Origin of the sequence: Zobellia galactanivorans (assembly GCF_000973105.1) — a bacterium.
Lineage (GTDB): Bacteria > Bacteroidota > Bacteroidia > Flavobacteriales > Flavobacteriaceae > Zobellia > Zobellia galactanivorans.
The window spans coordinates 3648448-3706118 of the sequence record NC_015844.1 but is presented as its reverse complement, the minus strand read 5'-3'; the positions used below and the strand labels follow the sequence as shown (position 1 = coordinate 3706118).

Sequence of the window (57671 nt, the reverse complement as noted above, 5' to 3'; positions counted from 1 at the left end):
ATGTTCCGGTAATTGCCCATTTTGGATAGTAGTTATTCCAGATGATTAATAAAATAATACACAAAAGAGGTAATATGAGTTTCTTCATTTGAAATTGTTGCCAACGGTTGTGTATATGGCTTGTAGCGTGCAAATTAGGAAATAAATTTCGGATTAAGCACAAGCCAGATTTTCAAATTTTACTATTTATCTAATCGTCAAATTTAAAAATTTGGCGACTTTCCAATTATATCTTAACTTCGTTTGAGCAACTGATTAGCTATGAGCTATATACGTTGTTGGCAGCTGGGCTTTTTTACGTCATTATTCGTGTTCAAAGAATCGCTTTTTCATTGTTGAAATTACATTTTCTATTCCATCTTTTCTCAGCCATTCATATTCTACTGTTGAAAGATTGCCAGCTGTGTAGTGTAATTGCTTTTTGTTGTCTGTCGCAGCTTGGAAAACTACATTGGCAATGGTTTCAGGTGTATCTTTTTTTGCATTTGAATCTGCTTTCATTGCCGTGATGTATTGATTAAAAACTTCCTGATAATTTTGATGAGAAACCATTTGTGCATTATTTCCAAAGCTAGTTTGCATATAAGCAGGAACAATTGTTTTGATATTGATTCCAAACTCATTTAGTTCGTAGCTCATTCCTTCCGTCCACGTTTCCAATGCTGATTTTGTTGCTGCATAAACTGCTACAAACGGATAAGGAATATTAGCGGTTGAAGATGTAACAGTAATAATCGTTCCTCCTTTTCTTGCTCTGAAGTAAGGAAGAAATGATTTTGTAACGAGTATTGTTCCTAAGAAATTAGTGTTGATCTGTCTTGTTAATTGTTCATCGCTAGTCCCCTCAAAAGCTCCCATAAGTCCATACGCTGCATTATTGAATAATACATCTACAGGACTTATTTTTTCTGCTTCAGAAGCTACTTGAGCAATTTGCTTGGCATTATTGATGTCCAACTTCAAAAGATGAATGTTTGGTAACTCAGTAAGTTCTGTTTCTTTTTCGGGATTACGCATTGTAGCAATTACCGTCCAACCATTTGCCGCAAATAATTTGGCAGTTGCTTTTCCTAATCCTGATGATGCGCCTGTAATAAAAATTGTTTTGTCCATTTTCTTTATTTTTTAATATAAATTGATGGAACAAAAGTGCACAGATTAAAAATGAACCTGTTTACCATATGGTAAAATCAGTTTAGCGAATATTTTTTCTTATTCTACTCAACGACTGTTGTGTGATTCCCAAATATGAAGCGATGTATGATAAGGGAATGCGATTGACAAGTGTTGGATATTTTTCCATAAATTCTAGATAACGTGTGGTTGCATCTTGTGAAACTAACGGACTTACTCGTTCCAATTTTTGCGCAAGTGATTTATTCGTAATCTTTTGAATAATATGTTCCCAATCAATTATAGTTTCAGAAATTTCTTTCCAATCTTTGTTAGAAAATACAAGTAGCTTACAATCTGTTGCAGCCTGTATATATTCCGTTGAAGGTGCATTATTTAAGTTGAAAAGAAGATGGTTTTCTTCAATGAAAATTTTAGTGATTTCTTCACCTTTGTTGTTGTAATAACAAATACGAAGAATACCCTCAATAATAAACCCGACTTGTTTCAAAACTTTTCCCGCTTCTGCAAAATAGTCGTCTTTGTTAAGTTCAATTTCTTTTGCTTTGCTTGTAATCAAGTCAATTTGCTGTTTATTCAAATTACCATATTGCAAGATGTACTCTATAAATTCTTTCATTACTGCAAAGTAATATATCTTTGTTTTGCGTCATTTACCATTTGGTAAAAAGTGTATTTCTGTCGTTTTCGCCTTGCTGCCAACGCCTGAGCTATGAACAGTACGTGAGTAAACTAGCGTTTGCTTTCCGCCACACACATAGCCAAATCTTTGTGTTTTGTTTTTTCTTTTTTTCTCTACAAAGCAAAATCCCAAAGATTTTGCGGTCTTCATAAAAATACGCAAACCCTGCGACTATGCCCTAAGCCCGTATTGTTTATAGGTTTTGTTGTGGTGCGTTTTTTTCCATCGCATTTATCATATTCAATGCGGATTTAGCCAATCCACTTTCGGGAAACTCTTTTAAAGTCCGTTCGTAGTATTCCTTCGATTTTATTCCATTCCCAATTTGTGAATAGCAAAACCCTATGTTGGCTAATGCCATTTCTCGATATGACATTTTGGAGGAGCTTAATAATGTTATAAACCTGTACTTATCAATCCATTCGTATTTTTTAAAAAAAGCATAACTTTTTTCAAAGTCAGGAATCGCATCTTTAAATTTTTCTGAATTATTTTTCTTTATTCCATTTCTGTGGTCTCGTGGAATTAGATTTCTCAATGAAAATGAAATTAAAAGATATGTGATTGCACCATAAAGAACTGCATTTTGTGGATTTATTAAAAACCACACAAAGATTATAACGCCCATTACGATTAAATGTGGGATTATTGAAATCCAATTGGTTTGTCGTACAGTTGGAACCTTTGAACCCATTATCTCTTTTTAGTTTTATTCAAAGTTGTTGTCTTTTTTAAAGTTTCCATCTCCATTAAAATAAGATATTAGAATTTCTGTCATATGGTCAATTGAGGAAGGTGGTTCATTAATAACAAATTGCTTTCCATTTTCCTCATACATTGAAGAGAGTCCATCTTCATTTAAATTTCCGCCAACCTCAATCCAATTGCTATTATCTGTGGAAAGAATCACTTGATTAAAAGTATTCCAATCAATTTCTTTCATAGTTTCCTTAATTTGAGATAAAGAGGTGCTATCTGAAATTATTTTTTCCTCCGCTCCGTAATTGGATAATACCATTAATTCCATTTTCACAGTACTAGTCTTTTTATCAGCACAACTTATTATGAGAATGCTTAATATGAACAAATATTTGAATTTCATCTAATTTTTTTAAATGCACCACAACGTCTCGGCTATGCTCAGTGCGGGGCTGCACGAAACTACTTTTCCGCCACGCAATAGCAAAAATCTTTTTGTTTTGGTTTTATCTTGTCCCGCTCAAAAGCAAAATCCAAAAGATTTTGCGGTGCTCGTCGGCACGCCCAGACCAATGGATTCAGCACTTACGCCCGCATTGAGTATAGCCATTGTTACCCAACGTTTTTCGTTCCACTGATTCTCTCAACCCGTAATTTTCTCCAATCCGAATTTAGGTTAATTTTTTAATTTTGATAAAATTTATCAATCCTGTCAGTTATATTCAGTTTAATGAGAAATCCGTCTGCTGGTTTTTTAAGAACTTATGTTTCAATTTAAATCTTTAATAGTGTAGAGGACTTTTTTTTCTTTATTCAAAATAAACATTGTGTGGAAGCTTGTTCTTATCTTGTTCTCCGACTGATAAAATTGTTCTGTGATACAGGCAGCAAAAAATCCCTCTTCAAACTTTAAATCCTGGAGTATCTTACATTCTGGGTAATTTTTGTGAAAAAAATCAAACATCTGAAGAATCTCTTTTTTTCTTATTTCAGATAGAAGTTTATATGGTGTCCAAGGCTGTTGCATCGGTCTTTTTGAATAACCTTCGCACGTTAAATTATCCTGCCATTCGTCAAGTGGTACGCTATTTTTTAAATCAATCTTATTTATTCTATATGCCGCAGGAGAACAGACCATTGATTCTTTCAAAATATTTGCTTTGTCTGGAATCTCCTGATTTCTCACATAATCACAAGAATAAATTAAACCCATTATAATATAGAATATTACCTTTTTCAATGATGTTTCTTTAAATGTTGGGTAACGTGATTGTGTATGATTAGTGGCGTGTTTAAGCACCTGATTTAGCAAATAAAAACCGAATAGAAAATCCGCGAGGATTTTCGTAAGTAGGCGAGAACCAGCCATTAATTATACACGGTGTTACCACACGTTTTGCTCTTTTCCAACTGGTTCAAATGGTTTGCAAGCACTTTCCATTGCCATATATTCTAATTCTTCATTAGTAATTGGTTTCGGAAAAAGCCATCCTTTCATTCTCGAAATCCAATCGATATAAATTCCTGCTTTTTTCGAGATTGCTATCATTTCCTTTTCGGTCAGTATTTTTTCAATTCCGTTTTCAAAGTCAACTTTTATTAGAGGAAATTTGGCGTTATTTTCATCTGTAAGAGTTGCCTGTTTTTTGAGTGACTTACTAATTGACTGCATAAAATCCAAAATCGAATTCAGTTCCGATTCCGATTTTATTTCAGTTGGTTGTATGTCAAATTCAATTTGTTCTGGACAAAAGAAATAACTTTTGACTAAAACTCCGTTTAAATCTATTGTCAGAGATTTAGTTTCTAATTTTCCAGTTTCGTCATTCCACATTTTTTGGACGTAATCAAAGTCAATTCTTTTTTTTCCGTTTTCTTTATCAATTCCAAATATTAGATTGTATTCCGAATTCAGAAATTCAATCAGTTTTTTCCAATCCGAAGAGTCAACATCTTGCACGTAAATATCTTTTAAACTTCCATCAGGTTTAAAAATCCATTTCGCTTTATTCCAATTTCTCTCGGTTTTCATCTAATGTGTGGTAACGGTTAGTATAACCGTAGTTACGGGGTTAAAATTAATGTTTTTCGTTTAATCACAGACCTTAGCAATTCCGAGTGGATTCGGACGTAGTCGAATCCGCCGTAATTGCGGTTATACATTGTGCCTGTTGCACAAGTTAACGAAAAAACCACATAGGCTAAAGGAGATCTTAACGTTGGGTCGTTAATTTTAGGTATGCAGGGAAAAAAGGAGTATCAAGAAAAACTGTTCGCCCATTTCCAGTTGAGCGAGCGAATCCCCAAGAACAATTTCTACAGGCGGTTGAAAGAGGTTTTGGAGCTACGCTTCCTTTACGGCCTTACCGAAGGCTATTACGGGAACAGCGGCCAAAAGAGCATAGACCCAGTGGTCTTCTTCAAGCTCTGCCTTGTGGGCTATCTGGAGAACATCATCAGCGACCGCAGGCTCATGGCCCATTGTTCCCTGCGGTTGGACATCCTTTATTTTATCGGCTACGATATCGACGAGGAACTGCCCTGGCACAGTACGATAAGCCGTACGCGTCAACTGTTCCCCGAAAGTGTCTTCGAGGAAGTCTTCACCAAGGTGTTGAGTATGTGCGTGGAGAAGGGAATGGTGAGCGGCCATACCCAGGCCATAGATTCCGCACCTGTGAAGGCCAACGCGAGCATGGACACCTTGGAACTTAAGGTGCCCGAAAGGGAACTGGACGAACACCTGCGCAAGGTACGTGTCCTGAGTGCAATGGACAAAAAAGGGGAGCCGCATCGCAAGAGCAAGAACGACAGCTCCGACAAGGGCCAGCGTAGTGTCACTGCAAGCAAGAACGAACTGGCGGCGATAAAGGGCAGGAACAAAAAATGGGCGAAGGACCAGGACCAACGCCCGGGCGCCAAGAACAAGGGGGCCAAGTATACGAGCAACAAAACGCACTACAGCCCCACGGATCCCGATGCACGCATCAGCGTAAAACCGGGCAAGGCCAGAAAACTGAACTACCTTTCCCAATTGAGCGTCGATACGGCGAACCATGTGATCACGGACATCAGGGCCTACCATGCCGACGGGAAGGACAACCAACAGTTGCCGGATATCGTCCAAAGACTTCGGGCAAGGTTGTGGAAGCAGGGCCTGGTCTGGGAGAACTGCGTAGCGGACACCGGGTATAGCAGTGGCGGGAACTATGCCTTTTTGGAGAAAACAGGGTTAAAGAGCTTCATTCCGCCCCATGGCACTTACAAGGGCGGTCCGGACGGATTCACCTATAACAATACAGAAGACCATTACGTATGTCCGCAGGGCAAGGTGATACCCTTCACCAAGGTGTTCAACGATCACCGTACGGGCACCAAAAAGAAGGAATATAGGGCACGGAAACATGTTTGTATCGATTGTCCCTTACGACGGACCTGTTTGGGCAAAAGCGCTCAGGAAAAGAAGTTCAGTGTTACCTATTACCGAGAAGAATATGAACGTAACATCAAAAGGGTGAACAGTAAATTGGGGCGCTATATGAAGGGCAAGCGACAGAGTACGGTAGAGCCCGTTTTTGGAACGTTGACACAGTTCATGGGCATGCGGAAGGTGAACACCATAGGGCTCGAACAGGCGAACAAGGTGATGCACCTCTCGGCGATTGCCTACAACCTGAAAAAGTACCTGAAATTCACGGAAAAGCGTTCAAAAAGCGGGGCGGAAAGCTTTGTTTTGCCGCGCATCGCAAAAAACTGCTTCCAAGCACTTGAAAGTTCACTTGTAGGCTACCCAAAAAATATAGGTTGGCCAGTGGTCTAAAAGATAAAACCGCCTTAAAAAGCGGTTATGTGAGTCGTTATTTTAATGATTATGGGGTTGTGCAACGGTTACCATCTTAAGTTTGATTCTCTTTAAATTTATAGTATTAACCAGAGAGAACGAAAGAGCGGATTAAGGTCAAGGTTACCGTTGGAACTTATGATTCCGTCAACATTGATGATCCCCGCTCTTTTCTACTTCCATTTCGTTCAGTTCTATGAGACTTTAGATCTCGATTTCAAGTTGTTGAAAAAAAAGTAGGTCGTCCTTTCTTAAATCAATCCTTATGAATAAATATAAAGAAATTTTTGGAGTAGATATCAGTAAAGATGTCTTTGATGTTTATGGAAGTGAAAGTGGCCATTCCCAATTCAAAAATACTCCGCAAGGGTTTAAATTGTTCGCCAAGACATTGCCAACGGGGGCTTTGGTGGTTATGGAAGCTACAGGGTATTACCACTATCGTTTAGCTCAATATCTTTTTAGCCATGATATCTCCGTTTCCGTGGTGAACCCCCTACAGGTAAAACGTTTTGTTCAAATGCGATTATCTAAGATCAAGACGGACAAGAGCGATGCCAAGGCAATCTGTGGGTACGCAATAGCAAATACGGTTCCGCTATATGACGCCGTGAACGAGACCCAGGCGGAATGTCTCCAGTTATTTCGCTTACTTGATGTTTATCTCAAACAACGGACCGCGATCAAAAACAAGCTTCACGGAGAGCGAACATTGGGCAGGCCGTCCAAAGTGGTCTATCGCTCCCTTAGTCGCAGCCTGAAGCATCTGGACGTGGAAATCGATTGTTTGGAGGTCCGTATTTTAAGCCTGGTCAAACAAGGACAACAAAAACAGTTGACGGACTTGAAGAGCATCCCGGGACTAGGAACCAAAACGGCGCTGTTCTTGATCGTGGTTACCGACGGTTTCAACAAGTTCGACACTGCTGGCCAGCTTTGCAGCTATGTGGGGCTGACACCGATTATACGCATGTCGGGCAGTAGTGTCAGGGGCAAGGCCAGAATAAGTAAAATGGGCAACCGTAAGCTCCGCAACCTACTTTTTTTATGTGCCTTTTCGGCCTGTAAACATAATAAGGCATGCAGGGCCGTTTATGAACGGATCGTAGCGAAGGGGAAAAGTAAAAAATTGGCCTTGATAGCGGTGGCCAACAAGTTGCTGAAACAGGCATTTGCAATTGCCAAATCAGGGTTGCCCTATGATGAGAACTATGTGTCCGCCCAAGTCAAGGGATAGATTGAAAAAGCAGTGATGTCAAAAAAGCCAAGATTTATTTTTAGGTTTTGGCAAAGAATAATTATGTTTTAAAATTAACCGAGGAAACAGTTGTTTTTTAACTCAGTTCTTTGTTGTAAACAGTTTTTTATTCACGTATAATTGTCGGTTCATATCTTTCGCTGAAAACTAAATACTTGTCCAAATTCCGAGCAATTTTATTCGCTAATTTGTCAAATAAATTGAAATCAATTTGATTTATTCTGTCTTGTCTTAAATTCCGCAATGGGTTTGATTTTAGTTCAGATTCTTGATGAAATAAAAACACACAGTATTCCTTTGAAAGCGGAAAGTACAATTCAGATTCGATTGGTATTATCCATTCGTGTTTTTCCTGAAAGTCAATGTATATTGGATTGTCAGATGTCAACCAGCCATAACCTTTAGGGCTTTTTAAAACTATTTTTTTGAAATGTCTAAAAACATAAACCATATGATTCATAAGAGTTCCAACAACAATATTCAAATGTGTTTCGGGTTTCAAAATATTTAAGAGAAATTCAGTTTGTCCCTCGTCTTCTTTGAATATAGTTATTTCATTCAATAATTTTTTTCTAGTATCAATATTGTCGATTAATCCTCTAATAAAAAATCTGAAATGAGTTGTCCTACATAAAATATTAGGGACGAAATGATTCAAAAGGTCTTTGTCTTTAGGTGTAAGTCTTTTTTGATTTTCAATGTTGTTAATTAGTCGATTGTAGTCGCTTTCTAATCTTCCGCTCAATGTTTCGAAATGACGTCGAAGTTCAAAGTCTTTAAACGGCAAATCAAAAACATTTTCCTCTGCTGTAAATTCTGAAATTTTTACATTTTCAGTTTTACCTTTACCTAATTCCATAATAGAAACCATCCATTCTTCATCTTCTTGATACCCGAATTTTTTCAAGTAAACTTGAGAAAGTCGATGTTGTTTTTGTATTTCTGGATGGTTTTTCAAAATTGTTTACAACGGTTCTGTATATGGTTTGTTGCGTGATTAAGTAACTAAGTTAGCAAATAAAAACCGAATAGAAAATTCGCGAGAATTTTCGTAAGCAAGCTAGAACTAGCAATAAATTATATACTTTGTTGTAGTGCGTTTTTTATTTCCGTTTCTATTTTCAAGTCAGAGTAAAATCCGACGTTATTTTTATTTTAAACCAATTTCATTTATGTTTTTGTCAATTCTTTTCCAGTCAGTTCCGAAAAAATTCCGTTCGTCATAATTTTCGGATAGTACTAAATAAAAATACTTGGTCAAATAATAGACTTCAGCATTTCGTTTCGCATATCCTAAAGCTCCAATATCTTTCATTTGAAATTCAACTTTATGATTTCCTTTATTTTCATTAATCAGTTTAACAGTTTGGGTTTTCCAAGTCGCAATATTGAATAGAATTTTTAAAGGATTTAAGTAAATCAGTCCAATGATTGTTAAAATTGGGATTGCCTTTCTTAAAATTGGTTCAGACAAATTTCGATTAGCTTTAAATTCCATTATGAGCAAAGGAATAGGTAAAATCAAAATTCCGTAATAAATTATTGCTTTTAAAAATTCGATTTTGGTTAGAAACAAGTCGAAAATGTCCAATAAAAAAAGGGACAAAACTATGTAAAATGTTATTCGGATTATTTTCAGCATATCGGTTTTCTCAAATGCACTACAACGGTCTTGTGTATGAAACGTAGCGTATAAATAAACACTTATTTTTCAGATTTAGCACGAGCCGAATTTTTAATTTTTATATTTAATTTTACTTTTTCAAATATACAAAATTAAAAATTTGGCGTACTTTGCAAATACACAAAAACCTCTCGGAAAGCCTATAATAGCTATGTTTTATACACGTTGTTGTGCATAGTGCTTTTCACGTTCAGCTTGGTTTTCCGATGTTTGTTATTTAGTTCCAAAGTGAGCGTTGGCAAGACATACTCTTTTACAGTTTTGGTGAAGCTTGGATGATGCGACTGTAAATGTGTATGGCTTTAAGCGTTGGCAATTTTACGTTAATTATTAAATCCATCGTCTTACTTTTTTTGCGTATTCTTTATATTCATTTCTGAATTCACGTTTTAAAAATTCTTCTTCCAAACGTATTTGTGTATTTATGCTTAAAGTAGATAATGAAATTATTAGTAATGTAAATGCATTAGGAATTACAAGGAATAACCCAATATTCGTAATCATTATTCCTAAAAATATAGGATTTCTTGAAATTGAAAATACTCCTTTTGTTACCAATTTGGTTTTGTTGTTTTCATCAATTCCGATTCTCCAAGAATTTGCCATTTGGCTTTGAGAAAACCAAACAAAAATCAGCGATACCAACAAAAGTACCCAACCAATTTTCTGTAAAGTTTGATTTTCCAAATACCAAAAAGGAAGTAAATATTGATACCATTCTTCTTTGAAAGCATAGATTCCTATAACAATTAGCTCAAGAACTGTGATAAATGTAAAAATCTTGCCATTATAATCGTGTGCATTATCTGTTTTTTCAAATGTGAATGGATTTATTCCAGTTTTTTTCCAAAGTAATACAGACCTTAAAACAAAGACCAATAAAAAATACAATATGAGATAAGCGAATAATAACATAATTTCTAATTTTATGTAAAAATGCTATAATAACCAATGCAATGGAAGTGCATTTATTGTCCGCTACATTTATCGCAAATGCCTTTTACAACCAAGTTTACGTTTTCTGAAACAAATCCATCAGGCACTTTTATTTGAGGAATTTTATGTTCTGTTAAACAAATGGTTTCGTTACAGTTATTACAATGAAAATGTAAATGCAAATCGGTTTCAATCTCACAATTACAACCTTTCTCACACAAAGCATATTTCGTAATTCCTGTGCCATCATCTATTTGATGCACAATTTCTTTTTCTTCAAATGTTTTAATAGTTCTGTATAATGTTGTCCTATCTGCTTTCTCAAAAGCATTTTCTATATCACTTAATGTAACTGCAACTTGTTTTTCGGCAAGGAACTTATATATTAATAAACGCATTGCAGTTACTCGAATATTTTTTGATTCTAAAAATTCTTCAATTGTTTTCATAATTAATCGTGGTCTTCGTTTCCAAATGGTTTAATAATAATTCCAACGCTAAAAATAAAACCATCAGTTGGCGCATAGATTTCTGGAAATTCTGGATTTTCGTGTGGTGGTAAAACCAAAGGTGAAAACCTACTTTGTCTTCTGTCTGTGAAATTTTCAAAGTTCACAAATGCACTACCAAATTTAAAATTACGCATTAAAAGTAAACCCATAGTTACAAAATCTGTCGTTTCTGTTCCGTTTGATAAAAACTGTTTTCCTGTATAAAATGTTTCGTAGCCAATTCTCCATTTATCAGATTCGTACATCAATACACTTCCTGCGTTATGTTTTGCGGTTAATGGTTTTTGCGGATTTCCAGCTAAATAGTTCAGTTTTGTATCTATAAAAGCGTAATTTAAAAACCATCTAAAATCTTTATAGGTAAACTTTATATTGGTTTCTGCTCCTTTACTTAAAATTTCATCAGTTGCATTTTCAAATGCAAACATTCCGCTGTCTGTACTATTTAACAGCAAACCGTTATTAATCGCAGTAACGTAAAAAAGTTGATTAATAGAAAAACCTATGGTTTCAAATAAACGTGTTTGATAATTGAAATCTAAATTTACACCATAAGAACGTTCTGCCTTTAATGAAGATTTGTCAATGCCAAGTACATTTTCAAAGTTTATAAATTCAGCCTCTTCTGTAAAAATATCTGGAATTTTGTAACCTAAACCACCACCAATTCTACTTGAAAATCCATTATCATTTTTATAAAGCACAGAAATTCTTGGAAGCGGAAAAAAGCCAAAATCAGTATTGTAATCTGCTCTTAATCCAGTTTCTAAAATCCAACTATCGGAAAGGTCATAAATATTGTTAGCAAACATACCGTAAGTGATGTCGGTTTGGTCACGTTGCAAAGTTGCATTATCATTTTCATCAAAGTTGGAAGTGTATAAATTTGCTCCAAAAATCCAATCCGCTTTTGAAGTCTCTCTTTGATAAGTGATTTCCGTAAATGTGTTGGTTTGTTTACCATCAAAATTGAAATCGGGAATCGTTAAATTTCTATCGAAAAAGGATACACTATTTTTAATGTTCAAAGAACTAATAGAATCTATTTGAGTTTTGTAAACTGCTTGACTACTCAATCTTTTTGAAATGTTTTCCTCTGTATATTGATGAATTCCATTTTCGCCACTTTCTATTTTAGTAATGTCTCCACCAATTCTATCGTCATAAGTTCCGTTTAGACCTAACCAAAACGTAGTTTTGGCAGATGGATAATAAAAGAATTTTGGATTAAATGAAATAGATTTAGTTTTTGGTAAATTACTAAAACCATCATCTTCTGGGTCATAAGCTTTTTGATAGTGACCAGAACCGTAAAGCGAAATACCAAACTTTTCATTCCGTTTACTGTAAAATACATTTGCAGTACTTCCCAACGCTTGTGTTTGCGTAAGCATAATATCTAAAGCAGGTTCTTCGTCAGGTGTTTTTGATACCATATTTATTAAACCTGCAATTGCTCCACCACCATAAAGTGTAGATGAACTTCCTTTAATAATTTCAAATTGTTGCAAATCTAAAGGTGGAATTTGTAAAATACTCAAACCACTTGAAAAGCCTCCATAAAGTGGAAATCCATCCCTCAAAAGTTGTGTGTAACGACCATCAAGACCTTGAATTCTAATGTTTGTACTTCCACTACTTAAAGATGTTTGTTGCATTTGTATTCCTGTACTTTCACGTAGAACCATTGAAATATTGGTTGGATTCATAATTGCTTTTTCTCCCAATTCCTCAACTCCAATAAATTCAATTCTTGTTGGAATTTTTTTTACGGTTCTTGTACTTCTTGAAGATTGTAATACAACTTCGTCCAATTCGTTTCCTCCACTTTTTAATTTGAAAATCAAGTCTGAATTACTTGGGATTTGAATAGTTGTTTTTAGAGTTTCAAAGCCTAAAAAAGAAACTATGATAATATGTTCGCCATTCGGAATTTCGTTAAAAGTTGCAATTCCGTCAAAATCGGTTACTGCTCCTTTTTCTAATTCCTCAAAATATACTGTTGCTCCAAATAACGGTTCGTTTTCGGATTCTGAAGTTACCTTTATTTGTATATCAGATGTTTGCGCTTTTATAGAAAAGCACGTTATAATTGTGAGCATTGCGCTCAATATGTATTTATTCATTGAAAATGTAAATATTAATTAACTTTAAAATTTTGACTTTTAGTCGATATTTTTAGCTAATTAATTGTGGCGGTTGCCAGATATTGGAATGAAAGTTAAATCTGTAGATTGATTGATAGACAGATAATATTTCTGTAGAGATTTGATTATTAACAACTAATTCAAAAGTTTGAATTGGTTCATATGTAATTGCGATTCCGCAACAATTACAAATACAAGTTATTGGACAAGTATCATCACTATCATTTTGATGATTGTGTTCAGCAGATATTTCTTCTTGATGTTGGTCTTCGGCATTATTTCCGTCAGAACAAGGTTTAATTGACAAACCAAGAATTAATAATGATAGTATGATAGTTATAAATTTCATTGGCACAAAGATAAATAAATTTCAATGCAATGGTGTTGCAAAGTTTTTTATTCCGATTGTCAAGAATGAATTTAGCGTTGGCAAAGAAACAGCTCTTTTGTTTTTTTAAGCGTTGGCTTTTCGCGTTGGCAAAAAAATAAATGTGCTGTTTGCGCGTTGGCTTTTTTAGTTCAAATGTTGATGTTTAGCACGATTTCCGCATTATGCACAACTTGTTTATATGCGGAACATTCCGTCTTATATCCTACCAATCTGGCGTGATATGCGGAAGTTACGGTTTAATTTATCACTATTATTTTTCACTTTTTATTTACTATATAAGAATGCAATTTAATTCTTAATTTAAATATTGTCGTAAGGATTTTTTATTCTACTTAAACTATTGTTCGATACATGGGTGTAGATCATCGTGGTTTTGGGACTGTTGTGTCCAAGCAGTTCTTGTATATACCTGATGTCGGTACCATTTTCCAACAAATGGGTCGCAAAACTGTGCCTTAAAGTATGTAACGTAATCCTTTTGTTTATTCTCGCTTTTTCAACCGCATGTTTAAGTATTCTCTGTGCACTGGCACTAGAATATTTTGCAGCGCCCTGCCCTTCGAACAAATACTCCTTGGGCCTATAAATCTTATAGTAGTCCCTTAATAGCCGCAAAAAAGATTCGGAAAGCAAAGTATACCGATCCTTCTTCCCTTTGCCCCCCTTGATATGAATTAGCATCCGTTTACTATCGATATCCCTGATTTTTAAGTTAATGGCCTCCCCTACCCGCAATCCGCCAGAATAAATAAGGCTTAATAAAGTTCTATGTTTAATATTTGTAATTACTTCGAAAAGCCGCTTTATCTCTTCCATACTTAGCACTACAGGTAGTTTTCGCTCCTTTTGTGGCCTTTCCAAGTGAAATTCATCGACCCTTTTACCTAAATAAAAAAGGTATTTCTTTATGCCGCTAATACATTGGTTCTGATAGGAAATAGATTTGTTGCGCCTTACTATGAAGTCATAATTGAAAGATTCGATCAGCCGCTTACCCATGTCGTCGGTATTCTTTAATTTAGCGTACCTAACAAAAAAAGTTGTTACTTCAATATAGGTATTGATGGTATTTTCGCTCAGTCTCCTCTGCCGCAACCATTTTTTGAACTTATGGATATCCTCCAACTGAGGCCCGTCCAATTCCGGTAAACAAATGGGCTTTTCAATGATTTTTATCGGTGCCTTACTTTTCAGACCACTATAGTCCACATAGCAATTTATTTTCCTTAAATGCTTGAATATTTTTCTTTTATTTTGTCCCGAGTGCCCTATATAAAAAGTCCGCTGTAGCGAACACCACTTTACATCGGGAAGTTTTCCCAGATGTAATCGTACGGAATCTTCATTGGCAAAGTCAATGGCGATGCGCTCTTCCCCATCTGCAGTAAATAATGTCAGCTTCACAGTAATCATACGATTTCTTCCCAGTATCGTGTATTATCAATGATACCCTATCAGCAATTATAGAACTACAATATATTCAATTCCAAATAATTACACAAGACCATGTCCACGGCATAGGTCTTCATCGGCTTTAAAATAAATAACGTCTATTATATTACCCTATACTTCCCATAGTGCCTTTAGCGGCTCCCTTTGGTCCCTGGCCTATCAAGGTGCGGGCCGGGCAAAGATTTTATAAAAAGAGCGAGCCTACGAGCCTGGTTATGCAAAGCGTCCCGGGCCGGATCTTCTTCCCTTAGACAATGGGAAACGGAGCCATGGTAAGTGAACTATATAATCGTGCCGCATTTCAAGACCTTTTTCATCTTCTGGTCATGGTAGTCCAAAAGTCCCGCCAAGGTATTATGGGTTACATCGCTGCCAAGGTAACGCTCCTTGACCGTATCGGCGGTAACGATACGTACCTCCTTTAGCAGGTCCTCGTGGGCCTTATGGAGCCTTGTCCTGGTGGCCTCTATCTTTCGGTTGACCAATTGGCCCTAGGCTCCGCTGCCCTGCATCTTTCCGGCGGACGGGCTCCACTTTTCAAGGGGAAGGTCCTATTTGAGGCTAATTTCCTTCGACCGGGCGATGACGGTAATCCTGACATACAAAAAGGGCTTGTTCGGGACTGTTCTTCTTTTTTCGTAAAAAAAAGGAAATGGAGAATGTTAGGTTCGTTCGCATCGTATAGGCTTTTTAAATGAAACAAAAACTCTATACGAAAGTCAAACTACACGTCCACCAAGGGCGGACAACAATACCAAAATACGAAAAAAACGAACTCACGATTGACTCACGATTTGGCGGAAAACTCACGGTGAACTCACGATTAACAGGATGGCAATTGTATCAAAACAAGGCATAAAAAAAGGTAACCGTATGATTTAAATACAATTACCTTTCGTATAACACATTTAATATGTTAAAAAGTCGGGATGACAGGATTTGAACCTGCGACCACACGCCCCCCAGGCGTGTACGCTACCGGACTGCGCTACATCCCGAAATCGGATTGCAAAAATATAAAAGTTATTTAGATAATCCACCCTATTTTTAAAGAATTCCTCAATTTTCTGTGCAACATCTTTTTTATCAAATCGTTGTTATTTTTTTAACCAAACCTTCCGTATATATGAAGTACGCTCTAAAAGAACTGACCTACATTTTCTTTTTGATTTTTTGCATCGCGTGTTCAAAGGACGAAGAAGACCATGCGCAAGAAATCGATTCTCCCGATATTAGCACCGGAAGCATAAAAATTTGTGAGGCCAAAGGCAATGGCAAACTTTATGAAGTCGGGCCGGGAAAAGAATATGAAAACATTATCGATGTCCCTACCGAAAATTTAGGACCCGGCGATGCCGTTCGAATCTATGCAAAAGACAAACCCTATTACGAACGTATCATCATAAGTACCCGAGGCACTGAAACCGAACCGATCTGCGTTTGTGGGGTTCCCGATGAAAATGGAAAACTACCTGTTTTAGACGGCACAAATTCTAGGGTAAGACCCATTGACCTCCGTTCGTATTTTAATTCTACCATAGCCTATCTCGGTATGGTCATAATTAGCGCAACATCCGACAACCACCCAGAGTATATCAATATCAGCAACCTACAGATACAAGGGGCGCATCAATACAAAGAAGACGACTCTCAAAAAACATATGAAATGGGTTCCGAAAAGCTAAAGCCCTTTTCAAGGGCCGCCTCCGGTATTTATATGCGGGGTGCCCATATCGAAGTGAACAACTGTATCATCACACATAACGGAAATGGCATTTTCGGCGCCTATAACAGCCCTAAAGACCCCTTGATAGATGTACGGTTGAACAACAACATCATTAAAGGCAATGGCACCTTCAACGTTTCCCAACAACACAATATTTATATCGAGGCGGATGGCCTTGTTTCCATAGGAAATCAATTCGGGCCCGTTCGCGAAGGTTCCCATGGAGCAAACTACAAAAGCCGGTCGGCAGGGGATGTTATCATGTACAATCGTTTTGTCGGCCCTGCAGCAAGACAGATCAACCTTGCCGAAACAGAAAATGCCGTAGATTACTTTCCGCAGTTAGATTCCTTTAAGACCACCTATTTTGCGGGTAATATCATAGAAGGAAGCAATCCGGGAGCCGGTACTATTTTGCATTACGGAAACGATGTCGATTCCGCATCGCCCGATGGCAAAGGAAATAGAAAAGGGACCTTGTATTGCTACAACAATACTTTTGTTTTAAAAGGAAACAACAAAGTAAGCTACCGTAAGATGTTTTTTGACCTAACCTTTTGCGAAGGCAGCTTGGAAGCCTTCAACAATATCCTCTACTATGAGAACGATGGTAGCGATCCCAATATACAGGTGAGCGTACTAAGAAACTCGGGGTCGGTCGACCTATTTTCCAATAATTTGATCAGCGATGCCACCGTAGCCGCCTATAGCACCAGGTTTACCGGCGAAGACCAAAAACGTTGTAGCAGCGGTAGCTTGTCATATGAAACCGTAGCGCAAATGATCGTTCCGGATCAAGACTTTTCAGTCGATCCCGCTAACGCCTATCAACTGCAAACCGGTTCAAAAGCTATTGATTCCGGAATGGAAATTCCGGCCTACGTCAAAAAATTAGAATATCAGTTTAAGTCGCCAAATGGTGTAGAACCTAGGGAAATAAAAGGGAAATCCATAGATATAGGGGCGTATGAATTCTAAATCGAAGCCGATATAACAAAAAACAGCAAGCCTTTTAGCTTGCTGTTTTTTGTTGCCTTACTCTAGGCTTCTTACCCATTCACAGAGGTTGTCCGTCCAAGTTCTTAAATAGGGATCCTTTAGTCCCAGAGAAAAGCCATGGCCTCCCGTCGGATATATATGGAGGGTGGCCGGAACATCGTTTTCCACCAAGGCTTTGTAGAATGCCAAGCTATTTTCGACCGGTACCGCCTTGTCGTCCGTTGCATGCAATAAAAATGTAGGTGGGGTATTTGCCGTGACTTGTTTCTCATTACTAAACCGTTCGAGCGCGCCCGGATTAGGATTTTTGGTCAACAGGTTAAACTGCGACCCCTTGTGGGTCGATGATTGATCAAAGGTTATTACCGGGTAACAGAGCGCCAGAAAATCGGGTCTGGCACTTAAGGCATCGATTGCATCGATTGGGGCGTATACCTTCTCTTCGAAATGGGTCCCTAAAGTGGAAGCCAAATGCCCTCCAGCGGAAAAGCCCATAGCGCCAATTTTATTGGGGTCGATATGAAAGGTTTCGGCCTTGCTACGCACCAATCTTAGGGCACGTTGGGCATCGATCAACGGAACGTCTTCTTGCTTGGTCTGAGATACCGATGAAGGTAAACGATACTTGACCACTATGCCGGCAATGCCTTTACTGTTCAAAAACTTGGCTACATCGGTACCTTCCCAATCATAGGCGAGAATGTGGTAACCACCCCCGGGAAAAATAAGCATAGCCTGCCCCGTGGCGTTCTTTTTTGAAGGCAAGTACACTTCAATTGTCGGCTCCTGTACCTTACTGATACGCAGTATATCTTTTCGCTCATGGACTTCCTTTTCGTCAGAAGCGACAGCGTTGGGAGTTTTGTCTTTGGGCCACAACGGTATTATGGCATCCTGCGAAAAAGCGTTTACACTCATAGCCAATACAATAAACAGTGTTATTTTTTTCATCTTCTTAATGCTCGTTATTGATTACAATTCCATTTAAAATTGGCCACCTTATCGTTTGAGCCGGCCTTTAGGTTATAATGCCACCATTCGGTACGTATCGACCAAAACCCGTGTTTTTCCATGGTTTCCTTCAAGAGTTTACGGTTGGCCAACACCTTTTCCGGCAGATCAAAATTATCGTGATAGGCGCGCTTACCAAAAAAATCGAAATCGGTTCCCATATCGAGTTCTTCCCCTTCCAAAGTTTCCAAGGTGATATCTACCGCCCCACCCTTATTATGTATGGATCCCTTTTTAGGATTGGCCACATACTGTGGGTTGGGCACGATCTTCCACATCTTATACTGTACCGAATTGGGTCGGTAGCAGTCGAAGAACTTTATCCGCACCCCGCTCTTCTTAAATTCCTCGTTCGCCTTCAATAGTGCTTTTGCCGTCTTAACACGGGTATAACACTCCGCGCAATCGTAGACTTTTTCCTTTAAAAAATTATTCTTGGTGGCATAGCGTAGGTCATATGCAAAACCGTCACTAAAATCGGCCAGGCGAACAAAGGTGGTATCGGCTAAATTTTCGAAGGTGCGAAAGGTTTTGGGGGCTGGTTTTTTTTCTTCCTTTAGAAGGGTATCCACCGCTTGGGCAGAGGGCATTACATGTTGTTCGGCTTCCTTTTTCCCAGATGTTGTTTCCTTGCATGCTACGAAACATAGGAGCAAGATAAGCGCACTATAAAAATTCCTCATAAAAATAAATTATCGGTCTGGCACAAAAGGCTTGTCCAGCTTTGATACCTTACCGTTTCTAGATTTTAAACTTTATTCGCAAGATATTACTTTCTAGCTATAACAATTACCCAATCTTTCCCTTTTTGTCCGTTATAGGCCGATAGCTCCACACTATTGGGCTTGGTTATCTTCCATCCCTCGTTTTGCTTATCGTACAACATACCGCCTTCTTTCGGGTCATAAAAAGCAATGGTAAAGGCGCCATCGCCAATCGTCAAGTCGGTGGTTTCGTTCTTGGGAAGATATACGAGGTAAATCTCATCTTTCTTGGCAAAACAATAGGCTTTATCATTACTTAAAAGTTCGTCATGGCACTGCATCGTTTCGTAAGGCAAATGGTCTTCAAAGAACTTTTTGGCATTCGCACTGATATTCCACCAGTTATCGCGGGCCCTGAAGTCCTCTGCAGAGATATCGTTGTTCGGAACGTCCTTACCCCCAAAATACCACGACGTACCGGCCGCGCCCGACATAAGGCTTCCCCATAGGCTGCTGCGCATCACCATATCGTGATTGTTGTTTGCCGCGGTATCGGTGGTAACACCTATGTCCCAATGGCCGATTTCATCGAGGTAGACCACCCACGGCTTTTTCTTCTTTCTGGAAAGATCCAACCATTTTTTTACTTCTTTATGTACCTCGGTAGTATCGTACATCTGCAATGAGGGGATCTCGAAATTACGATACCCCAACATGGGCGTGAACGTTTCCTTAATGGGATCCAATGGCCTACCTTCCCTCCGTTCGCCCGTAACCCGAACGTGGTTGTGTACGGCTATGGGGTGTTCGTAAGGATCTATACTGCGAATATAATCGGCATAACTTTTCAACTGTTCGGGGCTACGGTTGGTTTCTTCGCCCAAATTCCAAACAATTCCCAAGTGATGGCCAAAACGCGCTACAAGCTCTTTGTAGAAAAGCTTTCGTTCCAGCCCTAGTTCTCCCTGGTTCAAAACGGTATCGTTCTCCGTTTCTTGGGTAAATACGTTCATGGCCATGCCCAGTCGGTCCATATGGGTAAAAACGGTTTCCCATTGGTCCAATTTACTGACATCGTAGCGGGTCTGTTCATCAGGTGCTATCCAGGGCCATACATCATTGCCATCGCCATTTTCGTTCATGACCAAAAAATAAAGGCTGTTCATGCCCTTGTCCGAGAGGTAGTTCAAGGCACCGACTATCCCCTTGCCCCTATCATCGCCCCAAACGGGATCGTTTTCCTTCCAATCATCAATATGTGTCGGATATTCATGGAGCCCATCGTTCAGTGTGGGGGTCGCAGGCCCTCCGTTATCGTAGGTGCCATCAAATTCTGAATAGGCCAAAAAGTTTTCCGGACTACCGACCCCGTTCTTTAAAAAGGGTTTATGGGTTTCACTCTGTTTTAAGTAATGTGTTCCGTCATATGCAAGTTTTCCTGTACGGTAAAAGCCAACTGCGGTAGTGTCTACGGGCCCTACTTCAAATTCTCCCTTTATATCCCAGATATATTCGTTCTTTTTAGGAAGCGAAAACTGTTTGACGGCAATATTCCTGCCTTCCATCAGGAAGGCCCTGAACTTCCATATTCCGATGGTATTGGGCGAAAATTTCACCCTCCACTTGTTTCCGGCATCGGCACTGGAATTTGCAGCATCCCCATCCGCCGCAAAATAACCATGAACGTTATAGGTGGTATCCTTATTTGAAAAATTGACGACCAAGGAATAATCTAAAAACGGATTTATAGAATCGGTCTCCGATACCTGTGGACCCTCGAAGGTTAAGGTCACGGGCTGCCATTTGCGTAAGGTTCCTTCCAAATCGTAACTATCGGAAAGGTCTTTTTCATTACAGCCGCAGAGCAGTAAAATAAACGCACAGAGACCTACAAAATATGGCTTAACGGGGTGGGAATACATAAGTAGTATATTGATTTTATACCTGCATAAGATAGGTATTTTTTCCTTGAAAAAACGAACCTATCCGCAAATACACATTTGATTTTACGGCGGTCCTCTCCCTCGGTTATCGGGTCGGGGCGTATCGGTTTCTATCCACAAAAGACAAAGCCCCGCTTTTAAGGCGGGGCTTGAAGTCTCAATCTTAAGGAAGGGATTATTTCTCCAGCCCTTTTAAGTATTCTAAACTAAGTGGCACCTGTTCTACCACTCTCGAAGATTCATCTTCAATGAACATATATTCGATACCCAGTTTCTTGGCTTCGGCAACAATACCGGCAATATCTACTTGACCTTGCCCCAAGACGACATTGGTCTCATGATCTTCTTGGCCCGTGTTGTTCCCTTTTACCCCTTTCTCCATATCCTTCAAGTGAAGCAAGGTAAACTTTGAGGGATATTTTTTCATCAAGGCCAATGGATCGGCACCCCCGTGTTGGGCCCAAAACACATCTAACTCAAAGGTATAGTCCGTAGCATTCTGAACCATATAATCGAACAAGGTTCCATCTTCATAGGGTCGAAATTCGTATCCATGCGGATGGTAGGCCAAAGTGATACCGTTCTTTTTCAGCAATTTCCCCGCCGCATTGAACACCTTTGAGGCATGCTGCGTCTCTTCCAAGTCCCATTTATTATCATCGTGGGGTACCCAGGCGCACATGACATATTTGGCGCCATAGGCCTTGGCATTTTTCACGACTTGCTGTGGATTTTTTTCCAATTCTTCAAATTTGGCCCCTACGCTTACTACATCAAGATGATTTGTTTTTAGTAGTTTCTTGAAATCCTTTAGCGAAAGACCATAGGTTTCCCCTCCTTCGATTTTTGTGATTCCCCATCCTTCGATAAGTTTGAGCGTACCGGGAACATCGGTTTTAAACTGATTCCGTAAACTGTATAACTGCAGTCCTACCTCTTGTGCCGACAAGGACACGGTAAGGAAGCCTATGATTAAAAATGCACTAATTTTTTTCATTTTCCGATTTTAATTAAATCTATGGGTTTCCCCATATGGTGTTACAATTAAAGGCCGCTATAGAAAGCGGCCCTTCAACTATGTCAAAAGATTTCCATCTTCGTCCCATTCGGCAATGTCGTTCCTTTTGCTTTGGTCGACACATTTGGCGATCCATTCGGGATCGTATTCCACGCCGTGCTTCTTGAGCACCTCGTCGGGCACCCCGTCCCAAACGTTGGGCGAGTTCCCCTTGTAGCCCAGGTCGGCTATGCCTACCTTGGAGGTGTAATACCCGGTGACCACCAGGTTCCGCATAAGGGCGAAGAACTGTATCTCCAAGGGCTGTTCGTCCAGGGGGACGTCCATATCCCGATAACAGATGGTATCGAGGATCTGTTTCTGCTGTTCGAGGGTGGCCGTCTTGAACTCGGTCCCGAATTCGGTATTGCTCCGGTGGTCGAGCCACATCAGCCCTCCCAAAAGGGTGTTCTGCATATCGGGCATGTCCTTTCCGATAAACTCTATGAATTCGGGCACATCGGCCTCCAAGGGCCCTCCAAAGGGTTCCTTGGGGGGAAGGATCACCGTGCTGAGCACGGCGATGGTCTCCATTTCGTGTTCGTTGAACAAGCGCTCGGCATTGAGCTTTTCGATGCGCTCGAGTTCCTTGGGCGTACGCCCGAAATAATGGGGCTGCGCTGCTTCCTGAACGGCCACTTCCGTCTTCCCGTCCCCTTCGCCCTTACATCCGTGGAAGGCAAGTGCGGAAGCCCCCGCACCTAGGATCATGGTCTGTATACTCTTTCTTCTGTCCATCTTAGGCTATAGGTTTTGTTTTTTGATCTGTTCGATGATATAATCCGATGCCCTCCACGACAGGGCCAAAATGGTCCATGTACAGTTCTTGTCGGCCTGTGATACAAAGGGGCCCGCATCGACGATAAAGACATTGTCGACGTCGTGGAGTTGGTTGAACCTGTTGGTCACCGAGGTCCTGGGGTCGTCGCCCATACGCGTGGTGCCCACCTCGTGGATGATCTCGCCCGGGGCATGGAGGCCATAGTCCCTGTCCTTGCCGGGTTTGTTGAGATAGATGCCGCCCATGTTATGGGTGATCTCCTCGAAGGTATCCTGCATGTGCTTGGCCTGGCGCACTTCGATATCGGACCACTTATAGTTGAACTTCAGTACGGGGATACCGTAATCGTCGACCGTGGTGGGATCGATCTCGCAATAGTTGTCCTTTACCGCGAGGCCCTCGCCCCTTCCGCCGAAGCCCACTACGGCGCCATAGTACCTTTTGACCTCGTTCCTGAGCTTGTCGCCGTAGCCGCCCGTGGGCAGGCCCATGAGCTTGTTGAAATTGTCCTGGTCGAAGCCGAAGCCGTAGTTGGGCTGGCCCATGCCCCCCCATACCTCGATGTGGTAGCCACGGGGGAAGTCCAGTTTGTTGTTGTCGCCCCACCAGGGCGAGTAAACGTGCATGCCGCCGACCCCGTCCTCGTTATAGGACACGTCGCGGTCCATGAGGCCCGGGACGAACGCCGCGCCGCTACTGCCCGTCGAGTCGTGCAGGTACCTTCCCACTAGGTTGCTGCTGTTGCCCAGTCCGTTGGGGTGCTGCTTGCTCTTGCTGTTGAGAAGGATCCGCGCCGAGCTACAGGCGGAGGCCGCCAATACGACGATCTTTCCCCTTAGCTTGTATTCCTTCCTGTCCTCCTTGTCGATGTACGATACCCCGGTGGCCCTTCCCTCCTCATCGGTGGTGACCTCGCGTACCATGGCGTTGACGTACAGCTTTACCTGTCCGCCGTTCTTCTGTGCCGGGAAGATAAGGCAGCTCCCGGCCGAGAAATCGGCATATATGGAACAGGAGCGGTTGCACTGCCCGCAGTAAAAGCAGACCCCGCGTTCGTTGTTGATGCGCTTGGTAAGCATCGATAGCCGGCCGGGGATCACGGGAATGCCCGATTTCTTGGCGCCCTTTATATAAAAAAGCTCGTGGAGCCTAGGCTTTGGGGGAGGCAGGAAAAAACCGTCGGGATCGTTCTCCAGTCCCTCGTTGGTGCCGAAGACCCCGATCAGTTTGTCGACCTTGTCGTAGTACGGTTTTACGTCATCGTAACCGATGGGCCAGTCCTCGCCATGACCATCGCGGGTCTTGCCCTTGAAATCCTTCGGCCCGAAACGCAGCGATATACGGCCCCAGTGGTTGGTACGGCCACCGAGCATGCGCGAACGCCACCATTTGAAGGTCGTGCCCTCGGCATGGGTGTAGGGTTCGCCGTCAACGTGCCAATCGCCATAGGACATGTCGAACTCCCCGAAGGCACGGTCCGTGCCGGCGCCCCGCCTGGGGGAATCGTAGGGGTTCTTCAATTGGGTCATGGTCTTCGGATCGGCCGGGTCGAAAAAGGGGCCCGCCTCGACCACCGCGACCTTGAGGCCCGCATCGGCCAATTGCTTGGTGGCCATACCGCCACCCGCTCCCGAACCAACGATGATAACATCATAGAGTTCGGGCGATTCTTTAATCTGCATAGTTGAGTTGTTTTGTCTGTTTATTTTGTGTGTCACAATTTATAAATAAAAAGTATTGCAACACCACTTTTAACAATTGGATTATTGTATTCCTTGTGCTTAAAAGTTTCGCATTTGCCCTAAAGCCTCGTCAACGGACTTGACCGGAAGCTTGCATGTGGTATTCCGACAAACGTAAATAAAAGTGCCATCAGCCACATAACGATCTTTAAAGAGAGGGGCATTGCTTTCCACCTTACTACCTACCACTAGGGTATTGGGCAAATGGATTTCATTTAAGGCCTTTATTAAAACCTCAGCATCTTTTCCTACCACCGCAATCTCAAAATAAGGATAGGTATGGTTCAATAAAAGGGCATTCCACTTAGAATAGCTCGGTGCACTTTCCGTTAGGGCGGGCACCATTGCCGACAACATACGCTTCGCCTTTTCGGTATACCCCGTATTGTAGTCCAAATGCCCCAAGCGGAACAAATTATGGGCCATTACGGCATTAGGGGATGGCAGTACCCCATCGTCGGTTTTAATGATGCGGGCGATAAGGTCATTGCCCTCGTTATAATGGTACATCCCCGAAGCCTCATCGGCAAACCCTGCCTCCGCCTTAGCGTTCAACTCCTTGGCAAAATCTAGATATTCGGTATTCAGCGTAAGTCCGTAAAGCTCGAGGGAAGCATCGATCATAAAGGCATAATCTTCAATAAAACCCTCCTTGCGCTTGCTTCCCTTTTTAAAGGTATGGACCAGTTTTCCGTTTTGATAGGCATTCGACCGTATAAACGAAAACACGCTCTCGGCCTTTTCCAAAAAACGCTTTTGACCAAAAGCTTTATAGGCATCTACAAAGCCATTGACCAATAAGGCGTTCCAAGAGGTAATGATCTTATCGTCACTTCGCGGAAACACCCTTTTGTTTCTTTCCGCCAATAACTTTTTATTCCATTCCGACTTTATAAAGTTCAGCTTGCCCTGCTCAATATCGTGCTCCTTTACAAATTCAGCATCATCGACCTTTCTATGGAGCACGTATTTTCCGTCTTCCCAAACAGCTTCCTTATTTATGTTGTAATAGGCGGAAAAAAGCTCGAACCCCTCACCTAAGACCGACTTCAGTTCTTCTTCCTTCCACACATAAAACTTACCTTCCTCACCCTCACTATCGGCATCCAATGCCGCATGGTAGCCCCCGTTCGTATCTTTCATTTCCCTATCAAGAAAATCAATGGTTTCCCAAACCACATTTTTGTAGGCGTCATCCTTAAAAAGTGTATACGCCTTTGAGTACAGGCTTAAGACCTGGGCATTATCGTAAAGCATTTTTTCAAAGTGCGGTACTTTCCAAAAGGCATCGGTACTATACCTATAAAAACCACCACCGATCTGGTCATAAACACCCCCCAAGGCCATTTTATCCAAGGTGTTCCTTACATGCCTTTTAGCTTTGTCGTCACCCGTGAGTACGGCATAGTCCAACAAGAAACTTAGGTTTGAGGGAATCATAAATTTTTGGACACCCTTTTCCCCTCCTTCTTCCAAATCCCAATTCGGGCTCCAATTGGCGACACTGGTCTTTAGGGCCTCTTTGGTAATGGATTCGAATCCCTTCGCCGGCTCCACCAAATTGGCCTCGGCTATACCGGCCGCTACCATATCTGAATACTCCTCCGCCTTTTTCGGGTCGTTTTTGTACAATTCGCTTATTTTGGTCAGCACTTGCATCCACTGCTCCCTTGTGTGGTAAGTTCCTCCATAGAGCGGTTTCCCGTTGGGAAGGGTTATTACGTTCAACGGCCAGCCCCCACTTCCTGAGATCAACTGCAATGCCGTCATATAAACTTGGTCGACATCGGGACGCTCTTCACGGTCTACCTTGATGTTGATGAAATTTTCGTTCATGATTTTGGCCACTTCCTCATTCTCAAAGGTCTCATCTTCCATAACGTGGCACCAGTGGCACGAAGAATACCCGATACTGACCAATACCAACTTATTTTCTTTTTTGGCATCGTCCAATGCTTCTTGGCTCCAAGCCCTCCAATTGACCGGGTTATGGGCATGTTGCAACAAATACGGACTGGTCTCGTTGGCTAGGGCATTGGTATATTTATGTACTTTCACTTCTTGCTCGGTTTTATTTTCTTTACAGGAAACAACCATAAAAAGGGCCAGCATTGAAATACCGGTCAAACATCTAGAAAAACGTAAGGTCATAAAATTATTTTTTCCCACGAGATCAAAACAATACCGTGCGTTGAAATTAAAAAAAACGAACCGACGGCCGGTTACTCACTTATAAACGCTGAAGCCGGCAAACCCGCTCCATTAAAAAGATTCGGCTCGGCAATATTGCTCCAGCCAAAACGTACGTTCAAGGGTTCTTTTACCATCTTTGACGACAAGATCACTTTGTCTTGCTTGATGGCGGCTTTCGCCGGATGATATACCCCATCGGCACCGGCCACTTCAAAATGGGTTACTTTTTTACCCTTTGCCATGAGTCCCTTCGCATGGTCAAAGACGACTTCAATCTTTTTCCCCAAAGGATGGACCTCCTTAAAAAGCGGTCCGTAAACCTCGCCCTCATACTTTTGATAGGTTTCCTTCAGGGCCAAATTGGCCAATCGCAGACCTACATCCTGTTTATTGGTCGGGTGGATATTATCTATTGTGGCAATATCGCTCACTACCACCATACCCGAATTGGGCAAGGTCTCCAACACGCGTCTTTGTACATCCCTAATCCTTACCCCCTGCTCGGCTTCCTTATAGTTATAAGGTGCGATCTGCACGTAATAAAAAGGGAAATCGTATCCCCAAGCCTCTCGCCACGAGCCTACCATTTCGGAAAAAAGCTTGCCGTAAACATCCCATCTCCCTCTATTGGATTCCCCTTGGTACCAAATTGTACCCGCTATCTTAAAAGGCGTTATGGCATGTACCATTCCATTGTATAATTGTGAAGGGGAAACTGGGCTCCATGGGGTCTCTTCCAAGCTTTCGGCCGAGGCCTTTAGGTCTTCATTCTTGTCGAAAACAGACCTCGGGGTCCATACTTCCGCAGGAGAACCGCCCCACGCATTATCGATAAGCCCTATCGGTACATTAAGTTCTCCCTGTAGCCTTCTTGCAAAAAAATAGGCAACGGCACTAAAGGTTTTCATTGTTTCGGGTGTACAAACCTCCCAAGTCCCCGGCAAATCGTCTTGTGGATAATTGGAAGTTCTTCGGGCTACCGTAAAAAGACGAATATTGGGGTAGTCGGCTTTTTTTATTTCCTCTTCGGCATTATCTATACCCGCGTTTGTGGTAGCGCTCCACTGCATATTCGATTGGCCCGAGCACAACCAGACCTCACCGATCAGAACATTCTTCAATACAATTTCGTTTTCATTCCCCTTAAAGCTAATCGTGTAAGGCCCACCTGCTTCCGGGGTATCGATTTCCAATTTCCATTTCGCCTCAATGTTGGTCTTTACGTGATATTCTTGATTGTCCCAACCCGTGTGGACCGTAATTTCCTCTCCCGTATTGGCCCAGCCCCATAACGAGACCTTTTCGTTTCGCTGCAATACCATATGATCGGAAAAAATATGGGGCAGTTCGATCTTTGCCCATAAGGGCTGACAGGCCAATGTCATTAAAAAAGCGACAATCAAAAATTTAGGTTTCATATACGTTAGTATTGGTTTGATAAAGTTTTAAATATACCAATTTATTAAAGCACCCCAATACAATGCTGCAAATTGTAATGATTTAAATATCTTTAGGATATAAACCGAACAAAACGACCAATGGATACCCAAAACAACCTTTTTAGCAGACGTAATTTTATCAAGGGCACTTCAAGCCTCATCGCCCTTTCTTCCTTTGGTGCCTATGCCCTGGACTTTGATTACCGTGAAAAACCTTTTAAGGTAGGACTCATCGGTACAGGTTGGTACGGAAAGAGCGATCTATTTCGGCTGATGCAAGTAGCCCCTGTTGAAGTCGTTTCGCTTTGCGATCCCGATCGGAATATGCTTTCGGAGGCCGGAAAACTGGTTGCCCTCAGACAAAAATCCAAAAAGACACCACAGCTCTATACCGATTACAAAAAAATGTTGGCGGAACGCAACCTAGATATCGTGCTGATCGGAAGTCCCGACCATTGGCATGCCTTACAAGGCATAGAGGCCCTTAAGGCCGGTGCACATGTATACCTTCAGAAACCCATAAGTGTAGACGTTATGGAAGGTGAAGCCTTGGTGGCCGCCGCAAACAAATACGGCAAGGTAATTCAGGTGGGCACCCAGCGAAAAAGTACGCCCCACCTGGTAGAAGCCAAAAAGAACATCGTAGATGCCGGACTATTGGGTAAAATATCACATGTAGAAATCTGTTGTTATTACCATATGCGGGCCAATGACAACCCTCCCTTACAAGAGGTACCCGATTATTTCGATTATGAAATGTGGACGGGCCCCGCTCCCTTGAGACCTTTTGACGGCATGCCCCACAGACGATGGTGGCGTACCTTTATGGAATACGGCAACGGAATTATGGGCGATATGTGCGTTCATATGTTAGACACCGTTCGTTGGATGTTGGACCTCGGATGGCCCAATAAAATCAGCTCCACCGGTGGTATTTACGTGCAAAAAGACGGAAAATCGAATATTGCCGATACCCAAACCGCTATTTTTGAATTTGACGAACTCGACTGCGTATGGAACCATAGGTCATGGGGCACCCCTGCCGACCCCGAATACCCTTGGTCGTTCAAGCTTTATGGGGAAAAGGGAACGCTTTCGGGGGATATTAAAAAATACGATTTTGTCCCGACCGGAAAGGGTGAAAAAATTCATGGCGACGTGCTTTACGAAAGGGAAAAATATCCGGAAGACCTGACCGAAAAAGACATAGAACTACATGCCGCACCGGCCACACGGGCCCATATGATCGACTTTTTAAACGCCATACATACGGGAAGCATACCTGTAGCCAATATTCAAGAGGCACACATATCGACGGCTAGTTGTATTCTGGCCAACATGGCCATGAAACTCGAGCGTCCCTTGGTCTACGACCAAAAACAACGTATCGTGGTCAATGACCCCGAAGCCACCCAACTTTTGCAACGGACGTACCGGGAAGGATGGCAACATCCGCTTCCGAAAATGTTTGAGTAAGAAAAAAATTACGTTTTTCGTAATCAAGATTTACAGCAATTACTTCTTTTATCATAAATCCATGTTCATAATAAGGGTTTCTCAAAGTATGAGCGGTACAATCGTAGTATCCTTATTTTTAAATTATTTTGGCGTTATGGTTATGTCCATAACGATATAAATCGGCATCTTTGCCGAAGAAAATAAAAAACCATTAGCACTCAGCATTATGAAAAAATGTTTGATTACAGGAATAACAGGCCAAGATGGAGCATATTTGGCTGAATTTTTATTAAAAAAAGGATATCAGGTCCACGGACTAAAGCGAAGGTCATCGCTTTTCAATACGGATAGAATCGATCACTTGTACCAAGATCCGCATGTTGAAAATCGGAATCTTCACCTTCACTATGGTGATATGACCGATAGTACCAACCTAATTCGCCTTATACAGGAAATTCAACCCGACGAAATATACAATTTGGCGGCAATGAGCCACGTAGCGGTTTCTTTTGAAACTCCTGAATATACGGCCAATGCCGATGGTATAGGTACCCTTCGTATTCTAGATGCCGTACGTCTTCTTGGATTGGAGAAAAAGACCCGTATCTATCAAGCCTCGACTTCTGAGCTCTATGGTAAGGTGCAAGAAGTACCACAGTCGGAAACCACACCGTTCTACCCTCGTAGCCCATATGCTGTTGCAAAAATGTACGCCTATTGGATTACCGTAAACTATCGTGAGGCCTATGGCATGTACGCTTGTAACGGTATACTTTTCAACCATGAATCGCCTATCCGTGGGGAAACTTTTGTTACCCGTAAGATTACAAGGGCGGCTTCAAGGATCGCATTGGGTCTTCAAGACAAGGTTTACCTAGGTAACCTCGATGCAAAAAGAGACTGGGGCCACGCCAAGGATTACGTAAGAATGATGTGGATGATCCTTCAGGCCGATGAACCGGAAGATTGGGTCATAGCCACCGGAAAAACGACCACTGTTCGTGACTTCGTTAAAATGAGTTTCGCCGAGGCGGGAATCGAAGTTGCTTTTACAGGAGAAGGTGTTGATGAAAAAGGTACCGTCGTTTCTTGCAGCAACCCCGATTACCAAGTAGAGATAGGAAAAGAAATCGTTGCCGTTGACCCTAGGTACTTTAGACCAACGGAAGTAGACCTTCTTATCGGTGACCCGAGCAAGGCCAACAACAAATTGGGATGGACCCCAAAATACGATTTGAAAGATTTGGTGGAAGATATGATGCAGAGCGATTTAAAATTGATGAAGAAAGACACCTACCTAAAAGAAGGTGGCTATCGTATCATGAATTATTTTGAATAGCATGGACAAGGATGCAAAAATCTATATTGCAGGACACCGTGGCCTTGTAGGCAGCGCCATTTTAAAAAAGCTCAAGGCCGAAGGGTTTTCCAATTTCGTATTGCGTACGCATGCCGAACTTGATTTGACCGACGCCAATGCCGTAGCTGCTTTTTTTGCCGAAGAAAAACCAGAATACGTTTTTCTTGCAGCGGCAAAAGTGGGCGGTATCGTAGCGAACAATACCTATAGGGCCGATTTCATTTACGCCAACCTCATGATCCAGAACAACGTTGTACACCAAAGTTATGTGAACAACGTAAAGAAGCTTCTGTTTTTGGGCAGTACCTGTATTTACCCCAAGGCCTGTCCGCAACCCATGAAAGAAGACTATCTACTTACGGATACCCTTGAGTATACGAACGAGCCTTACGCCATTGCCAAAATAGCCGGTATTAAACTTTGCGAAAGCTATAATTTACAGTACGGCACCAATTTTATTTCGGTCATGCCCACCAACCTGTACGGCCCGAACGATAATTTTGATTTGGAAAAGTCGCACGTACTTCCTGCCCTAATCCGCAAAATGCATTTAGGCAGGGCCTTGGAAGCGCAAGACTGGACAACGGTGCGTAAAGATTTGAACGAGCGCCCGATCGAAGGTGTCGATGGCAAGGCAAGCGAAAGCGAAATCTATTCCATCTTAGAAAAATACGGCGTTAAGAAGACCGACGACAAGGTAAGTGTCGAAATTTGGGGCAGTGGAAAACCCATGCGTGAGTTTCTCTGGTCGGAAGACATGGCCGATGCGTGTATTTTCATTATGAAAAGCAGAAATTTCGAAGACACCTATGCTCCTGCCGAGAAGGAAATCAGAAATACCCATATCAATATCGGTACGGGCAAAGATCTCTCTATTCGCGAGTTGGCCGAATCCATAAAAGCTATGGTCGGTTTTGAAGGTCCTTTAAAATTCAATGCCGACAAACCCGATGGCACTATGAAGAAATTGACCGATGTCTCTAAGCTTCACGGTTTGGGCTGGAAGCACCAAATAGATCTTGAAGAAGGCATTAAAAAAATGTACGATTGGTACCGTTCCGCCTAAGGAAGCCTTCTATTACATAAAGTAAAACCCGAAATACATGGCTAAAAGCTGTATTTCGGGTTTTTAATTTTACTCGGTTTTAGGCCCAAGGCATGCCTACACCAGACCTGTATCTTTCCAGCTTTTTGAATTGGCCGAATTGATAACGGCCTCACAAACCTTTTGGGTCATCAAGGCATTTTCAAAAGTGGGCTCACAGGCTTCCCCGGTTTCCAAACTTTTTAAGAAATCGGCCACTTGGTGCACAAACGAATGTTCATAGCCGATAGACGTACCCGGAATCCACCATTTATCCATATAAGGCTGGTCACTGTCCGTTATCAAGATCCTGCGCCATCCCCTCACCACGGCATCATCTGCATGGTCGTACATTTCAAGGTAGTTCATATCGTGCAAATCCCATCTCAAGGAAGCATGTTCCCCATTGATTTCCAAGGTATTCAAAGCCTTATGCCCCCGGGCATAACGGGTGGCCTCAAAAAGGCCCAAGGCCCCGTTCTCAAAGTGGCAATGAAAAATACAAGCATCATCTATGCTTACCTTTGTGACCTCACCGGTATCTTGGTGTACGCGTTCCTTTATAAATGTCTCGGTTACCGCAGACACGTCTTTAATCGGTCCGTTCAACCACATGGCACTATCGATACAATGCGCCAAAAGATCTCCCGTTACTCCTGAACCCGCAGCTTCGGCATCTAATCGCCATAGGGCCTCGCCACCTTGTGGCAGCTCGGGGTTGATGGTCCAATCTTGTAAAAAATTGGCCCTGTAGTGGAATATCTTACCCAGCTTACCCGAATCGACGATCTGTTTGATCAAGGTAACGGCCGGTATACGACGGTAGTTATAGAAAACGGTATTCGCTACACCGGCCTTTGCAATTGCATCGACCATAGGCTGGGCTTCCGCTACGGAACGCGCCAAAGGTTTTTCGCAAAGTACCATTTTACCCGCCTCGGCGGCCGCAATGGCAATATTGGCATGCATGTGGTTAGGGGTACAAATATCGACAGCGTCAATATCGTCCCTGGCAATAACCGCCCTCCAATCCGTTTCATACGACTCATAACCCCATTGCTCGGCAAAGGCCTTTACCTTTTCCTCGGTTCTGGCACACACTGTTTTGAGCACCGGTCGATATTCAAGTTCAGGGAAAAAATCACCGCTACGCTTATAACCGTTTGTATGCGTTCTTGCCATTAAACCAGTACCTATCAATCCTATCCGGAGTTCTTTTTTGTGTGCCATTTATCTGTAGTTTTAAATTAAAAAATGTTCTTTTCTATATCAAGGGTCTCAATACTTCTTCAATATAAACACCATCTTGCATGGTAATGCCGTCGGGATCGGTGATAGCAGCATCACATTCATCTTCTACGATGATCCACCCTTCAAAATCGGTTTCCTTTAAATACGATGTTATTCCCTTAAAATCAATAATACCATCGCCCATTGCCGCCCATTTGCCATTGTCGTACATATCTTTATAATGCACACAATTGACCAACTCGCGATATTGCTTTATAATGGGCAAGGGATCCATGCCTCCTTTGGCCATGTGCCCTACATCAGGCGTATATTTAATGACCCTACTATCCAAACCGTTCAATAAGATTTTGTAATCTTCTTCGGTTCTATAGATCGAGCCCATGGGAGAATTGGGGTGATATGAACATACCACACCTTCGCCTGCCGCCCTGGTGGCGATTTCGTTCACACAGGTCAACAGGTTTTGTTGACGTTCTTTTAAGTGCTCTCGATCTTGCCCCGGCATTTGCACCAATAGAAGAATAGCTTCGGGAAAATGCTTCATAAACTCGATCCATTGATCCGCATTCTTTCTTTCGGCATCCGTCTCTTTCGGATTACGCCAATCTTCCACATGGCAAAGCACCGACAATTCAATATTATTCCTGTCCAAGGCCTCCTTAAAGACTTTTGGATCGGTAAAGCCGTTCATAAAACCGGTATCGGGTTCAATGCCTTTGAATCCGGCCTTAGAAGTTACCTCTATTATATGCTCTAATTTATTTTTATACGTTTCCCCGGACATTGCCCAAGTATAGGTCTCACAACCAATTTTTATTTTTGACATCGTTATTTTTTTATTAGGGTTGAATTTGCCGTCACCTCGAATAGGGATACAAAATATATGTACCTATTCCATTGCAAGGCTCGACTTAATAGTTGGCTTTTAACCAATTCAAAACTCTTGGATTAAAATCATCCAATTTTTCCCAATGGAAAGCATGCCCTGCATTGTCGTACAGATGCAGTTCGCTATCAGGGATACCTTCGGCCACCTCACGCACCATCCATTCAGGAACGAACATATCTTGCTTGCCCCCGATTACGAGGGAAGGCGACTTAATTTGCGGCAGCTGATCCACCACATTGTGGCTTATACAGGCTTCCGCTTGGGCCTCCAAACCGTGCAAGGGCTGTTGAATGGCTTCTAAGGCCGCTCCTTTTTGCCCTTCCAACAAGCCCTCATATTCGGCGTCATTATCAAAGGTGGCTTTGTCAAAAATGAGCAACTGCATAAAATGGGCAAATTGCTCAGGCCTCAAATGGGCCTTTATGTGAGTTATATGTCTAAAAATAGCTTCTCCTTTTCTATCGCAACTGGCCCAAGGACACATGGCCACCATGGCAGACACCTTTTCAGGATGCCTAATGGCCATCTGCAAGGCAATCGCCCCGCCCATAGATACGCCAACCACTGCGGCATTCGGTATTTTCAAGGCGTCTAAAAGTGCTGCGCTATCATCGGCCATCTGGGCCGTTGTATAGGGACCTTCCGGTTTATCGGACAAGCCCACCCCGCGGTTATCGAAAATGATACAGCGGTATTCTTTTTCCCAATACGAAACATGTTTTTCCCACACGGAACATGGGGCGGTAATACCCATAATCAACAACAATGGTTTTCCCTTACCTCTTATTTCGTAGTATAATTGTATTCCGTTAACCGTAACAAATGACATCATGATTCTCCTTCTTTTGTTAGTTAACTCCATCCGTGTAATTCCCGCACCTTGATCAAGGTCGCCAGAATATCGTTCCAGGTCTGTTGCTTCATCATCACATCGTTATCGAACATACAACCGTCCCAACAAATATGCTTGAAAGCCTTGGTCAATTCGCCGTTACCGTCACGTAACCAATAGCCGGCGTCGTTGGCAACATCCAGTTTTCCGTTGGGATCCGTAGCCAAGCAGTGGCGTCCGGTCTTATCGTGCGATCCCGTTCCGTGAACGGTTCCATCATTTTGGGCCACGTGAAAATCAATGGTCCAAGGCCTTAGGGCGTCGGTAACCGTTTTTAGTCCGGCTTCCAAGGTTTTTCGGTCGGACCAGTCGAAGTCTTGAGGTAGAATTCGATCTTCAGGGGCATTGTAGCCCAACAAATACAAAAGGGTATGCGACATATCGGCCTGAAATCCGATATTGGGTCGATCAACGGCCTCCAAGGTTTCCACCATCGCTTTCCAGCTGTGCATTCCTCCCCAGCAAATTTCGCCTTCGGCAGCCAATTTTTCATCATAATCGGCAGCCACATCACAGGCCTCACGGAATGTTTTGGCTATCAATTTGGTATTGTTCACGGGGTCTTTGGCCCATTCTTCGGGACTAGAAGCCGAATCTATGCGAATTACCCCATATTGTCTTACGCCGTGTTCACGGAAAATTTTACCGAAATGACATGCGCGCTGTACCATAGCTACAAAAGTCTTGCGGTCATCATCGGAACCCAAAGTAGGGCCTCCCCAAATAGGGGCCACGAGCGTACCGATGTTCAGACCATGGCCCGCTACCTTGTCGGCCAAGCGTTTGATGTCATCGTCAGAACTATGAATATCAACGTGCGGATCAAAGAGTCCGATATCTATACCGTCGAACTTTATACCGTTCACTTCAGCCTTGGCCGTCATTTCAAGCATTTTATCAAGGGAAATGGGAGGCTCTGAATCAGGGCCTTTACCCACGATACCGGGCCATGAGGCATTGTGGATTTTTGGAAAAGCGTTGTCTTTCATACTTCTGTACTTTTAAATTAAACGTATCTATTTTTTGATTTCGAGTGCATCTTATTAAACGTAAAAAATACACTTGCTCTAAAATACGGTTTATTTATAATTTAAGGTCAGGATTTTTAGGTCCAAAGTGTTTTAACATGACAATTGGGTCGGTTTTGCTGTGATTTACAATAGTTACACCTGTTTTTGCCGCTTTTTCAGTAACAAAATATTCATCGTGTGTCAATTGTCCGTAGCGGATCAGCGATGGTGTTTCAATATCCCATACGCCCATCTTGCCATGCCCTTGCATCATGATCATTCCGTAACATGCGCTATCCTTGATCGTAACCGTTTGACCTGGCAAGACCGTCAATTCTTTGGCACTAAAGGCCTCGGAGCGATAACAGATCCATTTATCGACATAGCCTTCCGCTTCCATTTCTTCAAGTGGCTTTACGGGAACAGGTCTCATAAAACGGGTTTCCAACATATTCGGATCCGTGTTCAACTCCCAATCTATAACTTCCATCAACTGGTCATAATCGCCCATTCTATCTTTTGGCGTTCCGTTCCACAATAGCTCTTCTGGAATAATAGCCTCGTTTACCAAAGATTGGTACATGGCAAAAACATCGGAAGCCTTTTGCGGCTCGTAAGTACACATGCTTCCCGGTGCATGGAGCATTCCTGGTGGCACATCCCATCCTGTTCCGGGCTCTAACCTAAAAGCCGACGAAAAATTGGTGATCTTATTGTCCCCTTTAGAAAAATTCATCAAACATTCCTTTATTTCTTCCTTGGTCGTCCCCGGCGTTATACCGAAGAAGGTATACGGAAAGTCCCCGCCATGGTTGTTTACTTGAGGTGGAAAATAATAGGCTTCAGGCTTTCCTTTTTGTCCGATTTTCGCGGCATGTTCATCGTTGTGATGAATGTGATGCGGCAAGGGGCCCATATTGTCAAAAAACTTGGAATACATAGGCCAGCTCTCATACTCGTTCCACAAGCGATCACCTATAATCTCTCCCTTTAACTCATCAACTACATCTTTGAGAAGAATCTGTACTTCCTTTCCGCCATCTTCGAGAACAACTTGGCTAAGGCCTTCGTTCTTACCCGTCAAGGGACCGTTCTCCGCAGGGGTCGTAGAAGAAAACCAACGTTCATCGATCCCGCCTCGTTCACCTCCTAAGACGTAGTAATCGTCTGGGTGCAATTTTATTCTTCTACCAGGAACACAGAAAGACCGCGGTACCCATGTCGGCGCCAATCGTAAAATTCCCTGTCCTTGTTCCAATGCCTTTTCAGCTAATGAATTTGCCATATTGTTCAATGTTTATTTTATAAAAAGGATGTTATAAATGATTCTATTTTTTCGGGCGCCAGCACTTCCAATTCCAGTGTATAGCTCCTGCTTTCATTCGGCGATAAAAAAATCAGGCTCCCTTCTTCCCTAGCCCTTTTCTGGCCTATGGGCGGATTTGTAGCCGGTTCCAGAGCGGTCACGTATTCGTTCTTTCCCCAGTGCTGCCAATTGATCAACCAGGGCAGTTGTTCTTTAGGAAAGCGAAGTGCCACGGCCAAACCTAACTTTTTGTTATAGATACCACAATTGGCATTTCCGGAAGCATCGGATTCTACATCGATAAAGGCCACGTCTTCCCCCGTACCCGAATGTGCTTCCATGGGAGCCGGGCATTTGCGGAAGTTTATTCCGTCTTTAAATATTTTTCCTTCAGCATCAGGGGTAGGCGATTGCCAATCTCCCTTCCATAACAAATCCGTTCCTTCGTCTATCAGGGGCCAACCAAAATTCACATGGTACAAAATCATATGTGGCACTTTTTGGTTCCCGCGGTTTATGACCTCATCGTGAATACTGATCTTTGCTTCGCCCAATTGGCCCGAAATGGTTCGTTTCAACTCCAATGACGGACCAAATACTTGGGTTTCTCTAATTATACCGGTAATGCTCATTTCCATTTTTCCGGCAGCCGGATCGGGTTGGACGATCGATATAATCTCGGCAGGCGTATTACTGATCAGGCCGTGCAGTCCCCTAGCCCCATACCCATCTTCCTCCGGTCCGCCCACATGCGATAATCCGCATGTAGTTAGAAGTCCCCCTCCAAAATTGCGGATCCACCCCATTCCCTTATCGGAAAAACGCTCGGGCGGAACAACGCCGGTATGGCTTAGCCAAGCCAAGCTATGCTCTTTGTAAAAGGCATCGGCAATGTCCATTCCGCGGTCAATTACGAGCTTGTACCGAAGTCCGGTTCCCGTATTGATCCATGCAATACGGCTACCACGTCCCAATCCATTATCGAGCACAGAGGTTTCAATACCTCCAATTTGGGCGGTATTGCCTATTTTATCCTTGCCGTTATGTATAAAATCGAGAGCTGACATTGCTGCTTTATGTTTGTTAATACTTGCTATAATTCTTTAAGGAATATATTCTTGTAGGCCACTTTCATCGGCGGGCCAACATGCACCTGCATACCCAAATAGCCCGACATCTTACGATTGACGGAATCATTATCGGTAACATCACTCATCAGGATGCCGTTTACATAGTGTTGCAACCTATTGCCTTGAACCACTAAACGGACATGATTCCAATCTTCCATCCGTATCTTGGTTTTTAGCGAATCGCTATCACCTAAAGACTCGACCACTTCCCTACTCTGCCAGCAATTTTTTTTTACGTTATCGCGCAAAACCGCTGTATTGTGACCCGTTTGCCCCTTGACCAATACCTTTTCGCCTCGATAGGCCAAAGTGGTTCTTTTTCTTTCTTCGTAATTCTGCCCCGTATACCTGTTCTTACCGTCAATATCGGCCTGATAGCCGCGCAATGCATAAGGTATGGAATCTAAGAGTTCACTTCTATAATTGATACCGCTGTTTCCCGATTCGGTAATCTTTACGTCGAGGCGCAGTTCAAAATCGTCGGCTTGCCCGCCTTGCCATATGACAAAGGTGTTTTTCTTCAGTGGGGTTTCAGGGCTTACCTCTCCGACCAGGTTTCCATCTTCCACCCTCCAATACGTCGGATTTCCTTCCCATCCTTCCAAATCCTTTCCATTGAAAATTTCAACGAAGCCCTCTTCCTTCCTTTCGGTAGTGGCATCACCCGAACCACGCACTTCCTTACATCCGAGCTGACCTATACAAACCGCTGACATTAGGACAACAAAAAGCGTTCGGCTGCCCGAAAAGGAGAAGTATAAGGCCTGCTTCCTTTTTGATATCACGCCCTGAACGGACTTCTTATATTTTACAAGAACTGAATTTTGCATGTCTTTTTCGCACTACGAAATGGCGATTTGTGTATAATTTTTTATTCTTTGGAAAAAATCTCGTTTTTTGCATCCCCACCAGAGATAAGATAGGCCAGTAAATCCTTTACCTCATCATCGCTCAAGCGGTTAATGCTACCCGGTGGCATCAAGGAAACCGTAGACATTTTCATATCGGTCACCTCATTTTTGGGTATACTCCTGATAATTTCGGGCGCATACGGATTTTGGGAAACCTTGTAATCGGCCCCTTCCTCACTGATCAATCTCCCCACAATGGAGTTGCCATCTTTTAAAGAGAAAACGGTTGTATTGTACTGGTCTGAAATCACATCATTAGGATCTATAATGGCCCTTAGGATATCTTCGGGAGAAAATCGGGTTCCGACCTGCGTCAAATCAGGACCTATATTCTGACCTTCGCCGCGCATACTATGACAGGTGATACAATTGGTGGCCAAGAACATATTCCTTCCCGTTTCAAAATTCCTATTATGTAAACCATCGACCAACAAGGGGGCGATGTCTTCTTCTTTCCATCTCTTGCCCGGACCTTTAGGTTGCACGGCACTTGAAGCCAAAGAGTTCCCCGACTTGCTAAGCAAGGAATCCCCGGACATTTGGTTGTAAAACTCCCTTTTACTATCCGCTACATGGGTCAGTGCCTTTTTCCGAGCCTTATCGATAAAACCGATATAGCTACGGCCCGCTTTGAACGAAAAAGCCTTATAAAACCACTTGAAATACTTTTCCCTTAGTTGGGGGTTCCATCCGGTCGTAGCATCCTGAAGCACCAAACCGTAATAGGTATGTTGGGCCAAGGGCATATTTTTCAGCGTTTCGGCTATATCCATTCCGTACTGGGGGTTTCTCAAGATCAAGTCCGCCGCATCGGTGGCCGTATTGGCCATAACGGAGGCATTCTCCCCTTCTTCAGACTCTAGCAACCTCAAGGTTTTGGAAACCACCGAAGGATCATCTACGTACACTAGGGTCTTGCTCAACAACTGGTTCAACACGTCGGTATCGGCCGGGTAATGAGGCGAAAGATACGCACTGATATTTCTTTTGATATCGGCGTTCGGCTTTCCGAAGCGCGACAAGGTAAGCTCAATGGCACGTACCAAATCTACTTGATGCTGCTCAGAAAGACTCACATAATCAATATTGACCAAGGTGTTCAATAAACGATCGCGTTGGCTTGCATCTCCCTGTCTGGCCAAAGCTACCGCACCCTGTATTTTTCGAATCGCATCGGCCTCCTTAAAGACCATTTCCTGCCAAGTGGCAACGGGTTGGTGTTCTACCGCAATACGGGCGGCATATTGAACAAAGCGATCTTTGCTCTTCAGGTAAGGCCAAGCGAAGGCCAAGGCCCCTTCCTTTGCTTCCCCATGGTAGGTTTCCAGCTCTTTACGGATCTTGTTTTCCTTGGTATCTTCCAAAACAATATCCGAAGCATCAATAGATTCCTGGTCTTTATAATAGACGCGATACAGATCCGATTCCAATCGTCTTCCTCCCGTCATAAAATACATGGCACCGTCAGGACCTATGACCCCATCGGTCAGGGGAAGTGGAATTCCCGATAAAAACTCCTCTTTCTTTCCGATGTACGAAGCGCCCTTTTGTTCCATTTCTATCGCGTAGATAATACCGAAGCTCCAATCGAAGGCAAAGACACTGTTTTGATATTTTGAAGGGAATTTGGCACCTTTTCCGTATACGACATTGGTTGGCGAGCCCTGACCTATATTCAGTACCGGAGGTAAATTGTCAGGATAAGCGGCCGACCACTTTCCGTTACCCGTTCGCCATCCAAACTCGGCCCCGCTAGTCACATGGCAGATACGTGTCGGGCGATACCACGGCATACCCAAATCCCATTCCATATCCGAGTCGTAAACGAACATATCCCCTAAGTCATTGAACGCCAAATCGAAGGGATTTCGAAAACCGGAAGCTACCAATTCCCAGCGTTTTCCTTCGGGATCCAGATGGGCTACCCAACCTCCTGGCGCCCCACGGTCATTGGCATGTCCGCGTGGATCCTTTATCTGTGGAAAAAGGTTGTCGTCTTTCCAATTATTCGGAAGGCGGTATCCATCCATTTCCGGCAAATCGGTATGGTTGCCCGCAATCACGTAAAGTGATTTTCCATCAGGGGAAGGCACGATACTATGAGGGCCGTGCTCCCCAGCCCCCTCTAGGGATTTCAAAAGGGTTATTTTATCGTATTGATCATCGTTATCGGTATCTTGTAACCTATAGAGACCGCTGGTCTTTTCAAATGCATCGTCACCCCTATGATTGACCATAACGTACAGACTATTAAAAGCATATAACAAGCCTTGTGCGTAGCCCATCTGTATGATGGAATCGGCCACCTGCTCACCGGTGTGGATCTTCAATTTTTCGATTTCGGGCAAGAGATTATCGGACCCTATCGGTGAGATTTTCATACGGTACAGGGCACCGTATTGGTCTGAAGTAATGAGCCGCCCTTTGTTATCAAAGGTCATGGCCACCCAACTTCCCATACCATTGTCTCCCGGACTATATAAATGCTCCGCGGCGAAACCCGATTGCAATTTTAACTTTGCAATTTTCGGATGTTCAGCACCAAGGGCAACACTAGTCTTCTTCGCATCGGAAGAACACGAGAATGTCAATAGCAAAACACAACAGACGAAAAGAAAAAAGATGTCGGTTTTCAGTGTTTTTACGGTCATATGCTTAGTTTTTGCTCTTAAAAAGAGGATAATCGGCCCTGTGCCGATCCATATCTTCTTCTAAGTTAGTGTAAATGTGCTACGCCTTGGCTTTACCACAGCAATACTACACTTCTACGAGCCTAAAACTAATGAAGCATTTTTTCTTTACTATCCTGTAGTGTACTGCATGGGAGGGATTCGTTTCAATTCGGCCAAAACACAAAAACGAAAGCAGGCCTATACCGATTCCCTATCTATAAAGTTAAAGGGATTCTTGACCTTTCCTTTTTTCTTGTTCAGGATCATCTGGGCGGCAGTTTGCCCCATCATCTTAAAATCGGTAGAAATAACCGTAATACCCAAAAGCTCCTTTAACGGTGTATCATTATATGAGATGACCCCGATATCTTCCCCTAGGGCAAATTCCTTATCGCGAATCTGATTGACGAGATTAACAAGGTCGGTTTCCTCTATGGTAATAAAGAGATCTCCTTTTTTCAGGATGATATCATCATATATTTCGCCTAAAATTTCAAAGGCTATGGAAAACTCGGCGCAAAACTTACGGAAACCGTGAAGAATGCGTCTTGGATAAGGGTGCATTGAACTTTCAGGAAAGACCAGTACAAGTTTTTGGTACTTTTTTATTTTGGGCAGTCCATCTTTTAGGGCATTATAGATATCGTTTTCAAAATCTTGATACACCTCAATACAATTACCCTTTATCTGTAGCTTGTTATTATCCATAATAACGAGCTTGTCATCAGGTATGGTGTTAATGGCCTTGACCGCTTCATCGGTAAAACTCAAGTGCTTTAAATCATCGGTCTTGAAGTGCGGCATGATCACATAGTAATCGTAGGCCCTTATGTTCTTATCCAGTAGGTTCAAAAAGAGCGAATCATCACAGTGGTAAATATGGAGGTCCGTATGGGAATTCGCCCCTATACTATTGATAAACGAATTGTAAATCTGCATCTTGTAGGTACTCAACTTATTGATCAAGAACAAGATGTTGACCTTTGAAATCAATTGGGTCCTGGTAACGTAATAACCCTTCCCGCGAATCGACGAGATTATCTTTCGCTCTTTAAGAATATTGTACGCCTTCTCGACCGTATCCCTTGAAAGCAAATATTCTTCACTAAAACTGTTTATAGAGGGTATTTTCTCGTCTATTTTCAGCTTGCCCGTAGAAATGTTATGGATAATGGAATCGACAATTTGCCTATATTTAGGTATTCTCGATTGTTCGTCTATTTGTATATGTTTAAACATTTCCATTTTAAAGGGACATTATAAAATCTTGGTGAAGTTCAAAAAAAAATATAGAATAAAAGAATTTGATTTTACAAATTGTAAAAGCGCACACCTTACGATCGGTATAAAATAAAAAGCCCCACTACGGTACAGTACAGGATAGAAACACGGTAACACTGTTTTACTTTAGCCTCAACTAAAAAAACATCATAAAAAATGAACGACTCGGTTAGGCAATTCAAATATGTAGATTATCTGTGGGACGATAAAACAGCGGCCCAATTGGGAGACGATCAAGTTGCGCTCTTCTTGTACCGTTCCAATATTCTTGGGGCTGACCTCAGGATTACCAATTATGGCGGAGGAAACACCAGCTGCAAGACCATAGAGAAAGACCCGCTCACCAATGAGGAAGTAGAGGTCATGTGGATCAAGGGTTCGGGAGGAGACATAGGCACCTTGACCAAGGCCGGAATTGCGGGCTTGTACACCGAGCGACTCAGAAACTTAAAAGACGTATACGGCGGCCTTGAGGACGAAGACCGCATGGTAGGCCTTTTCAACCACTGCATCTACGACCTAGATAGCAAGGCCCCTTCCATTGACACGCCCTTGCACGGCTTGCTCCCCTTTAAACATATAGACCACTTGCACCCCGATGCCCTCATTGCAGTGGCTGCGGCAAAAGACAGTGAAAAAGTGACCAAAGAGATTTGGGGAGATACCATGGGCTGGGTTCCTTGGCAAAGGCCCGGTTTCGATCTAGGACTACAATTGGAAAAATGTCTTGCCGACAACCCCGGTATTCGAGGTATCGTTTTAGGAAGCCACGGTCTCTTCACTTGGGGCGATACGTCTTACGAATCGTACATGAACAGTTTGGAGGTCATTGAAATGGCTTCTGCATATATAGAGAAAAAAATACAGGAAAAAGGAAGTGTTTTTGGTGGGCAGAAAATAGGAAGCCTCCCCGAAAAAGAACGGGCCGAAAAAGCCGCCCAGCTCATGCCCTTGCTTCGTGGCCTATGCTCTTCGGAGAATAGGATGATCGGACATTTTAACGATAGCGACGTCGTACTTGAGTTTATCAACAGCAATGACCTAGATCGTTTGGCCCCTATGGGCACTTCTTGTCCCGATCATTTTCTGAGGACAAAAATACAACCCTTGGTCCTTGACATTGACGCCAATGCCGATTTTACCGATACCGATACCGTTCTTAGGCAACTAAAACCTGCCTTTGAGCAGTACAAGAAAGAATACGCCGATTATTACAACACCCATAAAAGGGCCAATAGCCCGGCCATGCGCGATGCCAGTCCGGTTATAATCATCTTACCCGGAGTGGGAATGTTCAGTTTTGCCAAGAACAAACAGACCACACGGGTGGCCAATGAATTTTACGTCAACGCCATAAATGTAATGCGGGGCGCAGAAGCCATAACATCATACACCTCGCTACCTCGACAAGAGGCTTTCGATATTGAATATTGGCTCTTGGAAGAAGCCAAACTACAGCGCATGCCCAAAGAAAAACCGCTATCGAGAAAAGTAGCCTTGGTCACGGGTGCCGGTGGCGGTATAGGCAAGGCCATTGCCGACAAACTTGCCGAAGAAGGCGCCAATGTGGTACTTACCGATATTGCGAAAGATCGCTTACAGGAAGCCCTTAAGACGTACGGTAGGGATACGGCCAGTTATGCCGTCTGCGATGTAACCAAATCCGACTCCATAGAAAATGCCTTTAAAAAAGCCTGCCTTGATTTCGGGGGCGTCGATATTGTGGTACACAGTGCCGGACTCGCCATTTCAAAACCCTTGGAGGAAACCACTGAAAAAGATTGGGACATCCTGCAAAACGTTTTGGTAAAAGGCCAGTTTGAACTCGCCCAAAAAGCGGTAGCGATTATGCGCAAACAAAACCTAGGTGGCGACTTTATAAGTATTGCCAGTAAAAACGGATTGGTTTCAGGGCCCAACAATGTAGCCTACGGCACTTCTAAGGCCGCTCAACAACACATGGCACGCCTCTTGGCCGCCGAGTTGGGCAGTGACCAAATACGTGTAAATACGGTTAACCCCGACGGGGTCATCGTAGGTAGTAAAATATGGGAAGGCGATTGGGCCGAAGGTAGGGCCAAAGCCTATGGAATTAGCGTGGAAGAACTCCCCGCTCATTATGCCAAAAGAAACCTGTTGAACCAAATTATTTATCCGGCGGACATCGCGAATGGGGTATTCGCCCTGGTCGCGGTCTTGAACAAAAGCACTGGAAACATCATCAATGTAGATGGTGGCATGGCCAATGCCTTTGTACGTTAAAAAAGGGGAAACAAAAAATTATTTAGTTTACGATAAAAGCATGAAAGAGGTTACCGCGGTATTCGATATTGGAAAAACGAACAAGAAGTTCTTTCTTTTTGACGACGATTTTCAAGAAGTATATAGGGAATATACCTATTTCGATTTTATTGAAGACGAAGACGGGCACCCTACCGAAGACCTAAAAGCCCTACAAGAATGGTTAAAGGCGGTATTCGAGCGTATTTTGAAATCAAAAAAATACACCATTACCGCCATTAACTTCTCTACCTATGGGGCGAGCTTCGTCCATCTAGACGAAAACGGTGAAGTGTTGACGCCTTTATACAACTATACAAAACCTTATGACCCAAAGTTAATAGATGCCTTCTATGCCAAATACGGTCCGGAAAATACATTCGCCCAAAGTACAGGTTCCTCCAATTCGGGAATGCTGAATTCGGGAATGCAACTGTATTGGCTCAAACATACCAAACCCAAGGTCTATGAAAAAATAGCGGTTTCTTTACACCTTCCCCAATATATCAGTTACATATTTACGGGAATCCCTTTGAGCGAGTACACCAGTATAGGTTGCCATACCGCCTTATGGGACTACAAAAAGAAAGATTACCACGAATGGGTCTATAAAGAAGGTATAAACACCAAATTACCGCCCATTGTTTCCACGGAAACTAGCATCAACATGAACTATAACGGTAAACGCATTAAAATCGGAGTGGGCATTCACGACAGTTCCGCAGCGCTTTTACCCTACGTTCGCAGTATTAAGAAAAAATTCATCTTAGTATCGACAGGGACATGGAGCATTGCCCTTAATCCATTTACCGAAACGCCCCTATCGGAAAACGATGTAGAAAAAGGCTGCATCAACTATATGCGTATTAACGGAAAACCGGTAAAGTCAAATCGTCTTTTCTTAGGAAACGAGTACCGGCTCCAAGTAGAGGAACTGACCAAAAAATTCAATGTAGCCAAAGACTACCATAAAAAAGTAATGTTCGATTATGACACCTTTTTCGACATCATAAAAGATTTTCAGTTTTCCTTTAAATGGTTCAGTATCGAACATAAAAACATGCCAAGCCAAACGAACTATAGCTATGACAGGTTTGAACATGCCTACCACCATTTGATGATAGAATTGGTGCTATTACAAGTGGAGAGCATTAATATCGTGGCCGGCAAGGACACCATAGAAAGATTATATGTCGATGGGGGCTTTAGCGATAATGATATTTACATCAAACTCGTATCGCACTACCTTAGGAACATGGAGCTTCGAACAACGGATTCTTCCCTTGGTTCCGCCTTGGGTGCGGCAATAGCCATTTCCGACACCAAATTGAACTCAAAGTTCCTGAAAAAGAACTATTCCCTAAAAAAACACATTCCTTTTATCCTTAAATAAACAGAACCTATGGCCGCCAAAATCAATTCCGCCTATCCGTCCGTAGATGACCTAAGGACCAAGGCAAAAAAAAGGGTTCCCAAATTCGCTTTTGAATATTTGGATGGAGGTTGTAACGAAGACGTAAGTATTTCACGAAATACCTCCGACATTCGCAAAGTACAACTACAGCCCCGCTACCTCAGAAATTACGGCACAAGTTCAACCAAGACCAAGGTACTGGGCATGGAATTCGATGCGCCTTTTGGTATCGCCCCTGTGGGACTTCAAGGGCTTATGTGGCCCAATTCACCAGAAATCTTGGCCAAAGCGGCATACGCACATAATATTCCCTTCATACTGAGTACCGTCACGACCATGAGTATTGAACGCGCCAGTGAAATAACCGAGGGAAAGGCCTGGTTTCAACTGTATAATCCGGTAGAAGACACACTACGTGACGACATCATCAAAAGGGCCGAAGCCGCGCAGTGCCCCGTTCTTGTATTGTTGTGCGATGTACCTACTTTTGGTTACCGTCCCCGCGACATTCGTAACGGATTGGCCCTCCCTCCCAAGATGTCGTTGACCAACATACTTCAAATTCTAGGCAAACCTACATGGGCCATGAACACCCTCAAGTACGGCCAACCTACATTTGAAACCTTAAAACCATATACTCCGGAAGGCTTAAACCTAAGACAGTTAGGACAGTTCATGGACAAGACCTTTTCCGGTCGGCTCAATGAAGAAAAAATTAAACCGATCCGCGATAAATGGAAGGGAAAACTGGTCTTAAAAGGGGTGGCTTCGGAACAAGACACCCAAGATGCCATACGCATGGGCTTTGATGGCATTATTTTATCCAATCATGGAGGCCGCCAACTCGATGCGGCCGAATCTACGATACACAGTCTTCACGATATCGCACCAAAATACGGTGATCAAATTGAGATCATGATGGACAGCGGTATGCGTTCAGGGCCAGATATTGCCCGCACCATGGCTTCCGGAGCCAAATTTACCTTTATGGGCCGATCCTTCATGTACGGTGTCGGTGCTTTAGGAAACGCTGGTGGCGACCATACCATCACCATGCTCAAAACCCAATTCAAACAAGTCATGGACCAATTGTGCTGTGAACGTGTCGAAGATCTGCCACAACATATTATAAAAAAGCTATAAGTACCAAATCGACGTTATCCGTTGTTAAACTGGGCCCCTCTTGCGAGGGGTTCTTTACTTTTACACCCTAGCCCTACAAAGCAATGGGCCAGAATGCGGACAAAAACATCACTACCCCCAAGCCCACACTATTCTATCCTAAAATCATACATTTGATATTATTTAAGGTAATTTTGTATATTTATCGGAATTTTACTTTGTCAAAAAAGGGAATTTCGAAAATTTGACGGCCCGTTCGAGCTTTTCGAACTGGGGGAATTAACCAAAGAAATAGACTATGAAGTTGACGTACAAACAGACTGAAAAACGACCTGAAAACTCTTTTTTAGCGAGGCAAGACCGACTGCCCTGTATAGAACAAAACTGGCATTTCCATAAAGAACTTGAGCTGATTTACTTTATAAAGAGCAGTGGCACCAGATATGTAGGCAATTCTATAGGAAGTTTTGGCCCCGGGGAACTCTATCTCATTGGAAGCAATGTCCCGCATTTGTTCAAAAACCATAAGGAATACTACCAAGACCAACAGGAAGCGGAAGCCGTCAACCTCATCGTAATCAAGTTTGAATCGAATTTTCTAGGCAGGGAGTTTTTAGAACTCACCGAATCACAAAAACTAAAAAGCCTATTCCAACTTGCCGACCGGGGCATAAAATTCTCAAAGGCAACGACCTACATGGTTCACAATCTGATTACGGGCCTCGTTGGTGACCAAGGCCTATCTAGTGTTGTAGGGCTTCTTAAGGTCCTCGACACCCTATCCATAAGTGAAAATTACAAAACGCTATGCTCAGAAGTCATAGCCAACACCTATAACAATAACGAAAAAGACCGCATGGGCAAGGTCATTACCTTTCTTACCGAAAACTTCGAAAAGAAAATAGAGCTCGAAAAAGTAGCTTCAATAGCACATATGACCCCCAATGCCTTTTGCCGTTACTTCAAAAAGCGCACCCGAAAATCGTTTACCCAGTACTTGAACGAAATACGATTAAGAAACGCCTGTAAACTTTTGATTGAGGGAGAAATGCAAATTTCTACCATTTGCTACCAATCGGGCTTCAATACCCTTACCAACTTCAACCGACAGTTCAAAGCCTTGATGAATATTACCCCAACAGAGTACATGCATAGGTACAACCAGAAAAAAGAAGCGGTATAATTTTACCGGCATATTGTTATAATAGTGCCAATACGAGATAATTCACGTGTCTTCCCCCTAAGGGCTTTAGGTTATTTTTGAGCGTACGAAGAAGAAGCGACCTAACTTAAATACGAACGAGTGACCAGTTTATTGTTCTTACTTTTTTGCATCATCTTACTGATTGTTGCCGTTACCGTGTTTAAGGTGCACCCTATACCGGCCCTCTTGGTTTGCGGCCTTATTTTAGGATTGGCGACGGGGAGTTCGGTAGAAGTCGTTACCGAAAGTCTGCTCAGCGGTTTCGGAAATACCCTCAAGTGGATCGGACTGATCATTTTGTTCGGCACGCTATTAGGAGAAATTCTCGCACGTACAGGCGGGGCCGATGTAATCGCCAATAGTATCATTGGCCTTTTTGGCACCAAATACCTCCCCTTAAGTATGGCGGTTATTGGTTTTTTGATAGGTATCCCCGTTTTTATGGATGTCGCTTACCTGACCTTGCTGCCCACCATATTCGTTCTGTCGAAAAAATCGGGCCATTCGGTGCTTACACTGGGCCTATCATTGGCCATAAGCCTAACCGTTGCCCATGCTTTAATCCCCCCTACCCCAGGTCCGCTTGCCGTGGCCGCCATTCTTGAAATCAACATCGGTGAAATGATACCGATAAACATTGCCGTGGCCATAGCCGCCATTATCGGGGGCTTGGTATTTATACGGTTCAACAAGAAAAACCTTAGTCTTGATACCCTTTCACAAACCGAAGGGGAAGCCGCTCCGATTGCTATACTAAAAGGCCCTAAGCGGATCCTTCCGTTTGCAGCCTTATTGGTTCCCTTGTTCTTAATGTCCATAGGCACTATTTACCCCTTTGAAAACGAAATCATATCTTTCATTAAAAACCCTGTATGGGCCCTTCTTATAGGCGTTCTGTTTGCCCTTCCCTTATTACCAAGGAAAAACTTTTCTACCCTATTGAACACATATTTTCAATCATCGGGAGAGAAATCGGCCATTGTCATTCTTATTACCGGAACGGGAGGTGCCTTTGGCCAGGTCATAAAAGACACCGAAATTGTGGGCTCCATGTTTTCCGACATGGGGGATATTGCCGCCATGGGCATTGTCATCCCCTTTTTATTGAGCCTATTGTTCACCACGGTTACGGGTTCCATTACCGTTTCCCTTATAACCACGGCCTCCATTGTAGCACCCTTGGTTTCCAACGGAACATTGCACCCCACCTTTACCGCAGCCGCTATCGGCGCAGGTTCCCTAGGCGTCATCCATGTAAACAGCAGTTTTTTCTGGCTGTTCAAGGAAGTCCACGACGTTTCCGTTTCCCGATTGCTAAAATCGTTCAGCCTGTTATCGGGCGTAGTAGCCCTAAGTGGCGGATTATTGGTTCTGGCATTATATTATTTGAGTGAGTTATAACACGGATAAAATAATGTTATACTAAGGTAAAATTGGCCAATCTACCTGCTTCTTATTGATTTTTCTTTGTATCACTTAAAAGGTTTTAACCGTTCTACCTCACTTTTTATTTGTAAACTTCAAACAAAACCATACATGGACACCTATATTTTGGCTATCGTTTTAATCGTATTCGCGAGTTTTTTTCAAGGAACCTTCGGATTGGGCATGAAGCATATAGCCCCCCTTAAATGGGAAGCATGGTGGTTGGTTCACGCCTTTACGGCTATGATATTATTTCCAATACTTTGGGCTCTTATAGTCATACCTAACCTTTTTGAGATCATTTCGCAAACCGAGGGCAACACTTTGTTCTTGGCCGCATTTTATGGTTTTCTTTGGGGTATCGGCGGCATTCTCTTTGGCGTAAGTGTGGAAAAAACCGGTATATCCATAACATACGGTATTGTAATGGGCCTTGCCGCATCGGTGGGTTCGATCATTCCGCTTTTTCAGATTGAAGGCGCATTTGAACAGCCTTCCTTTCCCATAATCATGTTGGGCGTAGCCCTTCTTCTTGTGGGAGTGGCCATTACGGCAGTGGCCGGGGTACAACGGGACAAGCTCCACAGCAATTCCTCCACTACAAGTAAATCTATAAAACTGGGAGTACTGATCGCCGTTGCATCAGGGGTGCTTTCCGCATTTTTGAATATTGGTTTTTCCAATGCCGCACCGGTAGCCAGTGTTGCCGTAACCCAATATGGGGTAGATGCCCAAAATGCGAGCTTGGCCTCATGGGTCGTCGTGCTCTTAGGGGCCTTTGCGATGAACGGCGGGTATGCACTCTATCTATTTATCAAGAATAAATCGTGGAATGCCTATCGCGTGCCCAACAAGCGTAAAGCCCTTGGCTGGGCAATTTTAGCGGGCATTTTCTGGTTCGCCGCCCTAGGTGTATACGGACAAGGTGCCGCCCTAATGGGAAACCTGGGTCCCGTGGTAGGATGGCCGATTCTTTTGGGACTGGCCTTGATCATCAGCAATATTTGGGGCTATAGGGAAGGTGAATGGAAAAACGCGGACAGGCCCTTCAAAGTTTTATTGGGCGGTCTTACCGTTCTCATCGTTGCCATATGTATCTTAGGTTATGCCAACTATTAAACCAACCATTTCATTAACTATAAGCCTTTTAAATTATGAAAATTAAAAAGATAGAACCCTATGTCATCAGCCATAAACTAGACACGCCTTTCTATTTTTCGCAATGGCAGTACGACACTCGAAAAATATGTATCGTGAAGATTACCTTGGATGATGGCACCTATGGATGGGGAGAAGGCTACGGACCTGCCGCGGTCATTAAATCGGGAATTGATTTCTTTACCCCCTTCCTACTGGGAAAGGAAGCTATAGGACATGAGGTCTTGTGGCAGGAAATGTACAGAAGGTCTATGGATTACGCGAGAAGCGGTGTGCTTCAAGCCGCCATCAGTGCCATTGATGTAGCCTTGTGGGATATCAAGGGTAAATTATTGAATCTACCGGTATCCGTCCTTTTGGGCGGGGTTAAAAATCCGATCATAGAACCCTACGCTACGGGACTCTATTTTACCCGAACCGAAAACCTTGAAGAGCTATTGGTCGAAGAAGCACTATTGTATAAATCCCAAGGGTTCAAGGCCACGAAAATGAAAGTAGGCCTAGGCATAGAGCAAGACCTAAAATATATTGCCGCGATCCGCAAGGCCATTGGTCCCGATATGCGACTAATGATCGATTCCAACCACGCCTATTGCTATAAAGAAGCCATCGAACTGGCCAGAAAAGCCGAGAAATTTGATATTTCGTGGTTTGAAGAACCCGTATCACCCGAAGATTATGACGGCTATAAGCGATTAAGGCAAAATACGACCATACCCATATCGGGCGGCGAATGTGAGTATTTAAAATATGGCTTTAAACGCCTTTTCGATAAAGATTGCGTAGACATTGCCCAACCCGACATCTGTGCCGCTGGCGGACTTACGGAAGTCAAGAAAATAGCAACCTTGGCCCAGACCTATAACGTTGACCTGGTACCACATACTTGGGGCACTTGGATCGCCATTAGTGCCGCCGTACACTTGGTCGCCAACCTAGATAAAAATCCAGGCCGAATGTACAACGATTTGCCCACCATGGAACTTGACAGAACCGAAAACGCCCTGCGCGACGAGGTCACGCTTCATAAGATCAAATTAGAAAACGGCCATTTGGAAGTACCATGCACTCCCGGTCTAGGCGTTGATGTCGATATGGATAAACTAGAACATTATTTAGATAAAGAAATACACAAAGATGGAGCAACTAAAATTCGGTCATAAAAAACTTTACATCGATGGAAAGCTTGTAGAAGCCTCTAACAATAAAACGTTTGAAGTCATCTGCCCTGCAGATGAGAGACCTACCGCTACAATTGCCTGGGCCAGTCGCGAAGACACCGAAAGGGCCCTTGAAAGTGCGCAAAGAGGATTCAAAACTTGGTCGGCCCTTCCCCTGAATGAACGTTTGGATTGGATCGACAAGCTCAGAAACAAAATTCTCGACAATAAAGACCGCCTCCGCGAAAGTATCATGTATGAAATGGGCAAGACCTGGGAAGGTACAGAAGAAGACCTCACCAGCATTACCGATTCACTGAAGTACTATTCGGAAGAAATCAAGAAACGTTCCGACATTCCCCTTGAGGACAAAGAGGGTACGCACGAACACCATTTTATATCACAGCCCCTAGGGGTCGCGGTCGCTTTTTTGGCATATAACTTTCCGCTACTAAATCTTGGATTCAAACTAGGCCCCGCCTTGGCCGCCGGTTCCAGCATCATTTTAAAACCCTCTGAATTCTCCCCCTTGTCCGCTTATATTATAGGTGAATTATGTGCTGAAATCAATTTCCCCGCAGGGGTAATAACCGTGCTTTGTGGCGATGTCAAGGAGGTTGGCATCCCCTTATGCGAGAGCACGATACCTAAACTCATCACGATGATAGGCTCTACCGAGACGGCACAGAAATTGATTGCACAAAGCGCCAAGACCTCGATCAAAAGATACAGTATGGAATGTGGCGGAAACGCCCCCTTCATCGTCTGTGAAGATGCCGACCTAGAACTGGCCATAAACATCGGGGCAGCCCTAAAAACCGGAAATAGCGGTCAAATATGCGTGGCACCTAACCGCTTTTTTGTTCACGAATCGCTTGTAGAGGACTTTACCGCGGGCATGGTAGAAAAATTTAGTGGCACCAAAGTAGGTTTTGGCCGGGAAAACCAGCCCGACATGGGCCCCTTGGCCAACAAGGCTTCGGTGAAAAAAGTACAGCATATCGTAAACAAAGCCATTGAACAAGGAGGCAATTTACGATATGGAGGAAAGGCTTTAGACGGCACGGGTTATTATTTTGAACCTACGGTAATTACTTTCGATAGCAACGAAGTCGAAGTGCTTCAGCATGAAATTTTTGGCCCTGTAGCACTAATTGTTCCATTTAAAACAAAAGAAGAAGTTATTGTTTTGGCCAATAATACCGATGCGGGACTAGCTTCTTATGTCTTTTCAAAAAATAACGAAACCCTTGATTTCTTCGCGAAGCGCCTAGAATTCGGGGAAGTACAACTGAACGGCGTAAAATACGACATATACCTACCCCATGGTGGGGTAAAGAATAGCGGTATAGGGGTTGACTGCTCTACTTACGCGCTAGATGACTATCTTGCGAAAAAAAGAGTAACCAAAGCCTTATTGCGCCAATGAAAATACCGAATACTTTTATTAGTTGTGATTGGGGTACCTCTAATTTCAGATTGCGCTTGATAAATACAGAAACCCTGGATGTCCTTTCCGAACATACTACAGATATGGGCATAAAGAAGTGTTTTCTACAATTCAAGTCTCAATCGGAACTCGGGCAAGACCAGTTTTTCGCGGCATACCTTAAAGAACAACTTAAAATATTGAACATACCCGAAGACGACGATTCACTGATCGTGGCTTCGGGTATGCTTTCATCCTCCATAGGCATGAAAGAGTTAAATTATGCGCCCATACCCTTTTCCTTTGATGGAATGGATTTGCGAAGTGAACTCATCGCTTTTGATTCCATGCCCGATGTGCTGCTCGTGTCCGGTGTTTGCTCCGAAGCCGATGTTATGCGGGGGGAAGAAATCCAAGCCGTTGGTCTAGCTGAAGAACTCACCGTTCACAAATCGGGAACCCTATTGTTACCGGGTACCCACAGCAAGCATATCCGTTTTGAAAAGGGAAACTTTAAAGGTTTTACCACTTTTATGACCGGTGAACTATTTGAAATCATAAGCAAACATAGCATTTTATCGGCCTCGCTTGAACCGGCCCAGTGGAGCCCCGCTTACCAAAACAGTTTTTTGAGCGGTGTTGAAAAAGGCCTTGCCAACCAATGCATGCCATCGTTATTCTCCATCAGGGCCAACACCTTGCTTAACGATAGCCCGGGCCATGATAATTACTTTTACCTATCGGGCCTTTTGATCGGTGCCGAGATAACAAATTTGCAACGCAGGGACGAAACCGTTTTTCTCGCTGCAAGCGGAATATACAATACCCTATACAAACTAGCCCTAGCCTCGTTCTTACCAACGGAAAAAATTATTTGTTTTGAAGAGCGGATACTAGAAAAAGCACTACTTAAAGGACAAAAAAAAATACTGGAGACCTATGCAGAATAATTCATTTTCTTGGAAAAAATACAATCAAAACCCCATCGTCGGCATTTTACGGGGCCTAACTACCGAAGAGGTTCTTAAGATCATCCCCCCATATGTAAGCAGCGGTTACTACACCATTGAAATAACCATGAACTCGCCCGAGGTCTCACAGACCATAGCTACTTTGGCCAAACAATACCCCGAGCTCAATGTAGGTGCCGGTACGGTTTGCAACATGAAAGATTTGACCGTAGCCTTGGAGGCGGGAGCTCAGTTTATCGTAACCCCTATTATCGACGAAGAGGTCATCAAACATTGTGTAGCCCATGATATCCCCATTTTTCCAGGGGCATATACACCCACCGAAATTTATAGGGCGTGGTCTTTGGGGGCTTCGGCGGTCAAAGTATTTCCGGCCACCCAATTGGGCACTCAATACATCAAAGACGTATTGGCCCCACTGAACGAAATAAAACTATTGCCTACGGGAGGCGTGTCAGTAGAAAACATAAAATCCTTCTTTGAAGCCGGAGCCGTTGGCGCCGGTTTGGCCAGTTCCCTTTTTGACAAAAAAATGATCCGTGAGGGTAATTACGCCGACCTTGAAAAGCACTTTTTAAAAATGAAAAATGAAATACGTGATTTTATAAAAGAATAAGCCTTTCACCTAAACCCTATCGATTCTCAATTATAAAGTTCAACCCAAACCATTCGCAACGATGAAAAACAATAGCACAGTAGCTAAAAGCACCCTTGTACTCTTGGTTGTCACCTGTTTGACCGCATTCAAAGGCCTTGCCTTTGACTCCATTAGCCCAGACCCTATTGTTTTGGAGAACGGAAAATTGAATATCAACATCGATTCTAAAACAGGATGCTTTTCGGTTACCGAAAAAACTTCGGGCCACGTTTGGAAATCAGACCCATGGGAAAATGCGGCCGGTTTACTGACCCTGACCGATTCCAAAGGAAAAAAGCAGACCGTCAATATTTCAAAGAGCAAAAAAATCGAGGTTTCCAAAACCGCAAAAAATACGGTATCCCTAAAATTTATCGACCCGGTTTTTGAAGACGGCTCCGTTGCAAAAGGCGTCTCTATCGCTACGGAATTGAGGCTAGACCCCAACAACGCCCAATTAGACGTTGAAGTGACGGAACACCGTTCGGGCAATTTTACCCTCTACGACCTGCGTTATCCCGCCAGGGCCTTCAGTTTAAAAACCGATGAGGACAAAGGGGCGGCGGTAATCCCACAAAAGCAGGGCGTTATTTGTCCTTCATACATCTTTCCCATGAACGGGGGACGTTTTTGCAAATGGGACGACGCCACCTACAACAACAAATCGCAAGGTTCTTTAGAACTGTTCAACAACGGTACCGGACTCACCATGCCTTGGTGGGGTACCTATAATGAAAAATCGGCCGTTATGGGCATTGTAGATGTTTCGGCCCGTCCGCACATGCAATACAACATCAACAATAACGGACAATACCTTTTCAATGCCAAGGGAGTAATGTCTCCCTACCAGCGTATTGTATTTCTTGATCCCATTTGGAAATTGGACCAAGAAAAGGGAAAAATGAGAATAAGCTACCATTTTATTCCCGGAGGTGATTACGTTGACATGGCCAAAGTTTACCAAAAAGAGGCCAAGGCACGTGGCCACTTTGTTTCGCTCCAAGAAAAATTAAAGCGAAACCCAAACGTCAACAAACTTCCCGGCGCTATCTATTTCGGCATTTACGGAGGGTATCCGCATTACGTGAACATGCCCGGCATGGCCTTTACTTTCGACGAATTAAAAAACATCATAAAAACCATTCACGATGATTTAAGGGTAGACAAGGCCTTTGTTCATGCGTGGGGCACTTTTTCGAATTTCGTTCCTCACAACTACCCTATTAGCGAAGCCTTGGGAGGTCCTGAAAAATTGAAAGCTGCGGTAGATTTGGCTAAATCTTACGGGTATTTGTA

50 protein-coding genes and 1 tRNA gene (2 of these 51 only partly in view) are annotated in these 57671 nt (G+C 43.0%); 18 read left to right on the top strand and 33 right to left on the bottom strand.

The features are described 5' to 3' along the window. The 5 genes from ZOBGAL_RS15125 to ZOBGAL_RS15105 form a co-directional block, all read right to left on the bottom strand. Positions 1–88, bottom strand: partial view of a hypothetical protein gene (locus tag ZOBGAL_RS15125; protein WP_013994535.1) — the 5' portion only. The gene continues 260 nt to the left of window position 1, outside the view; 88 of the gene's 348 nt are visible here — the first part of the coding sequence; its start codon is at positions 86–88; its stop codon lies beyond the left edge, outside the window. Between the two features lie 215 nt (positions 89–303). Continuing rightward, the gene (locus ZOBGAL_RS15120; protein WP_013994534.1) at positions 304–1113 is read right to left on the bottom strand and encodes an SDR family oxidoreductase; all 810 of its coding nucleotides are present in this window, start codon (positions 1111–1113) and stop codon (positions 304–306) included. Positions 1114–1195: 82 nt separating this feature from the next. Beyond that, positions 1196–1753, bottom strand: coding sequence for a Crp/Fnr family transcriptional regulator (locus tag ZOBGAL_RS15115; protein ID WP_013994533.1), 558 nt, complete (start codon positions 1751–1753; stop codon positions 1196–1198). A gap of 256 nt (positions 1754–2009) precedes the next feature. Further along, complete coding sequence (locus ZOBGAL_RS15110; protein ID WP_052725578.1) at positions 2010–2510, bottom strand: tetratricopeptide repeat protein; 501 nt, start codon at positions 2508–2510, stop codon at positions 2010–2012. A gap of 15 nt (positions 2511–2525) precedes the next feature. Beyond that, complete coding sequence (locus tag ZOBGAL_RS15105; RefSeq protein WP_148560717.1) at positions 2526–2849, bottom strand: hypothetical protein; 324 nt, start codon at positions 2847–2849, stop codon at positions 2526–2528. Between the two features lie 82 nt (positions 2850–2931). On the opposite strand from ZOBGAL_RS15105, the gene ZOBGAL_RS23395 reads away from it, so the two are divergent. Then, the gene (locus tag ZOBGAL_RS23395; protein ID WP_013994530.1) at positions 2932–3153 is read left to right on the top strand and encodes a hypothetical protein; all 222 of its coding nucleotides are present in this window, start codon (positions 2932–2934) and stop codon (positions 3151–3153) included. 131 nt (positions 3154–3284) lie between these two features. Here the strand turns inward: ZOBGAL_RS23395 and ZOBGAL_RS15100 are convergent, their stop codons facing one another. Both ZOBGAL_RS15100 and ZOBGAL_RS15095 read right to left on the bottom strand, forming a co-directional pair. After that, positions 3285–3755: a hypothetical protein gene (locus ZOBGAL_RS15100; protein WP_123772427.1), complete on the bottom strand. Its 471-nt coding sequence runs from the start codon at positions 3753–3755 to the stop codon at positions 3285–3287. A gap of 144 nt (positions 3756–3899) precedes the next feature. Then, the gene (locus ZOBGAL_RS15095) at positions 3900–4547 is read right to left on the bottom strand and encodes a hypothetical protein (protein WP_013994528.1); all 648 of its coding nucleotides are present in this window, start codon (positions 4545–4547) and stop codon (positions 3900–3902) included. 207 nt (positions 4548–4754) lie between these two features. Here ZOBGAL_RS15095 and ZOBGAL_RS15090 point away from each other — a divergent pair, with 207 nt between their 5' ends. Both ZOBGAL_RS15090 and ZOBGAL_RS15085 read left to right on the top strand, forming a co-directional pair. Further along, entirely contained in the window at positions 4755–6335 is a 1581-nt protein-coding gene (locus tag ZOBGAL_RS15090) for an IS1182 family transposase (RefSeq protein ID WP_013994527.1), read from the top strand. Positions 6336–6621: 286 nt separating this feature from the next. Continuing rightward, positions 6622–7593, top strand: a complete 972-nt coding sequence (locus ZOBGAL_RS15085; protein ID WP_013994526.1) for an IS110 family RNA-guided transposase — start codon at positions 6622–6624, stop codon at positions 7591–7593. A 127-nt stretch (positions 7594–7720) separates the two neighbouring features. Here the strand turns inward: ZOBGAL_RS15085 and ZOBGAL_RS15080 are convergent, their stop codons facing one another. The 9 genes from ZOBGAL_RS15080 to ZOBGAL_RS15045 all read right to left on the bottom strand — a co-directional run bounded on the left by ZOBGAL_RS15080 (position 7721) and on the right by ZOBGAL_RS15045 (position 15734). Next, on the bottom strand, positions 7721–8572 hold the full coding sequence (locus ZOBGAL_RS15080; RefSeq protein WP_013994525.1) for a DUF4238 domain-containing protein: 852 nt from the start codon (positions 8570–8572) through the stop codon (positions 7721–7723). 192 nt (positions 8573–8764) lie between these two features. After that, on the bottom strand, positions 8765–9190 hold the full coding sequence (locus ZOBGAL_RS15075; RefSeq protein ID WP_148560716.1) for a hypothetical protein: 426 nt from the start codon (positions 9188–9190) through the stop codon (positions 8765–8767). A 438-nt stretch (positions 9191–9628) separates the two neighbouring features. Beyond that, the gene (locus ZOBGAL_RS15070; protein ID WP_013994523.1) at positions 9629–10213 is read right to left on the bottom strand and encodes a methyltransferase family protein; all 585 of its coding nucleotides are present in this window, start codon (positions 10211–10213) and stop codon (positions 9629–9631) included. Positions 10214–10266: 53 nt separating this feature from the next. Next, positions 10267–10683, bottom strand: coding sequence for a Fur family transcriptional regulator (locus tag ZOBGAL_RS15065; RefSeq protein ID WP_013994522.1), 417 nt, complete (start codon positions 10681–10683; stop codon positions 10267–10269). Between the two features lie 2 nt (positions 10684–10685). Beyond that, entirely contained in the window at positions 10686–12872 is a 2187-nt protein-coding gene (locus ZOBGAL_RS15060; protein ID WP_013994521.1) for a TonB-dependent receptor, read from the bottom strand. Positions 12873–12924: 52 nt separating this feature from the next. Further along, a complete protein-coding gene (locus ZOBGAL_RS23160) occupies positions 12925–13242 on the bottom strand; it encodes a DUF6660 family protein (RefSeq protein WP_013994520.1) in 318 nt (105 codons plus the stop codon). 342 nt (positions 13243–13584) lie between these two features. Further along, a complete protein-coding gene (locus ZOBGAL_RS15055) occupies positions 13585–14697 on the bottom strand; it encodes a tyrosine-type recombinase/integrase (protein ID WP_013994519.1) in 1113 nt (370 codons plus the stop codon). A gap of 320 nt (positions 14698–15017) precedes the next feature. After that, positions 15018–15221: a hypothetical protein gene (locus ZOBGAL_RS23390; RefSeq protein ID WP_013994518.1), complete on the bottom strand. Its 204-nt coding sequence runs from the start codon at positions 15219–15221 to the stop codon at positions 15018–15020. 439 nt (positions 15222–15660) lie between these two features. Further along, a tRNA-Pro gene (locus ZOBGAL_RS15045) sits at positions 15661–15734 on the bottom strand. Positions 15735–15862: 128 nt separating this feature from the next. Here ZOBGAL_RS15045 and ZOBGAL_RS15040 point away from each other — a divergent pair. After that, positions 15863–17440: a hypothetical protein gene (locus tag ZOBGAL_RS15040; RefSeq protein ID WP_013994516.1), complete on the top strand. Its 1578-nt coding sequence runs from the start codon at positions 15863–15865 to the stop codon at positions 17438–17440. A 57-nt stretch (positions 17441–17497) separates the two neighbouring features. Here ZOBGAL_RS15040 and ZOBGAL_RS15035 read toward each other — a convergent pair whose 3' ends face one another. From ZOBGAL_RS15035 to ZOBGAL_RS15000, 8 genes are all read right to left on the bottom strand, one after another. After that, complete coding sequence (locus tag ZOBGAL_RS15035; protein ID WP_013994515.1) at positions 17498–18412, bottom strand: alpha/beta hydrolase; 915 nt, start codon at positions 18410–18412, stop codon at positions 17498–17500. 14 nt (positions 18413–18426) lie between these two features. Then, positions 18427–19155, bottom strand: coding sequence for a M15 family metallopeptidase (locus ZOBGAL_RS15030; protein ID WP_013994514.1), 729 nt, complete (start codon positions 19153–19155; stop codon positions 18427–18429). An 86-nt stretch (positions 19156–19241) separates the two neighbouring features. Beyond that, positions 19242–21098, bottom strand: coding sequence for a DUF5060 domain-containing protein (locus tag ZOBGAL_RS15025; protein WP_013994513.1), 1857 nt, complete (start codon positions 21096–21098; stop codon positions 19242–19244). A 196-nt stretch (positions 21099–21294) separates the two neighbouring features. Continuing rightward, complete coding sequence (locus ZOBGAL_RS15020; protein ID WP_013994512.1) at positions 21295–22116, bottom strand: sugar phosphate isomerase/epimerase family protein; 822 nt, start codon at positions 22114–22116, stop codon at positions 21295–21297. 78 nt (positions 22117–22194) lie between these two features. After that, positions 22195–22914, bottom strand: a complete 720-nt coding sequence (locus tag ZOBGAL_RS15015) for a gluconate 2-dehydrogenase subunit 3 family protein (RefSeq protein WP_013994511.1) — start codon at positions 22912–22914, stop codon at positions 22195–22197. Positions 22915–22920: 6 nt separating this feature from the next. Further along, positions 22921–24639 carry a GMC family oxidoreductase gene (locus ZOBGAL_RS15010; protein WP_013994510.1) on the bottom strand — a complete coding sequence of 573 codons (1719 nt, stop codon included), beginning with the start codon at positions 24637–24639 and terminating at the stop codon, positions 22921–22923. Positions 24640–24738: 99 nt separating this feature from the next. Continuing rightward, on the bottom strand, positions 24739–26850 hold the full coding sequence (locus ZOBGAL_RS15005; RefSeq protein ID WP_013994509.1) for a thioredoxin domain-containing protein: 2112 nt from the start codon (positions 26848–26850) through the stop codon (positions 24739–24741). A 71-nt stretch (positions 26851–26921) separates the two neighbouring features. Next, complete coding sequence (locus ZOBGAL_RS15000) at positions 26922–28310, bottom strand: sialate O-acetylesterase (RefSeq protein ID WP_013994508.1); 1389 nt, start codon at positions 28308–28310, stop codon at positions 26922–26924. 120 nt (positions 28311–28430) lie between these two features. Between ZOBGAL_RS15000 and ZOBGAL_RS14995 the strand changes: the two genes are divergently transcribed. The 3 genes from ZOBGAL_RS14995 (at position 28431) to ZOBGAL_RS14985 (ending at position 32215) form a co-directional block, all read left to right on the top strand. After that, positions 28431–29807 carry a Gfo/Idh/MocA family protein gene (locus ZOBGAL_RS14995; protein WP_013994507.1) on the top strand — a complete coding sequence of 459 codons (1377 nt, stop codon included), beginning with the start codon at positions 28431–28433 and terminating at the stop codon, positions 29805–29807. A 208-nt stretch (positions 29808–30015) separates the two neighbouring features. Further along, entirely contained in the window at positions 30016–31128 is a 1113-nt protein-coding gene (gene gmd / locus ZOBGAL_RS14990; protein WP_013994506.1) for a GDP-mannose 4,6-dehydratase, read from the top strand. A gap of 1 nt (position 31129) precedes the next feature. Beyond that, positions 31130–32215 carry a GDP-L-fucose synthase family protein gene (locus ZOBGAL_RS14985; RefSeq protein WP_013994505.1) on the top strand — a complete coding sequence of 362 codons (1086 nt, stop codon included), beginning with the start codon at positions 31130–31132 and terminating at the stop codon, positions 32213–32215. A 96-nt stretch (positions 32216–32311) separates the two neighbouring features. Here the strand turns inward: ZOBGAL_RS14985 and ZOBGAL_RS14980 are convergent, their stop codons facing one another. From ZOBGAL_RS14980 to ZOBGAL_RS14940, 9 genes are all read right to left on the bottom strand, one after another. Continuing rightward, the gene (locus ZOBGAL_RS14980; RefSeq protein WP_013994504.1) at positions 32312–33463 is read right to left on the bottom strand and encodes a Gfo/Idh/MocA family protein; all 1152 of its coding nucleotides are present in this window, start codon (positions 33461–33463) and stop codon (positions 32312–32314) included. 34 nt (positions 33464–33497) lie between these two features. Then, positions 33498–34310 (bottom strand): sugar phosphate isomerase/epimerase family protein, encoded by an 813-nt coding sequence (locus ZOBGAL_RS14975; RefSeq protein WP_013994503.1) that lies wholly within the window; start codon positions 34308–34310, stop codon positions 33498–33500. 85 nt (positions 34311–34395) lie between these two features. After that, positions 34396–35205 (bottom strand): alpha/beta fold hydrolase, encoded by an 810-nt coding sequence (locus ZOBGAL_RS14970; protein WP_013994502.1) that lies wholly within the window; start codon positions 35203–35205, stop codon positions 34396–34398. Positions 35206–35225: 20 nt separating this feature from the next. Continuing rightward, on the bottom strand, positions 35226–36254 hold the full coding sequence (locus ZOBGAL_RS14965; protein WP_013994501.1) for a sugar phosphate isomerase/epimerase family protein: 1029 nt from the start codon (positions 36252–36254) through the stop codon (positions 35226–35228). A 94-nt stretch (positions 36255–36348) separates the two neighbouring features. Then, entirely contained in the window at positions 36349–37560 is a 1212-nt protein-coding gene (locus ZOBGAL_RS14960) for a class I mannose-6-phosphate isomerase (protein WP_013994500.1), read from the bottom strand. Positions 37561–37577: 17 nt separating this feature from the next. Next, positions 37578–38648 (bottom strand): aldose 1-epimerase family protein, encoded by a 1071-nt coding sequence (locus ZOBGAL_RS14955; RefSeq protein ID WP_013994499.1) that lies wholly within the window; start codon positions 38646–38648, stop codon positions 37578–37580. 26 nt (positions 38649–38674) lie between these two features. Continuing rightward, positions 38675–39541: a 3-keto-disaccharide hydrolase gene (locus ZOBGAL_RS14950; RefSeq protein WP_013994498.1), complete on the bottom strand. Its 867-nt coding sequence runs from the start codon at positions 39539–39541 to the stop codon at positions 38675–38677. A gap of 41 nt (positions 39542–39582) precedes the next feature. Then, positions 39583–42273 carry a c-type cytochrome gene (locus ZOBGAL_RS14945; RefSeq protein WP_013994497.1) on the bottom strand — a complete coding sequence of 897 codons (2691 nt, stop codon included), beginning with the start codon at positions 42271–42273 and terminating at the stop codon, positions 39583–39585. A 219-nt stretch (positions 42274–42492) separates the two neighbouring features. Then, positions 42493–43533, bottom strand: coding sequence for a GntR family transcriptional regulator (locus ZOBGAL_RS14940; RefSeq protein WP_046287963.1), 1041 nt, complete (start codon positions 43531–43533; stop codon positions 42493–42495). A gap of 198 nt (positions 43534–43731) precedes the next feature. Here ZOBGAL_RS14940 and ZOBGAL_RS14935 point away from each other — a divergent pair, with 198 nt between their 5' ends. The 11 genes from ZOBGAL_RS14935 to ZOBGAL_RS14885 form a co-directional block, all read left to right on the top strand. Beyond that, positions 43732–45837 (top strand): bifunctional rhamnulose-1-phosphate aldolase/short-chain dehydrogenase, encoded by a 2106-nt coding sequence (locus ZOBGAL_RS14935; RefSeq protein ID WP_013994495.1) that lies wholly within the window; start codon positions 43732–43734, stop codon positions 45835–45837. A 40-nt stretch (positions 45838–45877) separates the two neighbouring features. Continuing rightward, entirely contained in the window at positions 45878–47248 is a 1371-nt protein-coding gene (locus tag ZOBGAL_RS14930) for an FGGY-family carbohydrate kinase (RefSeq protein ID WP_046287962.1), read from the top strand. Positions 47249–47257: 9 nt separating this feature from the next. Then, positions 47258–48412 (top strand): alpha-hydroxy acid oxidase, encoded by a 1155-nt coding sequence (locus tag ZOBGAL_RS14925; RefSeq protein WP_013994493.1) that lies wholly within the window; start codon positions 47258–47260, stop codon positions 48410–48412. Between the two features lie 277 nt (positions 48413–48689). After that, positions 48690–49574 (top strand): AraC family transcriptional regulator, encoded by an 885-nt coding sequence (locus tag ZOBGAL_RS14920; RefSeq protein ID WP_013994492.1) that lies wholly within the window; start codon positions 48690–48692, stop codon positions 49572–49574. A 120-nt stretch (positions 49575–49694) separates the two neighbouring features. Next, positions 49695–50996 carry a GntP family permease gene (locus ZOBGAL_RS14915; protein ID WP_013994491.1) on the top strand — a complete coding sequence of 434 codons (1302 nt, stop codon included), beginning with the start codon at positions 49695–49697 and terminating at the stop codon, positions 50994–50996. Positions 50997–51131: 135 nt separating this feature from the next. Then, positions 51132–52139, top strand: a complete 1008-nt coding sequence (locus ZOBGAL_RS14910) for an L-rhamnose/proton symporter RhaT (RefSeq protein ID WP_013994490.1) — start codon at positions 51132–51134, stop codon at positions 52137–52139. A gap of 35 nt (positions 52140–52174) precedes the next feature. Continuing rightward, positions 52175–53341, top strand: coding sequence for a mandelate racemase/muconate lactonizing enzyme family protein (locus ZOBGAL_RS14905; protein ID WP_013994489.1), 1167 nt, complete (start codon positions 52175–52177; stop codon positions 53339–53341). Next, the gene (locus tag ZOBGAL_RS14900; RefSeq protein ID WP_013994488.1) at positions 53316–54767 is read left to right on the top strand and encodes an aldehyde dehydrogenase family protein; all 1452 of its coding nucleotides are present in this window, start codon (positions 53316–53318) and stop codon (positions 54765–54767) included. Before ZOBGAL_RS14905 ends, ZOBGAL_RS14900 begins: the two co-directional genes overlap by 26 nt. Continuing rightward, complete coding sequence (locus ZOBGAL_RS14895; protein ID WP_013994487.1) at positions 54764–55717, top strand: 2-dehydro-3-deoxygalactonokinase; 954 nt, start codon at positions 54764–54766, stop codon at positions 55715–55717. The genes ZOBGAL_RS14900 and ZOBGAL_RS14895 overlap by 4 nt, the downstream gene beginning before the upstream one ends. Next, complete coding sequence (locus tag ZOBGAL_RS14890) at positions 55707–56354, top strand: bifunctional 4-hydroxy-2-oxoglutarate aldolase/2-dehydro-3-deoxy-phosphogluconate aldolase (protein ID WP_013994486.1); 648 nt, start codon at positions 55707–55709, stop codon at positions 56352–56354. Before ZOBGAL_RS14895 ends, ZOBGAL_RS14890 begins: the two co-directional genes overlap by 11 nt. Before the next feature lie 61 nt (positions 56355–56415). After that, on the top strand, positions 56416–57671 hold the 5' portion of the coding sequence (locus ZOBGAL_RS14885) for a DUF5696 domain-containing protein (RefSeq protein ID WP_013994485.1). The gene runs 826 nt beyond the window's last position; the window shows 1256 of its 2082 coding nt (coding positions 1–1256); the start codon lies at positions 56416–56418; the stop codon falls past the right edge of the window.

Coding starts and splice junctions, on each gene's coding strand:
- ZOBGAL_RS15015 (WP_013994511.1), bottom strand. CDS start 22,914: ATGGACAGAAGAAAGAGTATACAGACCATGATCCTAGGTGCGGGGGCT.
- ZOBGAL_RS14955 (WP_013994499.1), bottom strand. CDS start 38,648: ATGTCAGCTCTCGATTTTATACATAACGGCAAGGATAAAATAGGCAAT.
- ZOBGAL_RS14930 (WP_046287962.1), top strand. CDS start 45,878: ATGAAAGAGGTTACCGCGGTATTCGATATTGGAAAAACGAACAAGAAG.
- ZOBGAL_RS14975 (WP_013994503.1), bottom strand. CDS start 34,310: ATGTCAAAAATAAAAATTGGTTGTGAGACCTATACTTGGGCAATGTCC.
- ZOBGAL_RS14945 (WP_013994497.1), bottom strand. CDS start 42,273: ATGACCGTAAAAACACTGAAAACCGACATCTTTTTTCTTTTCGTCTGT.
- ZOBGAL_RS15030 (WP_013994514.1), bottom strand. CDS start 19,155: ATGAGGAATTTTTATAGTGCGCTTATCTTGCTCCTATGTTTCGTAGCA.
- ZOBGAL_RS14900 (WP_013994488.1), top strand. CDS start 53,316: ATGGAGCAACTAAAATTCGGTCATAAAAAACTTTACATCGATGGAAAG.
- ZOBGAL_RS15060 (WP_013994521.1), bottom strand. CDS start 12,872: ATGAATAAATACATATTGAGCGCAATGCTCACAATTATAACGTGCTTT.
- ZOBGAL_RS14935 (WP_013994495.1), top strand. CDS start 43,732: ATGAACGACTCGGTTAGGCAATTCAAATATGTAGATTATCTGTGGGAC.
- ZOBGAL_RS14960 (WP_013994500.1), bottom strand. CDS start 37,560: ATGGCAAATTCATTAGCTGAAAAGGCATTGGAACAAGGACAGGGAATT.
- ZOBGAL_RS23160 (WP_013994520.1), bottom strand. CDS start 13,242: ATGAAATTTATAACTATCATACTATCATTATTAATTCTTGGTTTGTCA.
- ZOBGAL_RS14970 (WP_013994502.1), bottom strand. CDS start 35,205: ATGATGTCATTTGTTACGGTTAACGGAATACAATTATACTACGAAATA.
- ZOBGAL_RS14910 (WP_013994490.1), top strand. CDS start 51,132: ATGGACACCTATATTTTGGCTATCGTTTTAATCGTATTCGCGAGTTTT.
- ZOBGAL_RS15055 (WP_013994519.1), bottom strand. CDS start 14,697: ATGATTACTGTGAAGCTGACATTATTTACTGCAGATGGGGAAGAGCGC.
- ZOBGAL_RS15090 (WP_013994527.1), top strand. CDS start 4,755: ATGCAGGGAAAAAAGGAGTATCAAGAAAAACTGTTCGCCCATTTCCAG.
- ZOBGAL_RS15120 (WP_013994534.1), bottom strand. CDS start 1,113: ATGGACAAAACAATTTTTATTACAGGCGCATCATCAGGATTAGGAAAA.
- ZOBGAL_RS15040 (WP_013994516.1), top strand. CDS start 15,863: ATGAAGTACGCTCTAAAAGAACTGACCTACATTTTCTTTTTGATTTTT.
- ZOBGAL_RS15070 (WP_013994523.1), bottom strand. CDS start 10,213: ATGTTATTATTCGCTTATCTCATATTGTATTTTTTATTGGTCTTTGTT.
- ZOBGAL_RS23395 (WP_013994530.1), top strand. CDS start 2,932: ATGCACCACAACGTCTCGGCTATGCTCAGTGCGGGGCTGCACGAAACT.
- ZOBGAL_RS15020 (WP_013994512.1), bottom strand. CDS start 22,116: ATGAAAAAAATTAGTGCATTTTTAATCATAGGCTTCCTTACCGTGTCC.
- ZOBGAL_RS15005 (WP_013994509.1), bottom strand. CDS start 26,850: ATGACCTTACGTTTTTCTAGATGTTTGACCGGTATTTCAATGCTGGCC.
- ZOBGAL_RS15000 (WP_013994508.1), bottom strand. CDS start 28,310: ATGAAACCTAAATTTTTGATTGTCGCTTTTTTAATGACATTGGCCTGT.
- ZOBGAL_RS14965 (WP_013994501.1), bottom strand. CDS start 36,254: ATGAAAGACAACGCTTTTCCAAAAATCCACAATGCCTCATGGCCCGGT.
- ZOBGAL_RS14980 (WP_013994504.1), bottom strand. CDS start 33,463: ATGGCACACAAAAAAGAACTCCGGATAGGATTGATAGGTACTGGTTTA.
- ZOBGAL_RS14950 (WP_013994498.1), bottom strand. CDS start 39,541: ATGCAAAATTCAGTTCTTGTAAAATATAAGAAGTCCGTTCAGGGCGTG.
- ZOBGAL_RS14920 (WP_013994492.1), top strand. CDS start 48,690: ATGAAGTTGACGTACAAACAGACTGAAAAACGACCTGAAAACTCTTTT.
- gmd (WP_013994506.1), top strand. CDS start 30,016: ATGAAAAAATGTTTGATTACAGGAATAACAGGCCAAGATGGAGCATAT.
- ZOBGAL_RS15065 (WP_013994522.1), bottom strand. CDS start 10,683: ATGAAAACAATTGAAGAATTTTTAGAATCAAAAAATATTCGAGTAACT.
- ZOBGAL_RS14895 (WP_013994487.1), top strand. CDS start 54,764: ATGAAAATACCGAATACTTTTATTAGTTGTGATTGGGGTACCTCTAAT.
- ZOBGAL_RS14905 (WP_013994489.1), top strand. CDS start 52,175: ATGAAAATTAAAAAGATAGAACCCTATGTCATCAGCCATAAACTAGAC.
- ZOBGAL_RS15095 (WP_013994528.1), bottom strand. CDS start 4,547: ATGAAAACCGAGAGAAATTGGAATAAAGCGAAATGGATTTTTAAACCT.
- ZOBGAL_RS15010 (WP_013994510.1), bottom strand. CDS start 24,639: ATGCAGATTAAAGAATCGCCCGAACTCTATGATGTTATCATCGTTGGT.
- ZOBGAL_RS15115 (WP_013994533.1), bottom strand. CDS start 1,753: ATGAAAGAATTTATAGAGTACATCTTGCAATATGGTAATTTGAATAAA.
- ZOBGAL_RS14890 (WP_013994486.1), top strand. CDS start 55,707: ATGCAGAATAATTCATTTTCTTGGAAAAAATACAATCAAAACCCCATC.
- ZOBGAL_RS14940 (WP_046287963.1), bottom strand. CDS start 43,533: ATGTTTAAACATATACAAATAGACGAACAATCGAGAATACCTAAATAT.
- ZOBGAL_RS14925 (WP_013994493.1), top strand. CDS start 47,258: ATGGCCGCCAAAATCAATTCCGCCTATCCGTCCGTAGATGACCTAAGG.
- ZOBGAL_RS14995 (WP_013994507.1), top strand. CDS start 28,431: ATGGATACCCAAAACAACCTTTTTAGCAGACGTAATTTTATCAAGGGC.
- ZOBGAL_RS15110 (WP_052725578.1), bottom strand. CDS start 2,510: ATGGGTTCAAAGGTTCCAACTGTACGACAAACCAATTGGATTTCAATA.
- ZOBGAL_RS15035 (WP_013994515.1), bottom strand. CDS start 18,412: ATGAAAAAAATAACACTGTTTATTGTATTGGCTATGAGTGTAAACGCT.
- ZOBGAL_RS14985 (WP_013994505.1), top strand. CDS start 31,130: ATGGACAAGGATGCAAAAATCTATATTGCAGGACACCGTGGCCTTGTA.
- ZOBGAL_RS15025 (WP_013994513.1), bottom strand. CDS start 21,098: ATGTATTCCCACCCCGTTAAGCCATATTTTGTAGGTCTCTGTGCGTTT.
- ZOBGAL_RS15085 (WP_013994526.1), top strand. CDS start 6,622: ATGAATAAATATAAAGAAATTTTTGGAGTAGATATCAGTAAAGATGTC.